The sequence below is a fragment of the Corynebacterium halotolerans YIM 70093 = DSM 44683 genome, from assembly GCF_000341345.1.
GTDB classification, from domain to species: Bacteria; Actinomycetota; Actinomycetes; order Mycobacteriales; family Mycobacteriaceae; genus Corynebacterium; species Corynebacterium halotolerans.
This window is the reverse complement of record NC_020302.1, coordinates 737,797-795,467: the sequence shown is the minus strand read 5'-3', so window position 1 is coordinate 795,467 and position 57,671 is coordinate 737,797. Positions and strand designations below refer to the sequence as shown.

Here is a 57,671-nt window from a genome sequence, read left to right as displayed (position 1 = left end):
CAACGGCGCGGCAGGAGCAGGTCCATCAGTTGGCGACGATGGGGGCCGCGCGCACGCCCTGCAGGCCCGGCACCTCGCGCCAGAAGGAGGTGTCGGCGCCGTTGACCGGCATCTGCAGCGCGGACAGGGCGTCGGTGAGGTAGATCGTGGACGACGACGCCGCGACCGTCACGACGGGCGCGGTGACGTTGCCCGAGGGCAGGGAGGACACCGCGGAGCCGTCCGACTCGACGCGCCAGATCGGGGTCTCCGGTGAGGAGGTGCCCACCAGAATGGAGCCGTCCGGCTGCCAGTCCAGCGACAGAGCGGTGCCGCCGAGCTGCGGGGCGAACTCCTGGACGTTGACGATACTGCGCTCGCCCGGGCCCTCCCGCTCGACCACGCCGGTGTAGACGCGCCCCTCGATGATCATGGCCACCCGCGCGCCGGAGTGGGACAGGCGCAGCACCGAGATGTCGCCGCCGATGTCCTCCAGGGCAGTGGTGTTGACCTCCGAGGAGGCGAACTCGCCGGTCGCCGACGACTTCACGGTGCGTACGACGGTGTTGTCGGCGAGCGTCACCCACAGGGCGTTGGAGTCGTACTCGAAGGTCGGCCGCGTGATCGTCCGGCTGCGCAGCGACTCAGTGACCTCCCCGGACAGCCCGCCGAGCAGGAGCACGGACTCGTCGCCGTCGCGGCGGACGGCCGCCGAGGTGCGCTCGGCGGTGATGTCCACCGACTCGAGGTTCTCCATCGAGCCGAGCGGGCCGCTGACCGGGTTGGCGGTGTTGGAGGCCACGCGGTAGACGCCCTCGTCGGTCAGGGCGAACAGCGGGGCGACCATGGAGGAGCCGATCCGGGGATTGAAGTCCGCGAAGTCATCGGTGGTCAGCTCCTCCTGGCCGTCGATGACCGGGGCGCCGTCGGCCATCACGGAGTAGGGGCCGGGGGTGTTCGCCATCGCCAGGGTCCACACCAGCTGGGCGGTGAAGCGCAGTCGGTCCTCGCGGGACATACCGGAGAAGCCGGTGAACTGGTAGGCGCCGTCCGTCACCCCGGCGAAGGCCGCCTCCGGAGGCAGGGACTGCTCCACGGCCGGCGCCATCACCCGCGATGGCCCCTCCATCATCAGGGTGATCAGGGCAGTGTCGAGGGAGCGCTGGCCGGAGTAGACCCACCGGCGGTCGCCCACGAGGACCTGCCCGGCGGAGTCGAAGAAGTACACGTTCTGCGGCTGGAAGCGGTTGCGCAGCTCGGTCCGTTCGAACACCACGCCGTCCGGCAGCGAGGCGATGCGCCACTCCCCGTCCTGCTGCTCCAACTCGATGGTGGCCTCGTAGACGCCGTTCTCCGGCTCGTAGGCCCCGCCGGTGCCCAGGCGGCCGATCACCGCGCCACGCACGTTGAAGGAGCGCCGCTCATTCGTGGAGCCGGGCTGGGTGGCCAGGTCCACCCGGTCGACCACCAGGGTGGTCTCGGAGGGGTTCCACTCCTCGGCCGCCTCGGGGGTCAGGTAGGACCGGGCGGCCTGGTAGTCCTGGGCCGGGTCGGCCGAGGCGGTGTAGAAGTCGCGCAGCAGCAGGTCCGGTTCGCGGCCCGGCTGCGGGCCCAGGTCCGTTTGTTCCTCGCCGGCCGGCTCGAAGGGACGCAGCGCCTGCGGTTCGGTGTCGCTGGGCAGCGCGGTGCAGCCCGCGAGCAGCACGGACGCGGAGAACACGGCCACTCCCGTGCGCCAGGACCGGCGGATACGGATCATTGCGGCGCCTCCAGTTCCAGGGGGCTTTCAGTGTACGACCTGCCGGGCTCCCGCGGCAGGGTCAGCCGGAACTGCGAACCGACACCGAAGTTACCGGTCGCGTCCAGCACCCCACCGTGCAGCAGGGCGTCCTCACGGGCGATGGCCAGCCCCAGGCCGGTGCCGCCGGAGTGGCGCACGCGCGAGGCGTCGGCACGCCAGAAGCGGTTGAACACCAGCTCCTCCTGGCCCGGCTTGAGGCCCACGCCGTGGTCGGTGACGGTGATCGCCGCGGCATCGTCATTGGCGGCGAGCACCACGTCGACGGGGTTGCCCTCGGAGTGGTCGATGGCGTTGTTGGTCAGGTTGCGCAGGATGCGCTCGATGCGCCGGGAGTCGCCGGTGATCCACACCGGCTCCTCCGGCAGGTCGAAGCGGACCTCCACGCCGAGTTCGGTGGCCAGGTGCCGGGACTGCTCCCAAGCGGCCTGGATGCAGGTGCGCAGATCCAGCCGGGACTCGGCGAGGTCGGCCACGCCGGCATCGTGGCGCGAGATTTCCAGCAGCTCGTTGAGCAGCACCTCGAAGCGGTCGAGCTCGCGCATCATCAGCTGGGAGGCGCGCTTGGTGTGCGGTTCGAACTCGTCGGCGTCGGCGGCGATCATGTCCGCGGCCATGCGCACGGTGGTCAGCGGGGTGCGCAGCTCGTGGGAGACGTCGGAGGTGAACTGGCGCTGCAGGTTGCCGTACTCCTCGAGCTGGTGGATCTGCCGCGACAGCGAGTCCGCCATGGAATTGAAGCTCACGGCCAGCCGCGCCATCTCGTCCTCGCCGTCGACGACCATGCGCTCGCGCAGGTGCCCGGCCGCCAGTCGCTGGGCGATGCGTGAGGCCGAGCGCACCGGGGCGGTGACCTGCTGGGTGGCCAGCCAGGCGATGCCCACGAGCAGGACGACGACCACCACGCCCGAGGCCGAGAGCAGACCGCGCAGCAACGCCATCGTCGCCTCGTCGGACTCCATCGACAGCACGAGGTAGACCTGCAGGTTCGGAATGTCCGAGTCCGTGGGGGTGCCGATGACCAGGGCGTTGTAGGTCGAACCATCCGCCCGGTCGATGGTGGCGAACTGATAGGACACCTGCCCCTCGGAGACGAAGTGCCGCAGCCGGTCGGGCACACGGTAGCCCTCCGGGGCGGTGGTGACCGTGCCGTCCGGGTTGTTGACCACGATCACGGGCTCGTAGACGGCCGCCGTCTCCCCGGCCTGGGAACTGAGCTGGGTCAGCGACGCCCGCGCGGAGTTGAGGCGCACCTGGGCGGAACTGCCGGTGCTGGTGGCGTCGATCTGCTGCTCGACGGCCATGCGGGCCCGGTCGATCTCCGAGTTGGCGATGTCGAGCTTGGAGTCGACGAGCCGTTGGGCGACCACGGAGATCAACGCCATGGCCAGGATGAACATGACCACGGCGGAGGCGACGAAGATCAGGCCGATGACGCGCACCTGCAGCGAGGTGCGCCAGGCCTCCGAGATCCGGTCGCCGATGCGGCGGAGGTGCTGGGTGAAAACGGTCCTACTCCCCCATGCCCGTCTTGTAGCCGACGCCCCGGACCGTCAGCACGATCTGCGGGTTCTCCGGGTCCTTCTCGATCTTCGCGCGCAGTCGCTGCACGTGCACGTTGACCAGCCGGGTATCGGAGGCGTGGCGGTAGCCCCACACACTCTCCAGGAGCTCCTCGCGGGTGTGGACCTGGCGCGGCTTGCGGGCCAGCTCCAGCAGCAGATCGAACTCGAGCGGGGTCAGCGAGATCTCCTCGTCACCGCGCTTGACGGTGTGCTCGGGCACGTCGATGGCCAGGTCCCCGACCTCGATGATCTCGGCCGGGGTGTCCTCGGTGCGGCGCAGACGCGCCCGGATGCGGGCGACCAGCTCCTTCGGCTTGAAGGGCTTGGTGATGTAGTCGTCGGCGCCGGACTCCAGGCCCAGGACGACGTCGACCGTGTCAGTCTTGGCGGTGAGCATGACGATCGGCACCGACGAATCCTGCCGGATGATGCGGCAGATGTCCACGCCGTTCATGCCCGGCAGCATGAGGTCGAGCAGGATGAGATCCGGCTGCTCCGCCCGGGCGGTGGGCACCGCCTCATTGCCGTCCGTCACGGCGACCGGCTCGAAGCCCTCCGACTCGAGCACGATGGTGAGCATCTCTGAGATCGCGGGATCGTCGTCGACGACGAGAATCTTGGCGGCCATGGCGGTGTCCTCTACTGTCCTTCGCTGTCCTGGTGCTGAATGGCAGTCTACGTAATTTCTTGCAGGATAGTGGCCGGATCGGTGGTTACCAACCAGCGACCCGCCCACTGCCGTTGCGCCAGGCGCCGGTACGCCTCGAAGGTCCGTTCCTGCAGGTCGGCGTCGCGCTCGTAGGCGTCCCGGGCGCGGGAGGCGTCGGCCGCCTCCCGGGAGCGCGCGCGTTGCGACGCCGTGGCGGGCGGGGTGGCCAGCAGCACCTGCAGGTCCGGCTTCGGCAGCCCGAGCCGGCCGAACTCGAGGTCGTGAACCCAGTCGATCACGGCGTCGTCACGCAACCGGGCGGCCGAGTACGCCGCATTCGAGGCCACGTAGCGGTCGAGGATGATCACCCGGTCGCTGCCCACGTACGCCTCGAGCTGCTCCTTCGCCCCGTGCCGGTCGAGCGCGAACAGGGTGGCCATGGCGTAGGCGGAGTCGGTGAGGTCCCCCATCCGGCCGTGGAGCGCCTCCGCGGCGAGCTGGGCCGGGACGGAGTCGTCGTAGCGTGGGAAGGCCAGCACATCCGCCTCGACCTGCTCGCGCACGGCGCGCACGAGCGTGTTCTTGCCCGCGCCGTCGATGCCCTCGACCGTGATGATCATCTTTGTCCGTCCCGTTTCTTCCTGTGCCGTTCCCGGCTTTGTTGGCTCTGGGGTCTGTGGTGCCGGGTCTGTGGTGCCGGTTCAGGTCAGGTCGAAAGGACCACGTCGAAAGAAGACCTCCTTTCGACCGATGAGGTCGAGAGCAGATCCCCTTTCGACCGCGTGAATTCGACCGACGGCCGCAGGCCCCGCCCGGAGCCCTCCGCCCGGCCCCGTCCTAGTAGCGGTAGTGCTCCGGCTTGAACGGGCCGGCGACGTCGACGCCGATGTACTCGGCCTGCTCCTTGGTCAGCTCGGTGAGCTGGCCGCCGAGGGCCTCGACGTGGACGCGGGCGACCTTCTCGTCGAGGTGCTTCGGCAGGCGGTAGACCTGGTTGTCGTACTCGTCCGGCTTGGTGAACAGCTCGATCTGGGCGATCGTCTGGTCCGCGAAGGAGTTGGACATGACGAAGCTCGGGTGGCCGGTGGCGTTGCCCAGGTTGAGCAGGCGGCCCTCGGACAGGACGATGATGGCGCGGCCGTTGGGCAGGTGGAACTCGTCGACCTGCGGCTTGATGTTGGTGCGCGTGACGTCGTCGCGGTGGAGCAGCGAGTGCATGTCGATCTCGTTGTCGAAGTGACCGATGTTGCCGAGCACGGCGTGGTCCTTCATCAGGAGCATCTGGTCGAAGGTGATGATGCCCAGGTTGCCGGTGGCGGTGATGACGATGTCGGCGTCGGTGATGCCGTTTTCCACGGTGACGACGTCGAAGCCGTCCATGAGCGCCTGCAGGGCGTTGATCGGATCGATCTCGGTGACCTTGACGATGGCGCCCTGGCCCTTGAGCGCCTCGGCCACACCCTTGCCCACGTCGCCGTAGCCGCAGATCAGGGCCTTCTTGCCGCCGATGAGCATGTCGGTGCCGCGGTTGATGCCGTCGATGACGGAGTGGCGGGTGCCGTACTTGTTGTCGAACTTGGACTTGGTGACGGCGTCGTTGACGTTCATCGCCGGGAAGGGCAGCACGCCCTCGTTGGCGAAGTGGTACAGCCGGTGCACACCGGTGGTGGTCTCCTCGGTGACGCCCTTGACGGACTCGGCGATGCGGGTCCACTTCTGGTTGTCCTCGTCGAGGGTCTGGCGCAGCATGTTCATGAAGGCGATGAACTCGTCGGCGTCCCCCTCCTGGGTGGCGGGCACGACGCCGGCCTGCTCGTACTCGCGGCCCTTGATCACGGCCATGGTGGCGTCGCCGCCGTCGTCGAGGATCATGTTCGGCTCGACCCCCTCGCCCCAGCTGAAGATCTGCTTGAGGCACCACCAGTACTCGTCGAGGGTCTCGCCCTTCCAGGCGAAGACCGGAACACCCTGCGGGTTCTCGGGGGTGCCGTCCTTGCCGACGACGATGGCGGCGGCGGCCGGGTCCTCAGTGGAGAAGATGTTGCAGGAGGCCCAGCGGACCTCGGCACCGAGGGCGGTGAGGGTCTCGATGAGCACGGCGGTCTGGGTGGTCATGTGGATGGAACCGGCGATGCGCGCGCCGGCCAGCGGCTGCTCCTCGCCGTACTCCTCACGGAGGGCCATCAGGCCCGGCATCTCGTGCTCCGCCAGACGAATCTGGTGGCGACCCGCCTCCGCCAGGGAGAGGTCCGCCACCTTGTACTCGGTTACCTGCGACATTCGGGGAAAACTCCTGTCAACGTGTGAAAACTGTCTCCCCAACTGTAGCGCGGTCCTACGAGAGTGCCTCGAGGAAGGGTTCGAGGTCCTCGTCGGTCTCCACCGACTCAAGTACCTCGGCGGCCGCTTCATTGAGCTCCTCGGTGCCCTCGCCCAGCAGCTCCCGGATGAAGGGGTGGGCGTCGGCGACGTCACCGGCGGTGAACGGCGCGCCGGCCCAGATCGCGGCCACCGTCGCGGCGGCGAGCGCGTTACGACGCTCCCCGTCCGAGACGTGGGGCTGCTTCAGCACGAGGAGGCAGGCGTCCTGCACGGCCTCGACCACTTCACCGGAATCAAGGTCGTTGAGCTCGTCGAGGAACTCCTCGTTGACATCCTCCGTGAAAATCGTGACGTCCCAGGCACTCATGGTTTTTCCCTTCTCTCAGAATGTTTATCGCCGATTGAGACTGCACCTATCGGCAGGCATCTGCTATGTTGTTACCGAGTTGTTACCTACATTTCCGCCGAAGGGAAAAGAGCAAAGGGTGAAAGCAGAAACCCGGCGAGTCGCCGTCTTCATCGTTGTCGGTCTGATCGCAGCGGCCGGCATCGGTTTCGGCGTCTGGCGCGCCAGCACACCCGCGGCCCCTTCCGCCACTGATACTGCCACGGCCACCCACGCGGTATCCACCGTGACCACCTCCACCCGTTCCGACGTCGCCACCACCCAGGAAACCCAGGCCCCGACGGAGCAGAACGTGCAGGACACGGTGGCCCCGACCACCGATGACCCGTTCCTCCCCCCGAACGCGGTGCTCGGCAACGAACCCACCCCCCTGGCACCCACCACGGTCTACCGTCCGGACAACATCTTCACCGGCCCGGACGACACCTCCGAGTGGAACGTCGGCCCCGGCCAGGGCGGCGACACCCCGCCCCCGGGCTGGACGGGCACGACGGAGCCGACCGTGCCGACCGACGCAACCGAGCCGACCGAGCCGACGACCCCGGGTGAACCCGGCGAAACCGTGGAGCCCGGCGAGACCGGCGAGACCGGCGAGACCGGCGACACGACGGAGCCGACTGAGCCGATGGAGCCCACGGAGCCGACGGAGCCGACGGAGCCCACCTCCCCGACCGGGGTGTCCCCCACCCCGCAGGAGGATGAGACCGTCTCGCCGCAGCCTTCCCCGCCGGTGGAGCCCTCCCGGCCCATCGCCCCCGCCCAGTCCACCGAACCGGCCGTACCGTCCGCACCGGCCGTGACCGAGACCGGCACGGGTACCGGCGCCGGTGGCCCGGCCGGGGCGGGCGACGGCCCCACGAACCAGGCTCCGGCACCCACGCCGACGAACGAACCGGCCCCCGTTCCCGCCCAGCCGACCGGCTCCGGTCAGCAGTGGCAGTGGGACAACTGGCTGCCCTTCCTGCGCTGAGTCCCGCCCCACGCGACAGCTGAATCAGAAAAACCGCCCGGCCTCCCCCACCGGGCGGTTTTTCCTGTCCTGCCCCTCAAGGCAGCCGTCTCACGCCCGCGCGATGAACAGCTGCCCCTGACCGGTGGCGGTGACGGCCGGATCGGAGGCCGGGATCCAGGCGGCGTCGCCGGGGACGAGCGCCAGGCCCCCGAGCGTGAGCTCGCCCGCGGTGCACAGGGCGATGACGGGCCCGTCGTGGTCGACGGTCACCGAGGACTCCCCTGCCCCGCCCAGCATGTGGCAGGTCAGCGAGAACTCCTCGGCCGGCACCGGGTAGCGTCCGTCGTTCGCGCGCACGACCGGGTCGGCCAGCGAGTGGAAGTCGAGCACCTTGACCAGCTCGGGCACGTCGACGTATTTGGAGGTCAGCCCCCCGCGCAGCACGTTGTCGGAGTTCGCCATGATCTCCACGCCCAGGCCCGAGATGTAGGCGTGCAGGTGCCCGGCGTCCAGGTAGATCGCCTCGCCGGGCGACAGGTGCAGGTGGTTGAGCAGCAGGGCACCGAGCACCCCGACGTCGCCCGGGTACTGCTCGTGCAGGTAGAGGACGTTGCCCAGCACCTCGGAGATCCAGTCCCCGCGGTCCAGCAACGGCCGCGCGGCGGTGACCACACCCTCGATGAGTTCGGTGCGCGCCAGCGAGGGGATGGTGATCCAGGTGGTGAACAGGCCGCGCAGGTTGGCCTCCTCCTGCTCCGGGTCATGCTCCAGGAAGGCCAGGTAGCGGTCCAGCTGCGGGCAGGACAGGGCGTCGAAAAGCTCCCGGGTGCGCTCCAGCGGGCGGAAACCGGCCATGGCGGTGAAGTCCGTGAGCGCGACGATGAGCTCGGGCTTGTGGCTCGGGTCCTTGTAGTTGCGGTTGGGCGCCTCCATGGCGATACCCGACTCGTTCTCCCGGGCGAAGCCCTCCGCGGCCTGTTCGGCGGAGGGGTGCGCCTGCAGGGACAGCGGCTCCGCGGCGGCGAGCAGCTTGAGCAGGAACGGCAGGCCGTCACCGAAGTTCTCGCGTACCCGGCGCCCGAGGGCGGCCTCGGGATCGGCGGCGATGAGCTCGGTGAGCGGGCGCCCGTCGATGGTCGACGGGGAGGCGGGGTGCGCCCCGAACCACAGTTCCGCCTCGGGGCGGTCCGAGGGGGCGGGCAGCCCACGCAGCTCCGGAATCAGCGTCCGCGACCCCCAGGGGTACGTCCGGAGCATGCCGGTGAGCTGGTCCATCTAGATTTCCTCCACGCGTGCTTCATAGGCGGTCGCGGCGAAGCCGCGGGTGATCAGTTTCAGGGCGGAGGCGGAGTCGCCCAGTCCCGGGGACTCGCAGTGCACCGCCAACGAGTGGGCCAGGCCCGCCTCTTCCTCGGCCCACACAATGGTCTTCAACGGTAGCACCACGGCCGGACCGTCCAGATACGGATCATGGAAGATGTCGTCGGCGGCAGGCGCCGCAGGGCCGGCGGCGAGGGCGGTACCCAGCTCATCGGCCTCCACGAAGCCGGAGGGCAGACCCTTCGTGGACCAGATTGTGGCGACGATCTCCGCCAACGCACGCCCCAGACGACTGCGGCCGGTGTGGAGGACGCGGGCACCCTCGACGAAGGCGCGCAACTGCCGGCCGGGGTTGACCAGCTCGTCGCGTTCCGGGGAGAGCTGCTCGAGCTCGGCGTCGACGGCGTCGGCGACCTCCTGCAGCCGCTGGCCCACCAGATCCGGGTCCTCCTCGAGCAGGTCCAGGACGGTGCCGACGACCGTGATCGCCCGCGACGGGGAGGGGCCGACGGCCGTCGGGGAGGCGGGCACGATCACGCAGTCGTCGGGGGCGTCCTCGAGAATCGGCCCCTGGGCGGGTCCGGCGAGGATGGTCACCGCCCCGCGCCGGGCGGCCGTCAGCAGGGCCTGGGAGAGCTCAGGATCCTCGCCGCGGTCGCCGACGGCGATGACGACGTCGAGGGCACCGACGTAGCCGGGCAGGGTGTCGGTGACCACGACGGGCAGACGCAGGGGGCTGCGCACGGCGGTGACGAAGCGGGCGGCGGCGTGGGAGACCTGGTCGGTCGGCAGAACGACGACGCTGCGCGGGTTGAGCCCGTAGAGGCCGGCCAGCTGGTCCAGCACACCGGCGACGGTGCGGACCTGGGCCCCCTCGTGGGCCACGTCGTAGAACGCCACGGTCTCCCGGTCATAGCCCGATCCGTCGAGGTAGCTGTTGTCCATGCGCCCAAGGATAGTGAAACCGGACCCCGCGCCGGGGGATGGAAAGATATCAGGAATGCGCCGCGAACGAGAGCTGATCTATCTGGTGGCCCCGTCCGGGCACCCCAACTTCGGCGACGAGTTCATCGCCTCCGCCTGGTTGCGTGAGCTCGCCCGCCGCCGGCCCCGCGCCCGCGTGGTCCTCGACTGCCACACCCCCGGCGTCGCGGCCGTCCTGCACCACCGCGTCCACCCCGACCTGACCGTCACCGACACGCTGTGGCGCCTGGCCGAACGCGCGGAGACCCCGGATGACGCCGCCGCCGTCGTCGCCGATCCCGGACGGTTTCCCGAGCTGGTCAGCGGCGTCCACCTCGCCGCGCACGCCGATGTCGTCCACGTGCTCGGCGGCGGGTGGATCAACGACCACTGGCCGCACCACACGAAGGTCGTGGCGGCCGCCGCGAGCGTCGGCAGACCCCAGGCGGTGCGGGCGGCCACCGGGCAGGGGCTCACTCCGGCCACGGAGGTCGCCGCCGATCTCGCGCCCTGGTGGGCACGCTTCGACCGTGTCGACGTCCGTGACACCCCCTCCCTCGACGTCCTGCCGGCGGGCGTGGACGCGGCGGTCTCCGGCGACGACGCGTGGCTGTACGCCGCCGACACCGTTGTCCGGCACGGGCTGGGCCAGGGCACGGCCGACGCCCGCGACCGCGACTTCGTGCTCTGCGCGCAGTCGGATCTGCTGGGCGTGCCGGTGGAACAGCTGGCGCAATGGCTGCTGGACGCGCTGCGGGCACTGGGGGCCACCGGTCCGCGGCTGGCGGTCGTCGAGTGCATCCCGCGTGGCGACGCCGTCGTGTGGGATCACATGCGACGGCTCGACCCGCACCTGTGCGCAGGTGCCCACTTCGTGGCCTTCGATGAACTGTGGACCCACGGCCTGCCCGCCCGTCCCGGCCAGACGTGGGTGACCACCCGCTACCACCCGCACCTGATCGCCGCGGCGCGCGGAGCCCGGGGCATCGCCGTCGTCGCCCACGAGGGTCCCTACTACCAGGTCAAGCACGAGGCGGTGGGCAGCTCCTGGCCCGTGGTGGCGGTGACTGGTTCCTCTGGCACGGAGGTTCCCGCCGCCGGTCCGGGCTTCACCGAGGGGCAGCTCCGGGAGCGGTCCGAGCTGGCGCGGGCGGTGGCGGACCGGATCTACCCGGTGGGGCGGTTGGCCGACGTGGTGCGGAACACTTTCGAGGCTCTGCGGGACAAACTGTGGGCTCAGGGATAGGTACGGCTGGTATGACGGGATAACGCGAAGACTTGGAGGAAACACGCGCATCCCCGGATCCGCATGAAAGGTGCCTGAGTCCGGGACAACTTCAGGCGACTGGGGTCCCGATCTATGTTTGTCACGCCTTCAGACCGCCTCAGAGTGAACAGCCTCCGCCGTGACGATCCCCTACCGGCCCGAGCCGATTCGTCGACAAAACACCCGCGGCCGGTATACCTTCGCCACGCCTTCGTGCCACCGCAGTGTGAACAGCCTCCGCCGTGACGATCCCCTACCGGCCCGAGCCGATTCGTCGACAAAACACCCGCGGCCGGTATACCTTCGTCACGCCTTCAGGCCGCCTCAGGGTGAAGAGTCTCCGCCGTGACGATCCCCTACCGGTCCGAGCCGATTCGTCGACAAAACACCCGCGGCCGGTATACCTTCGCCACGCCTTCAGGCCGGCCCGGAAAATCCGACCCGAACCCAGAACCCGGACCTAAGCCCGGATGACGCCCAGGATCTCCTCGGACAGGGCGTCGACCTCCTCGGCCGTGGGGGCCTCGACGTTCAAACGCAGCAGCGGCTCGGTGTTGGAGGGGCGGATGTTGAACCAGGCCTTGGTGTCCTTGAGCTCCACGGTCACGCCGTCGATGCGGTCGACCGACTCGATGCGGTCAGCGAAGGCGTCGAGCACGGCCTGGGTGCGCTCGGTCTGGTCGGCGACCTCGGAGTTGAGCTCGCCGGAGGCGGCGTAGCGGGAGTACTCGGCCATCATCCCGGACAGCGGCCTGTCCTGGGAACCGAGGGCGGCCAGCACGTGCATGGCGGCCAGGATGCCGGAATCGGCGTTGAAGAACTCGGTGAAGTAGTAGTGCGCGGAGTGCTCGCCACCGAAGACGGCGCCGGTCCGGGCCATCTCCGCCTTGATGAAGGAGTGGCCCACGCGGGCGCGCACGGCCTTGCCGCCGTTCTCCCCGATGATCTCGGGCACGGCCTTGGAGGTGATCGCATTGTGGATGATCGTGGCGCCGGGGCGCTCGGCCAGGTAGCGCTCCGCGACGATCGCGCAGATCGCCGAGGAGGAGACCGGATCGCCCTTCTCGTCGATGACGAAGCAGCGGTCGGCGTCGCCGTCGAAGGCCAGGCCGATGTCCGCGCCCTGCTCCACGACGAACTTCTGCAGGTCGACCAGGTTCTTCGGGTCGAGCGGGTTCGCCTCGTGGTTGGGGAAGGTGCCGTCGAGCTCGAAGTACAGCGGGCGCACGTCCAGCGGCAGGCCCTTGAACACCTCGGGCACGGTCAACCCGGCCATGCCGTTTCCGGCGTCCACGGCGACGACCAGCGGGCGGGTGCCGCGGAGGTTGACCAGGCTGCGCAGATAGGCGCCGTAGTCGGCCAGCACGTCGCGCTCGCTGACGGTGCCCTTGACCCCGTGGTAGTTGGACATGCCGTTGACCAGGTACTCGGTGATCTCACCCAGGCCCGTCTCCTGGCCGACGGGGCGTGCCCCGGAGCGGCAGAGCTTGATGCCGTTGTACTGGGCCGGGTTGTGGCTGGCGGTGAACATCGCGCCGGCGCAGTCGAGGGTGCCCGAGGCGAAGTACAGCTCGTCGGTGGAGGTCAGTCCGAGCTTGATCACGTCCAGCCCGTGGGCGGTCACCCCCTCGGCGAAGGCGTCGACCAGCTCCGGCGAGGACGGTCGCATGTCGTGGCCGACGACCACGGTGGTCTCACCCTCGCCGCGCAGGAGCCGGGCGAAGGCCGCGCCGGTGTCACGGATGAAGTCTGCGTCGATGTCACGGCCGACGACGCCTCGCACGTCGTACGCCTTGACGACGGAGGTGACGGATTCGCGGGTGCGCATGGGGCAGCTCTGCTTTCTTCTTCTTGGACAGCTGACCCCGATGATCGTACCGGTGCCGCCCGCTCCCCTACCGCGGGGAGTCGGGTGAGCCGGGCGTGTGCGGATCGTCGACGCCCTCCCCGGTGCCCGGGACGTCGCCGTCATCGACCGTGTTGTCGGTGACCAGCCGCAGGTGACCGCGGCGCAGCTCCTTGGCCTCGGCGACCCGCTTGGTGCGCAGCACCGGGTGGTTGGAACTGACCGGGTCGGCCGGATCCTCCGGGTTGACGAACTCGTCGAAGTCGTGGTCGTCCTCGACCAGACCGCTGGTCACGCGGCCGGCCTCCCGGACGGCCTCGGCCAGTGCGGTCAGGTCCTCGTCGTCGTCGATCTCGATGTGGTTGACGCGCAGCATCTCCCAGCCCAGCGGGGCCGTGATCTTCTCGGCGTGCCGGTCGCACAGGTCCCAGCTGTGCGGCTCGGCGGCGGGCGCGAGCGGTCCGACCACGGCGGTGGACTCGGCGTAGGCGTAGGTCAACGTGGCCACGGCGGGCTTGCCGCAGCCGGGCCGGGAACAACGACGAAAGTTACTCACAGCGTCAAAGTCTAAACCCCCGCTTGAGATTTGAACAGTCGCGGCGCGTCCCCACAACCCCCCGCGCCCGGGGCTCTAAGGTGGATTTCATGACCATCCGGCACATCCGACCCTTCCGGAACCGTCACGGACGCGGCTCGCGTGGCCCCCTCCTGCCGACGGCCGCCCCGCGTCACCGCAGTCGGCGGCAGTCCTTCGACATCGCCGTCCTCGAGGCCTACGGCCCCATCCTGCACCGTTTCGCGCCACAGTTGAGCGGACTGGACATCGCGGTGGACACGGTGCCCCGGATGCGCCTGCGTGCGGACATGACGGTCCTGCCGGACGAGATCATCGCGGACGGTCCCGTGCCGCTGGGCCGGGTGATTCCCGCGGGCATCGACCCCGAGGGCCGGCCCACCAGAGCCCGGCTGGTGCTGTTCCGGATGCCGATCGAGCAGCGCACGGAGACGACGCATGAGCGGCAGGAGCTCCTGACGACGATCCTGACCGCCCTGGTCGCGAATTACCTGAACCTGGATCCGTCGGACATCGATCCGGACTTCCAGTGGTAGCTGGGGTGCGTCAGCCGATCTGACGCTTGAGCCGCCGCCGCTCACGGTCGGAGAGTCCGCCCCAGATGCCGAACCGCTCATCGTGTTCGAGGGCGTACTCGAGGCATTCGTCGCGCACGGCGCAGGCCTGGCAGATGCGCTTGGCCTCGCGGGTGGAACCGCCCTTCTCCGGGAAGAAGGCCTCCGGATCGGTCTGGGCGCACAGCGCCTGATCCTGCCATTCCTGCTCGACGGCGCCGAAGAGGTCGTCGAGGGTCATCTCGGCTGCGGCTCCGCCACGGAGAATGACGCCGTTCGTTCTGTCGTCCACGCCGCGTCCTCTCTCCGTAGTTCGTTGTTTATCGATTGGTTAATGGTGCGTTATCAGTGTGTTAGCACTGTTGCCGATTGAACACGGAAACACTAAATATCGTCAACCTCTACCGAGGGGAATATCCGGTGAACTTCCGTCTCCGCAGGTCAGATTTCACTCCAGTAACTTTCGTCACACGAATACAAAGGTGGGGGTAGGCAAAGGGGGTACTAGATATGGCGGTGTCCCAAAAAGCTGGCAACAACTGCCAGGTACCTGAGAATATTCTCAGGCATCAGATGAGAATCGCACCCCGTTGTCGGGGATGTTCACCCCCGGCCACACCCGCAGCCCGCCCTGCAGCTCGCACCGCGCGCCGATGTGGGCGCCCTCCCCGATCACACAGCCGGTGATCCGGGCGTTCGCGCCGATCGTCGCCCCGGCCGCGATGATCGAATCCTCGATCACGGCACCCGGCTCGATGGTCACGCCGTCGAAGACTACCGTGTCATCGAGGCGGGAACCGGCGCCGATCTCGGTGCCGCGGCCCACGGAGGTGCCGCCGACGAGGATGACGCCACCGGCCACGCCCGCGGACTCGTCGACCAGGGCCTCACCGGTGCGCCCCTCCAGCAACGGGGAGTGCGCGATGCCGCGCACCAGGTCCGAGGAGCCGCGGACGAAGTCGTCGGGGCGGCCCATGTCGCGCCAGTAGGCGGCGTCGACGTGGCCGAAGACGCGCTTGCCGTCGGTGAGGAACTGCGGGAAGGTCTCGCGCTCCACGGAGACCACCCGGCCAGAGGGGATCTCGGCGATGAGCTCGCGGCGGAAGACGTAGCAGCCGGCGTTGATCTGGTCGGTCGGCGGATCCTCGGTCTTCTCCAGGAACTCCAGCACCCGGCCCTCGTCGTCGGTGGGCACGCAGCCGAAGGCGCGCGGGTCCGGCACGCGCACCAGGTGCATGGTCAGGTCGGCCTCCTTCGACCGGTGGGTGTCGAGGATGCCCACCAGGTCGGTGTTGCAGAGCACGTCGCCGTTGAAGACCATCACGGTGTCGTGGCGCAGCCGGTCGTGGACGTTGCGGATGCCGCCGCCGGTGCCCAGGGCCTCCTCCTCCACGACGTACTCGATCTCCAGGCCCAGCTCGGAACCGTCCCCGAAGTACTCCTCGAAGACCTCGGCACGGTAGGAGGTGCCCATGACCACGTGGGTGATGCCCGCGGCCTTGATACGCGCCAGCAGGTGCTGGAGGAAGGGGTACCCGGCCGTGGAGAGCATCGGCTTCGGCGTGTTCACGGTCAGCGGGCGCAGGCGGGTGCCGCGGCCGCCGACCAGGATCACGGCGTCGGTTTCAGAGGGGTGTGCCATCGTCTCGGTTCCTTCGGATGAATTCTCGGGGCGGGTGAATCGTTTCAGGGGCGTCGGCCTACCGGCGGCGGCCGGACAGGGCTAGCCGCGGTCCCGGCGCGCGCGGGAGACCGCGTAGATCTGCCGGAGTTTGAGGCCCGTCCGCAACGCCAGGCGGACGGGGGCCTGCCACGGGTGCGGCAGCCGGTCCGACTGGAAACGGTAGGCGCTCTCGTGGTGGGCGGGCAGCATCAGCTCGGGTACCTCGCCGGCGGCGTGGCCCTTGGCGTGGGTGATGCGGGCGTTCGCGCAGTACACGTTGACGTGGCCGGCGCGGGTGAAGCGGTCGCCCAGGTCGACGTCCTCCATGTACATGAAGTAGCGCTCGTCGAAGCCGCCGATGGCCTCGAAGGCGTCCCAGCGCACGAGCAGGCAGGAGCCGGACAGCCAGCCGGCGGTACGTTCGTGGTCCATGTCCGCGTTGTCGCGGTAGGCACGGGTCCAGGGGTTCGACGGCCAGACGGTGCCGAGCAGGGCGTGGCCGATGCCGTTGCCGAGGGTGGGCACCGCCCGTGCCGAGGGGTAGGTGGTGCCGTCGGCCTCGTCGATGCGGGGGCCGACGGCGGCGGCGTCGGGCCAGCGGCGGGCGCAGGCGATCAGCGCGTCGATCGAGCCGGGCCCGAAGACGACGTCGGGATTGGAGATGACGAAGAACTCGCCGTCGATCTCGCCCGCTTCGCGACGCCCGCGCAGGTGGCGCACCGCGGCGTTGACGCCGCTGCCGTAGCCGAGGTTGCCGCCGGTGGGCAGGAACTCGACGCCCCCGCGGCGGGCCGCCTCCGCCTCGGGCACGCCGTCGGTGGACCCGTTGTCGGCCAGCACCACGGCGGTCTCGCGGTCCGTGGCGGCGGCCAGGCTGTCCAGGAAGGTCGCCAGATGACGCCCCGGGGAATAGGTCACCGTGACGACGGCGACGGGGGCGGTTGCGGCCACGGACGAGGTACTCACAATGGGCGCATATTACCGGCCACCGAGGCCGTAAGGCTGCTGCGCCACTCCGGGAGCGGCCAGTCGGAGGCCAGGACCGACCATCCGGGTCGCGGGGCCCGGACCGGGTACTCCGCGGAAGTGACCGGCCGGATGCGGCCGGGATCGGCGCCCACCTGCTCGAATGTGGCGCACGCGAGCTCGTACCAGGTGGCCCGGCCGCCCCCGGCGGCGTGAGACACGCCACCGGGGCGCTCCCGCACCGCCCGCCAGACCACCTGCGCCAGGTCGGCGGCGTAGGTAGGGCAGCCGTGCTGGTCGTCGACGACCGTCAGTTCCTCCCGCTCGCGCTCCAGGCGCAGCATGGTGGAGACGAAGTCCCGGTGGCCGGGCAGCAGGTTGGCGCTGTAGACCCAGGCGGTGCGCAGGATCGTCGCGTCCGTACCTTCCAGGCGCCGCTCGCCGGCCAGCTTGGTGCGCCCGTAGACGGTGTCCGGGTTCGTCGGGTCGGCCGGGGTGAGCGGGTGGCGCAGCGCGCCCGAGCCGAAGACGTAGTCGGTGGAGATGTGCACCAGGTGCGCGCCCTCGCGTCCGCAGCGCTCGGCGAGGTGGCCGACGGCCGTGTCGTTGACTGCCGTGGCCCCGGCGATGTCGTCCTCGGCGGCGTCGACACTGGTGTAGGCGGCGGTGTTGACCACGACGTCGGCCCGGTCGAGCGCCTCGTGCGTGGCGACGTCGGCGGCGTCGGTGATGTCGAGGTCCGCGCGGTCCAGCCAGGTGGGATTCCCCACGTCGGCGGGCAGGGTGAGCCGCATCGCCGAGGCGAGCTGGCCGCCGCTTCCCGTGACCACGATCTTCATGCCTTAGACTCCTTCTTTAGTTTCTGCCCCTGTTGTACCCGTCCCCTCCGGAGAATTTCACCTCGTGAACGAGAAGTACCGCCCCGTGCGCGACATTCAGCCGCCGCCCTCCGCGGGCCCGGCGATCCGCCAGATCGGTCCGAAGCCGCTGAAGGCGGTCCTGGCCGTGCTCGCGGCGCTCGTCCTGATCGTCTCCGCGCTCGGCTACTTCACCGTCGGCCGCCTCGGCTCAGAGGTCGCCTCCGCCGGCAACCTCTCCCTCGGTGGCGGGAAGGGCACCAAGGACGCCGCGGACGGGGCCACCGACATCCTGCTGGTGGGCACTGACTCGCGCACCGACGCCCAGGGCAACCCCCTGTCCCGGGAGGAGCTCGACCGCCTCCACGCGGGCGTGGACGACGGCGAAGAGAACACGGACACGATGATGGTCATCCGCGTGCCCAACGACGGCTCCTCGGCCACCGCGGTGTCCATCCCACGTGACACGTACATTCACGACGAAGACTTCGGCAACATGAAGATCAACGGCGTGTACGCGGCCCACAAGACCGAGCGCAAGGACGAGCTGATCGAGCAGGGCATGACCAACGACAAGCTCATCGAGGAGCGGTCCATGGACGCCGGCCGCGAGGGTCTGCTCCAGGCGGTCACGGACCTCACCGGCGTGGAGGTCGACAACTACGCCGAGATCGGCCTGTTCGGCTTCGTCCTGCTCACCGACGCCGTCGGCGGTGTCGACGTGTGCCTCAACGCCCCGGTCGACGACGAGTTCTCCGGCGCCGACTTCCCCGCGGGGGAGCAGACCCTCAACGGCGCCGAGGCCCTGGCCTTCGTGCGTCAGCGTCACGGCCTGCCCCGCGGCGACCTCGACCGCATCGTCCGCCAGCAGGCGTTCATGGCCTCCCTGGTCAACAAGGTCCTCGAGGCCGGCACCCTGACGAACCCGGGCAAGCTCTCGGACATGAGCAACGCCGTGGAGCGCTCCGTGGTCATCGACGCGAACTGGGACATCATGTCCTTCGCCACCCAGCTGGCCAACCTCGCCGGCGGCAACGTCACCTTCACCACCATCCCGGTGACCTCCATCGACGGCACCGGCGACTACGGCGAATCCATCGTCACCGTCGACGTGAACCAGGTTCACGGTTTCATGGACGAGCTGCTCAACCAGGAGGAGCCCGCCGAAACCGAAGAGCCCGAGGAGACCGGAGAGCCCGAGGCCCCGGAGGGTGCGGACAGCGAGGGCGAGACCGGTGGCGAGCCCGCCGCCCCGGCGATCGCCGACCTGGACGTCCACGTGCTCAACGCGGGCCAGACCTCCGGACTGGCCGGCTCCGTCGGCGCCCACCTGGAGGAGAACGGCTACACGGTCGTCGAGGTCTCCAACGCCCAGCCGGGCATCTACTGGCAGAGCCAGGTCGTCGCCGCGGACGCGCAGGATCCGCAGGCCCAGGCTCTGGCGGAGACCCTCGGCGGGGTGCCGGTCACCGCGAACCCCAACCTGGACGCCAGCACCCTGATCGTGGTCACCCACGACGACTACGCCGGCCCCATGGGCGAGGCCACCGACACGGGCGCCCCGACGAGCACCGAGGCTCCGGTGGGCACCCCGGGCACCGACTTCGGTGACGCCGAGGTCGCCCCCGAGATCGACGCTGGCGGCGACGGCCCGCGCTGCGTGAATTAGACCCTGCCACGGAAGTCTTTTTAGTCACCGGGCGATGTTGGTGACCTGAACGGTGGCCTCGAACCAGCAGGAGTTCTCATGGCCGGGGATGCACCCGGGGGGCCGTCTGCGGGTTCAGACCATCGTCGAACTCGTGGAGGACTGTTTCAGGTGCAGATAGGGGGCCACCGGGATCATGACGCTGAGGGGGATGTCCGCGAGGTAGTCCACGAAGACCACCGCAGAAGAAGCCTGGGTGGACTGGTCCGGGTGCGTGACCAGGACCGGGATCCGGTAGTAACCCTCTGCGTGGCGCGGGGCAGTCACGGTCAGAATGTTGTCGGTAATGGAGAGGGACCATCCGTCCGCGCGGAGTTCCTCCAGGCCGGCGCCCTCGTCGAGCGTCAGGGCGGTCCCGGCCGGAAGATCGTCTCTCAGTGGGGTGAAGGTGTCGGTGTCACCCTGGAGAATGTAGAGCGAGGTGTAGGTGAACAGCTGTGGGTCGGCGACTTCCCGGGAAGTCTGCCCACCCGCGACCTCCGCAGCATGAGCCTGGGGGGTCGAGGTGATGGGGGCGACCAAGGCGGTCCCACCGATGGCGGCAGCAGTGAGCGCGGAGAACAGTTTTCGGGAGAACACTTCCACAGGCTCCTCGGGAGAATAGTGAGTTACCGCACCGGGTGGTGCGGCCAGTAGGACCATACGCGAGACCGCATTTCAACCCTGGCTTCGACGTCCCCGTCGTCAACGCCGGACCCGACACCTGCTTTCACAACAGGACCCAGCGGTCCCAGTAGGCTGCTCCACAGTCTCACCCGCTGTTTCCAGGAGTCACGATGCCCGTCCACCCCGACGCCCAGAAGTACCTCGACCTCACCGCCGGCGCGGTTCCCCTCGACACGCAGTCCGCCGAGCAGAACCGCGCGGACCAGGTCGAATCGCTTCCCCTCAGAGGCGAGGCGGTGGAGATGCACAGCGTCCGGGACACCGAGATCGGTGGCGTCCCGGTCCGGGTCTACGTCCCCTTCGAGTCCGACGGACCCCTGCCGTGCGTGATCTACTTCCACGGCGGTGGCTGGGTCATCGGCAACCGGGACATGGTCGACACCACGGTCCGGGAGATCGCGGCGGAGGCCGGGGCGATCGGGGTCAACGTGGAGTACCGGCTCGCCCCGGAGCACCCCTTTCCCGCCGCCATCGACGACGCGACCGCCGTGGTGACGGCGATCCTGGACGGGGACTCAGGCCTGGACATCGCCGCGGACAAGGTCGCGGTGGCCGGCGACAGCGCCGGAGGAAATATCAGCGCGGTCATCGCCCAGCAGCTGCGCGGCCGCACTCCGGCACTGGCGCACCAGGTGTTGATCTACCCTGTCACCGACGTCGCGACGGCGGACACCGGCAGTTACGCGGAATTCGCGGAAGGTCACTTCCTGACCGCGCGCGACATGGCCTACTTCATTGACCAGTACGCCGGGGACGCCGACCGGAATGATCCGCGGCTCTCCCCGATCCGCAGCGGGGAGCTGGGCGGCCTGCCGCCCGCCACCGTGGTCATCGCGGAATGCGACCCCCTCGCCGACGACGGCCGCGCCTACGCACGGGCGTTGCTGGCGGCGGGCAACCGGGTCAGCACCGTGGAGTTCATGGGGCAGGTGCATCCGTTCGTCTCCCTGGGCGGAATCATCGAGGACGCCCACGTCGCCCGCCAGCTGATCGGCCGACGGTTGAAGGCGGCCTTCGCGCAGGCGTAGTCTTTCCGCTACCTGCCGGAGTTGCGGCGGGCGATCTCGGTGCTCAACGCCGTGGCGAAACCGGTCCACACCGCATAGGGGGACAATGCGGCACCGCGCTGCGGCGAGGACTTCCAGGCCCGGCGCACCAGATCCGCGGAGCTGACCGCCAGCAACGCCGATCCCGCCGCCGCCAGCCAGGGGCGCTTCGAACGGAAGAACAAACCACTCCAGCTGCCGTTGAGCACCAGGTTCTTGGCCAGCGCCTTCTGGAAGGGCTTCGAGGAACCCGGTTTCTTTTCCTCGGCGTCGGCGATCACCAGCGCCGACACTACGGCGATGTCCACGTACAGGCTCGTCCAGACGATGGGGAACGCCGCCTTCGGCGGCTGCCACGAGGGCTTGTCCAGGCTCTTGTACCACCGGTTCTCCGGATCGGTGAGCAGGGTGCCGACGGTGGCGGCGGCGCCCACCGCCGCCCCGGTCTTGAGCAGCGTGCGGGGGAAGCGGGTGGAGGTCAGGTTCTTCGTGGCACTGTCGATGGCGACCATGTCTACCTTTCTCTCGGCGGGCTTTTGCGCCAGTGTAGGTACGTGCCCCGCGACATGTCCCCGCCGCCGAAGCCCCTGCCCGGACGTGGAGAGGGCCCCGCCCACTCACCGGCAACGTCCCCCTTCGAACATCGGCCCTGACTGTGTGGGCTAGCTTGTGAAGAAACGGGCTGCCGGCCCGGCGGGCGAGGCGGAAGGTGAGCGGTGACGACGGGCATCATCCTCGGGCTGGGTTCGGCCGTCAGTCTCGTGACGCTTCTCCTCCTGGATGTGGCCGCCTTCCAGGAACTGCTGGCCCGGGTGCTGCCCATCCTGGGTTTCGTGGCCGCGATGTCCGTGGTGGTCAACGCCGCCGAATCCGAGGGAACCTTCGGCGGACTGCTCAGCCTGGTGCAGCGGCTGCTGGGGATCAGCACCCGGGGCCGGCGCAGCGATCACCTCAAGTCCTGGCTGCTCATCATCTTCGCTTGCCTGCTGACCACCATCTTCTTCTCCCTGGACACCACCGCCATCCTGCTGACCCCGCTGGTGATCAAGCTGGCCCGGCACGCCGGGCTGAGCCTGCTCGGCGCGACTTTCGCGGTGGTGTGGACGGCCAACCTTGGTTCGCTGCTGCTGCCGATCTCGAACCTGACCAACCTGCTGGCCCTGCAGACGGAGCACTTCAGCGGGCTGGGGGATTATCTGGGCCAGTCCTGGTTTCCCTCCCTGGTCCTGATCGTGGTGGCCGCCCTGTGCCCCCTGCTCATCCGGGACCGGGCGGAGACACCCGAGCAGGGCACCGCCCCACCGGGCAATGAGCTGAACCCGCGGGCGAAGATCTTCGCCGTGCTCATCGGCATCCTGCTCATCCTGCTGCTCACCCCGCTGGAATTCTGGCTCCCCACCACCGTGGTCGCCGTGATCTCCGTGCTGTTGCTGCACCGGTGGAACCGGCCGGCGCTGAGCTGGCACATGGTCCCGTGGAACACCCTGGCCTTCGCGCTGCTGCTGACCACCCTGGCGGCCATCGTCCACCACGCCGGGTGGCTGGATGCGGTGATCAGCTGGCTCGCCGGCCACGGCGACGGATCGGACGGGCTGTTCACCATCGCCCTCGCCGGCGGCGTGCTGGCCAACCTCATCAACAACATCCCCGCCTACCTGGCACTCGAGCCGGCGGCAGATTCCGCGCGTAGCCTGCTCACCCTGCTCATCGGGGTGAACGCCGCGCCGATCATCACGCCCTGGGCTTCCCTGGCCACCCTGCTGTGGGCGGACCAGGCCCGGCGTCAGGGAGTCGAAGTCCGCTGGCGCACCTTCATCCTCCTTGGCCTGGTGATTGCGCCGGTAGCGGTGGGGTTGGGAGTGCTCGCTGTGCTGGTGTCCCCGGCTTGAGGTGCCACCGCGAAATCCCCACCAACGGGGGCGGTACGCCACCCCGATTTCATATTGTGATCTAACCGACACTTTTGCCTCGCGGATGGGCTATGGTCTGCGATAAGTCCTGAGTGACTTATAGCACGTTCGACTTTCATGCCGGACAGGAGGCACCATGAGTTTTTCAGCCAAGGAAGCACTTGCGGAACGCAGAATCAACCCCTCCCCCGCCCACCTCAAGAAGCTGGAGGCGAAGTGGGAGGAGATTCAGGGACTGAAGAAGAACCTGAATGTCGTCCCGCTCGACGACGCGGACATCGCGGTCCGCAATATCCCGGGAGGTGACCACCTTGAGCAGTGAGCTCCTGAAGAAGACCGCCGTTGAGGTGGGCACCCTGATCGCCGACAAGCAGGTCTCCCCGGTCGAGGTCACCCAGGCCCTGCTGGATCACGCCCACAGCCTCAACGATGAGGTCAACGCCTACATCAGCTTCCGCGACGAGAAGGCGCTCGAGGACGCGAAGCGCGCCGAAGACGAGATCCAGTCCGGGAATGCCCGCGGCCCCCTGCACGGCGTGCCGATGGCGATCAAGGACAACCTCTACGTTGGCGGGGAGACCACCACGATGGCCTCCAAGATCCACCGGGACTTCGTGCCGCAGGAGGACGCCTCCTCCGTGGCCCGGATGAAAAACGCCGGCATCGTGCTGACGGGCAAGCTCAACATGCACGAGTACGCCTGGGGCATCGACAACAACAACCCGCACTTCGGGGCCGTCCACAACCCCTGGGACCTGGAGAAGGTGCCCGGCGGTTCCAGTGGTGGCTCGGGTGCGGCCGTCGCCGCGGACATGAGTTACTGCACGCTGGGCACCGACACCGCCGGCTCGATCCGTATCCCCTCCTCGGCCTGTGGCCTGGTGGGCCTCAAGCCCACGCACGGGCGGGTGGCCAAGGATGGCTGCTTCCCGCTGGCGTGGACGCTCGACCACATCGGCCCCATGGCCAAGAGCGTGGAGGACGCCGCAGCGCTGCTCGAGGTGATTGCCGGCTTCAGCCCGAAGGATCCCACCGCCATCGACGTCCCCGTGGGCAACTACCTGGCAGCCCTCGACGGCGACGCGAGCGAGCTGACCATCGGCGTGGAGGAGGACTACTTCTTCCGCGACGTCGACTCCGAGATCGAGCGGCTGGTCCGCGCGCAGATCGACGCGCTGGTCAGCCAGGGAGCGAAGCTCAAGACCGTCGACATCCCCTCCCTGGCGATCTCGGAGTGGGCGGAGCTGGCGGTCAGTCTCTCCGAGGCCTCGGCCATCCACCACAACGACCTGGTGGAGCGCCCCGATGACTTCGGCGACGACATCAGGTTCCTCTTCGAACTGGGAGAACTGTTCTCCTCGGTGGACTACCTGCAGGCGCAGCAGGCCCGCCGCCAGATCAAGACCGAGTTCGCGACGGCCCTGAGTGAGGTGGACGTCATCATCGCCCCGACCCTGCCGGTGATGGCCCCGACGATCGGCTCCGCCACCGCTGACCTCAATGGTGACCCGGTGGACCTGATCGACAGCTTCATCCGCTTCACCGGACCAAGCAACCTCACCGGACTACCGGCGCTGACCGTACCGGTGGGCCTGAACGGTGGCCTGCCGGTCGGGCTGCAGATCATCGGCCGGGCCTTCGACGAAGCGACCGTACTCAAGGCCGGGCGCCTCGTGAAGAAGAACGATCCTATGGAGGGCAAGCGGGCGCCGGTGGGTGCTTAACTACTTCCGCTTTTCGACGCATCCTTTGTCCCGGTGGGCACGCAGCATCGCCTACCGGGACGAAGGCTCTCCACGATGAACACCTCCGCCACCATAAATGAAACCGAACGGGGTGCCCTTTCGATGCAGCTTTCAGAGCTGAACACCATGGATCTTCCCTCCCACGAGGAAATTCCGGCCTGGGAATGTTTCAACGCCCCTCATATGGTGCAGCTGAACTGCCACACCATTGAACCGCGGCTGGGGTTGCCCGCAAATCGTGGACAGTTAGTTAAGCTGCATTCTCCGCGGCAGCGGTCGCTGCCTGGTGGTAGGCGTTCTCGAAGTCGACCGGGGGCTGGTTGCCGATCGAGGAGTGCCGGCGCCGCCGGTTGTAGAAGACCTCGATCCACCGGGCGACGGCCTGGCGGGCCTCATCCCGGGTCTTCCACTTCCGTCGGTCATAGAACTCGGTCTTCAGCGTCGACCAGAAGGATTCGGCCATCGCATTGTCGAAGCACACTCCCGTGCGCCCCATCGACTGATCGATCCCCAACTCCTGGCACACCTGGTAGAGCTGATCACTGGTGAACTGGGTTCCCCGGTCCGCGTGGAACACCAGGCCCTCAGGAACCTCACCGCGCAGCGTGTGCGCCATCCGCAGGGCACGCTCCACCAGGTCGGTGGTCTGCGTGGAATCCATCGCCCATCCGAGCACGCGTCGCGAGCAACCGTCGCGCACCGCACACAGGTACAACCAGCCCTCACCGGTGCGCAGATAGGTGATATCAGACATCCACACCCGATTGAGTTCACCGGTATCAAAGAGCCGTTTGACCCGGTCAGGGATGGAATGCGTGGGCTTTCCGGGGATAGTGGTCACCGGCACCCAGGACCGGGGGCTGATCCCTTCGATCCCGAGCCGGCGCATCGCCTTGGCCACGGTCTTGCGGTCCACCATGATGCCGTCGTCGTGCAGGTCCATGGTGATCCGCGGTGCCCCGTAGGTCTGGTCCGAGTCGTTCCAGAACTTCAAAATCTTCTTGTCGAGTTCCCGTTGCCAGAGCTCCTTCGGATCCAGGCCCTTGTCCTTCTTGTCCTGCTGGTCGGCCCACTTGTAGTAGCCGGACCGGGAGACCTTGAGCAATCGGGCCATGCGGGAAATGCTGTAGTTCGCCTTCTCCTGTCCCATCAACTGGAAGCACTCTACTTCTCACAGCTTCGACGCAAGCAAGGCTGCTGCTTTTCCCAGGAACTCGTTGTCCATCTTCAACTCGGCGTTCTCCCGCCGCAGCCGGTCGAGTTCAGCACGCTCATCAGCATCCAGATCCGCTGCCGGACCATCGCCGGTGCGTTCGCGTTCCTTCTTTACCCACCGACCCAGCAGCGTCGCGCCCAGGTTCAACTCGCGGGCGACTTCCGCAATCGGTCGGCCGGTGTCGATGACCGCCGGGCGGCTTCCTGCCGGTACTCCGGGGTGTACTTCTTCCTCGTGCTCATGGTGGTAGACATCCTTCCTGACGGGCCGGTGGCCCATCCTCATCAGGTGTCCACTCCTCGAGGGTAACCCCACGGCTGCGCGGTCATCAACGGTGCATAGACCTTCCCTCGCTGCGGGGAATTCAGATCCGTGCGGGTTCGCACACGATTTTCCGCACCCGCGAACACACAGAGCACACCTCCAACGGCATGGTCCTAGGGTTGCCCGCAAATCGTGGACAGCTGGTTAAGCTGCACCTTAGATACAGCCATCACCCGGCACTCCGACCTTTGCCATCCTGGACGTGGAAACCACTGGCCAGGACCACGACCGAGTGGTCGAGGTGGCCGTCTGCATCACCGACATCGATTTCACGCCCCTAGCCACCTGGCACACCATGATCGACCCCCAGGTAGCTGTCCTCAACGCCGATATCCACGGCCTGACCGACGATCATCTGACCACCGCCCCGACATTCGAGCAGATCATGCCGGCTCTGTGCGAGCGCCTGGCCGGGCTGCGCCTGATCGCCCACAACGCGAGATTCGACGCGGGATTTCTCACTGCCGAGTGTCAGCGAGCGGGCACCGATTTCTGCTCTGACCCTGACTTCACGTGGATCGACTCACTACACCTGGCTCGCCGCATCCTGTCCGGTTCCCACCGACTCGACGCCCTGTGTCAGCGCTTCGAGATCACGAATCCGGCACCGCACATGGCCCTCGGGGACGTGCTGGCGACCACCGGAGTGCTGCGGGCAATACAGAAGAAGACCCGCTCAGGCTTAGCCTGGATCCACCGATGTAGTTTGGGTTCCAGCGGCGTGGGAATAAAAGAAATGCCCTTCTGGGCTGGGATAATACGACTTGTCGAAGGTCCATATCCCCAACTCAGGAGGGCATCTCTCAGGTGCAACTATCTCATACTCCCGCGGCGGTGTCTGCATCGTTCGATGACCCGAACCTCGTGTCAGCTTCAGGTCTGGTCCCGGTCATGCGCCTGGCCGATGAGTCCGGCCTGTCCACCCTGGCTCAGGAACGGTTGACGGTCCCGACTGATAAGGGTGCGAATGCCGGGGCCAAGATCGCCTCCCTGATCGATGGCATGGTCGCCGGTGCGGATTCCATCGACGACATGGACTTGCTGCGCCACGGCGGAATGAGCTCCCTGTTCAACCGGATCTACGCTCCCTCTACATTGGGTTCCTTCCTCCGGTCGTTTACCTACGGGCATGTCCGCCAACTCGACGCGGTGGCCTCCCGGTTGTTGGTTAACCTGGCTGATCAGGCGCCCGATCTCGTGCCGGCACCCGCCGTGGCCACCGTCGGTGACGTCGATGATGCCGGTGAGGACACCACCACCCGCGGGAGTGGGTATGTCTTCGTCGATGTCGATGACACGATCGTTGAGGTCCACGGGCACAACAAGCAGGGTGTCGGCTTCGGCTACTCGAAGGTCCGGGGGCTCAATGCCCTGCTGGCGACGGTCGCCACCCCTGAGTCGGCACCGGTCGTCGTCGCCCAGCGCCTGCGTCGTGGCTCGTGTGGCTCCCCACGCGGTGCCGGTCGGCTGATCGCTGAGGCACTGGCCACCACCCGACGTCTGCCCGGCATGACGGGCCAGAAGATCCTGGTCCGCGCGGATTCGGCGTACTACGGCTCCCCGAGTGTGCGTGCCGCGATCAAGGCGGGGGCGGATGTATCGGTGACCACCCGGATGACCGGACCCGTCAAACGCGCGATTGCCACCATCGGCGAGGATGCGTGGGAAACGATCCGGTACACCGACGCCGTCTACGACGAGGACACCAAACGGTGGATCTCCTCGGCGGAAGTCGCCGAGATACCCTTCACCGCGTTCGAATCCCGGAAGAAAGCCGACCAGGTCCCCGGCCGGCTGGTCGTCCGCCGCATCCCGGAACTGAACAAAAAGGACGTCGACCAGCCAGGATTGTTTGACCTGTACCGGTTCCACGCGCTGTTTACCACCAGTGATCTGGACACCGTCACCGCGGATAAGACCCACCGTCAGCATGCGGTCATCGAACAGGTCAACGCGGATCTCAAGGCCAGCGCGCTGGCGCATATGCCCTCCGGTGTCTTCACCGCGAACGCCGCCTGGCTGGTGTTGGCGGTCATCGCGTTCAACCTCACCCGCGCGGCCGGCACCATCGCCGCCACGGATCTGGCCAGGGCCACCACTGCGACGATCCGGCGGAAGATCATCACGGTTCCGGCCCGTATCGCGCGCAGCGCCAGACGACTGATCCTGCACCTACCCGAGGACTGGAAATGGGAACCCCAGTGGTCCCGGCTGTTCGACCACACCCACTCCCCACCGGCCACCATCCCCGCCTGACCACCCAGCCGATGTACCGGCTGCCGAGATGACAACAATTCGTGGAACAACCAGAACAACCGTGATCTGGGGACCACCCCTGCCCGAAAATCCCGAACCCACTCGCCGCGGAGATCAGTCACTCACCGAAAGCCGATCGGTGGATTGAGGCTTAGGTCGGCAGCTGCGTGAGAGTGCCCCGGCCTACCTCCCCCGCCAGGTCGTGGACGCGCCAACGCCGTGCCCCGCACGCCCTCGCCCCTACCGCGGCGACGCTGCAGCCCTTACTATCTGATGGACGGACCCAGCAGAGAGGACGTTATGAACCACCCCGAGACCCCTGACACCGACCCACTTGTCGACGCACTTCACGCCCCGGACACCGCCGCCGGCCTTGATCCTGCCGTGGCGGACGCGCTGCGTTACACCTGGAGCAGCGACGACGACCGCGACGAGTTCCTCACCGACCTGTTCTCCGGCGACGATCCCGACCTCTACCCGCCGACAATCCCGTTAGAGTCTGTGACCTGTACCCCGTCCCCGCTGAGGTGAAGCAGGGAGGCTCCGAGATGCCTCCTGCCTGGTATCCGTAGACGAGGAATGCTGTGCCAACCCCGCACCCAGCGAGGACCACCGGCTATCCATGAGTGCAGAGAACACGGACTCGCCAGACCGATCCGCCCCTCCTGAGACCGTTGTTCCTGGTTGAAGCGTCGGTTTTCCTGCTTGTAAAAGGCACTCGCCTCCTGCGCGAGCCCAGGAGTGACGACCGCGGTTGCCTCCGGGTCGAGCAGTCGCTGCCGCTGAGTGGAGACGGACGCCAAAAAGTTGTTGGCCGCCACGGACGTGACTTCTCCCTACCGGTGCAAGCTGTTGGTATCCACATGCTCTGGCCAGGGCACCGTGGGCACGCCCTGGTAGCGCTTGTCGGTCAGACCGTGGGCAGCGGCCACGATGTGACGGATACCGGAGGCCACGAAAGGGTTGATATCCCCTAGCCCCTTCTGAGGCGAGTTACCCGGTAGCCGGCTCACCATGTCGGCCGCCAGCACACCGATCAGGCCGCGCACCCGCTGAGGCTCAGTCGCATCCTTGCGAAGCAAGACGACGTTGGCGTTGTCCGCACGAGAGTGGACCAGTGACGCTGCCCGGCGGGGGAGGTATTTCGGCTCAGTCTCGATGGTTTGCAGCCCCCGCTGATCCGCCAGTCCCATCAGCTGGCCATAAAGACCCTCGGGGGAGGTCTTGGCTATCTGAGACGCTGTGAGCGCCGAGGGAACGCCCGGCCCCCAATTCTCCCGTTCGGGCACCACCTGCCACCGCTCGTATACCCCGACCCATTCGCCGTGCTTGCGCACAGACTGGAACTGCTGAGCTGCCTCGGACAGGGCTGTTGGGGAGCGGCGGAGCATGAAGGGAGTAGCGCTTTCCACCGGGCTGTAGCCGAAACTCGCCCAGACAGCGGGCGAGGCGAACGCGCGCGCGTTGGCCCCGCGCTCTCGTACCTGATCAGCCAGGAGCAGTTGGTTACGGAATCTCAGGTGAGGGGCCGTGGCTGCGAGGTTAACGAAATCAACCCAGGCGGAGCGATCATTGAAACGCTCAGCGGCTGCCTCCTGCAACCGGAAAAGTTTACCCTCCACAGCGTCCTCCCGCTATTTGACTCAGCTGGATTAATCCCATCGTAGTGGGGAAGAAAACATGCTGGACAACACGAGAAGTCAAACCTTCGCTGACTGTTGCCGAGCGGAACCGAAGAGTCGTTGTGAGAGTCTGATAGTGCATGGGGCTAATTCTCGACACTGACGATGACATTCTTGTGGCCACCGACGCTGGTGACATGGCCCGGCAACTCATCGGGCTCCTGGATGACGAGCCCGACGATGAGACCCTGACACGGCTCGCGGCCGTAGTCCTCGGGTGTGACGTCCTCGATGTCATCATCATCCGGACCACGCACCCATGAACCAGCCGCCCATTCACTCACGTCACTGGAATGAGAGACAAGGCATGGATAGCTCGCTTCAGTTCCCAACGAAATCTGCCTGTATGGGGATGAGTGTTCGATCAGCTCAGAAGTGATGTCCAAGTCAACCGATAGAGTGAGTGAGGTTAGCCCCTTTCTTTCACTGGGCTTTTTGAGTGGCCGGCTTGGTGGGGGTGGCTGAGGTCGGGATTGTTGAGCTTCCGGCGGGTGCTGGTGCCGGGTGAACCAGGTTCCATGTCCTGGACTCGAAATATGGATAGGGACTGCGGTGACGGTGCGTGTGGCGGTTGCGCCGCCGAGAGTCAGGCGATGGATCTGAGTCGGGAGAGTCCGTGCTCGAGCACCTCGCGGTGGGCGGCGGCGCGATCAAACCGGAGGATGGTGCGCCTGGCATGACGCACGACGACTGCTGCGATCGACAGCATCCTCGCTCGCAGGGTTTTCGGTTCCCACACCCACCACCGCGAGCGGCGCTGATCTGCCGCTTTACCGGTGGCGGCGGTGATCAGCCCGGCCCAGCTGATCAGGTTCATCGCCAGGACCGCGGCGTGGATCCACGCCTGGTTCATCCCGAACGCCTCATGCGGCAGTTTGCCCAGCCCACAGTCCTTCAAGTCCCGGATGCGTTGCTCGCACCGGCCCCGGGCCCGGTGGAGCGCGTCGAGTCGGTTCGCGTGCCCGGGACGGTTGGTGACAAAGGCCTGCACACGCCGGCCATCGATGTCGGTGATGCGCAGCTGCGCACCCCGGGCGGGGTGCTCGACACGAATGATGACCCGCATGTCGGAAGGGTATTTCTCGAGGTTGATACCCAGTGGTTCCCCGGCCCAGGAGTGCATCCGGGAAGTGATGTCCGCGACGTACGCGTCCGTGGTGTCGCTGACCGTACCGTCGGGGCGGATGATGCCCTGTTTGATGTCGTCGCCAAGCGTGGAGGCGATCTCGCCGATCTGCCAGGTCACCGGCAACCCCACCGAGTACCCCAGGCCCTGGTGATCGAGGTGGCCCAGAAAGGCCTGCGACCCGCCGGCAGCATCCGTGCGTATCAGCAAACGCTTCCCCCACTCCTGGCCGTCGACATGGTCGGGGGTCGCGGCCAGGGCCTGGTCGAGGACGTCCTTGTGGTCGGCCGCGGTGTTCGAGCCGGCGTTGCCCGGACGCAGCAGCACCGCTGCGGGTTCCCCGGTCCACCCGTCGCCGTGGTCGATGATGGCAGCCAGCGGGTGGAACCCGAAGTGCTTCTTCCACGTCGGTGCCGCGTTTTCCTTGTCCGAGTGGGCGAGGATTTCGGTGGCGTTCAGGTCGATGACCAGCGGGGCATCGGCGCTGGCTGCGGCGGGGTTGCGGGCTCCGCAGGCGGTCCACGCCGTGGTACGGGCTGCTTTCATTCCGGTCAGGACCGCGGTGGTTCCGGCGCCGTCAGCTTCGTCGTCGTGGTCGGCGAGTTCTTTGTGGCGGCGGTGCACCGTCGAATCCGACGGCACCTGATCGACCAGGCCGATGGCCACCAGCGGGCCAAGGAGGTCAACGTCATTGGCATCATCCCCGCCCAAGGCGAGTACCAGGGCCAGGGCAGTCATGGTGTTCCCGGTGGTGTGCAAAAGATTCGGATTCTGCCACTCGGCCAGTTCCACGTCGATGGCGTCGGCGACTCCGACGGCGTCGGCGGTGCTGGCCAATAACATGAGTCCGGCGTTCGAGCACAGTTGGGCAGGAGCGGGGGTACCGACGCAAAAGCTGGTAGTCTTCACTCTGAAGGTGATCCTTTCGACCTGGGTTCCTGGAGTCTAAGCAGCTACCAAGTTACCTGGTCAAGGGTCACTTTTCTTATGTCTGCAGCCCGTGTCAGCCCACGTCCCGTGAAAACCCCGGGTTAGTACGATATTTCCGCCCATCCACGACCGTCGAGCCTGGTCACAGTGTCAATATGGAAAAAGTCACTCACAATTGGCCCAAGTCGGGTCTCAGCGTGCTGCCAATTGTCCAGCTGTGCAGAGTCTGGGTGTGTCGGCGCAGCAAAGCCCTCGGCAGAAGGTCAATGGGGATACAGCTCCACTGGCTTGATCGCCTTGGGACGAGCCATGCCGGGTGCCTGCCTTTCGTTTCACAAGTTCGTTCGACGTGGTAGCTACTCAAACCGGCTAGCGTCCCACTCTTTAGGATCCATGCCGCCGCGGATGAAGAACTGTTCCAGGATTTCGGTGAGAGCGGAGCGTTGGAAGAAAGGAGGGAGATCGAGCCCCTTGGATGTCTTCAACCAATCGTCGAAGACATGGGCATCAACCATTTTGAACATGTTCTGGAACCGGGTGAACTCGTACAGAGATGCCTGGGTGTCACCGCAGACGTCCAACATCTCATTGATCTTACTGACTGGGATGTTGGTGGCTTCATGCAGTAACTGCGTGTTCCGGTCCTGGCGAGCGACCTTGTACTCACGAAGGTACTCCTGGAACTTCTTGTCCGTGTGAACGCTGATGACTCCGCTCTGAATATCAGAGACAATCTCACGGGCAATATCCTGGTCTTCCTGGGATAACGCAGCATAGGCAGTGCGGACTTCCTCGAGCAGCCGCTCATGCTCGTCCACCGAGGCATCAACAGACTTGAGTGCCTGGCGGTACTTCTCGAACTTCGCGTCTAGGTACTCGAAGTCGATCCGTTTCGTCTGGTTGACGACCGCAAGCGTCGACAGGTCCAGCGGAATATCGTCATCGCCAGCCTCGCTGTCGCTACCGAGCTCACCATAACGAGCCATCAACGCTTCATACGACGTTTCATTAAGTTCGACATCGACCTTCGGCTCATCGGGAAGCTCCGGGAACTCGTAGTGCGACTGCCCCCAGACGAACCCTTGGATCAATGCTGTCTGGACTGCGCGACTGAGATCAGCAAACGTCAGAGCAAACTTCTTTCGGGATTCCTTATCGTCCGGCAGGCGTTCAAAGTCATTGATACCGGCAGACTGAAAGACTTCCCCGATGCTGCCGTACAGCTTGTTAATGGTCGCTAACACCTGCGGTAGCTTATCGACGAACACCTGATCACCGTGGCTGCCGGAATAGAGATCGAAGGCCTCGTCAATGTTCTCCGCCATCGTGTTGACCATACGAAAGTATACGATGATTCCGTGTGGCTTCAGGTGGTTGTCGAGCACACGATTGGTACGCGAGAACGCCTGCACCAGCCGGTCGTAGGTAAACACCCGGTCGAAGTAGAGCGTGTTGAGCCACTTGGAGTCGTAACCGGTGAGTAACTGATCGACGACGATCACGAGATCAATCTGCTCCTTGGGCTTGCTCTCGATGCCCTTGTATGCTTCCTTGTGTGCCAAGCGGTTGGAGACATCGCGTTTGAACTCTACCAACTGGTCCCGAGCAAACGATTTATCGTAGCGGGCGTTGTAATCCTTAAGGATCTCGCGAAGACCCTTGTCGCGTTCGAGAGAACTCTTCGTGTGCTCGGTTTCATCCGCGAACACGGCTGTCACGTCAAGATCCGTCAGCGCTTTGAAAAGCCGGTAGTAGTCGATGGCTTCCGGAACAGAATCAGCCGCCAACATGGCGTGCAGCTCGCCACCACGTGACCTGCGGGTCCAGTGTTTGAAGATGTACCTGACCACCTCACGGCGGTGATCCGGATTGTCCCAAGCTGATGAGCCTGCCAACTGCTCGATACCCTTGACGACCTTGTCGTTTTCATCGGTAGAGCTGGTCATCGGGACGAGCTCTTCGTCCATGTACCTGTCGAAGATGGCACGTTTCTTTTCGTCAGCCATGACCTCGTCGAGGTCTGCTGCGTCGGCTTCCCGGAGCGCAACCTGTTCGCGCAGATTTTCGAAGGTGTCGACACCGATGGTGTCAAACTCGAGGACATTCTTGTCACGCATGCCGTGCGTAATCGCGTAGCTGTGGAGCTCTTCGCCGAACAAGTCGACTGTCATCGAATCTTTGCGCCTGTTCTTGTCCTTGATCGGGGTGCCGGTAAACCCGATGAACACAGAGTGCGGGAAACGCCGCTTGATGTCACTGAACATCTCACCGAAGGTCGACCGATGCGCCTCATCGAACACAAACAGGATGCGCTGGTCCCGCATCTTCGCGAAGTCGGCTTCGCCGTACTGTGATTCGTCGCCGCAGATTTTCCCAAGCTTATGGAGTGAGGTGACGATCAACCGCTTATGGGGTGCCTTCATGAACTTGACCAGCTCATGGGAGGACCTCGGCTCGTGTAGCTCGTCAGGATCGGCCGCGAAGTTCCGGTACTCCTTCATCGACTGATCGGACAGCTCAATGCGGTCGAGGACGAAGATGACCTTCTCCGCCAGCTTCATTCGCGCCAGCAGGTCCGCCGCCTTGAACGACGTCATGGTTTTTCCTGAACCGGTCGTATGCCAGATGTAGCCGCCCTTGTGCGTATGCCGCGACCAGTTATCGTCGTCGAGGGCGTTGATCTCGGTGATCCGCTCGATGATCCGGGACACGGCATAAATTTGATACGGGCGCAGAACTTTCAGCACTTCATCTGCGCCATCGGCAATGATGTAGTTGCCGATGAGCCTGTGTGCGTGCGGGATGGATAGGAATGTGCGTGCCACTCCACCCCAGTCGGGGAAGTAGTCGTTATTCTGGTCAGTCCAGTGGAACACGAAGTCGTGGTTGAGGGCATCTGCACTCACCGGGCGGGCGAAATACCGCATGTCATCCGGCGTCATCGCCACCATGATCTGCACGGCGTTCATCAACCCCGTGAAGACCTGCTGGTCCATGTAGCGCTGCAGCTGGATGATGGCTTTGTCCACTGTCTGCGTCGAGCTCTTCAGTTCGATGTGGATCAGTGGCAACCCCCAGATCAACAACACGATGTCGCCGCGCCGGTCGGACTCCACATCAATCTTCTTGCCGAAGCGCGGCTGCTGGGCAACCTGGTACGTCGAGTCACCGCCGGCGACCTCAGCGGGGTCGAAGATCGTGAGCTGGATCGACTGGTCGTGGTTGCGCTTGTCCGCCGGGTTGTTACGGCGCAGGGTGACCTCTTTGCCTTGTAGCAGGCGATGCACTGCGTTTGGAGTCGTCAACCCGGCGATTTCCTGAGCGAGCGTGTCTTTTTCGACCTGCGACAAGGGGAAGTTGTTGAGTCGCTCCGGAGTGTTGTTGTTCTCGAAGACGATCTCGGCCCAGTTCTCGATAAGATCGTGCTCGGTGGGAGAGTAGAGCACCTTCTTCGACCAGCCGTGATTTTGGGTCAGGGCTGTGACAACGGCGTTCTCGAAGGCAGCTTCGTCGGTGAACTCGTGCGGGATTGCCATATGTGTTCTCCCTCTCGTCTCAGACAAACATCTTATCGAGGAAAGCTGATTTGAGGTGCTGTAGCTTGCTCAGCTTGTTTTCTTCTAGCTCAATGAGCTGATCGAGCTTGCGGAAGTAGTTGCCAATGACCTGTTGTTCCTGGACAGATGGATAGGCGACTTCGATAGCCATAACCTTGCGACTCGAGATGTTGAATCTCGAAATCCCTTGAGCAAGCTTCTCAAGCTGATTTCGTACTGAATCACTTCGCAGGAGACTGGCGAGGAAGTAAAGGTCAAACTTCGCCGTTGGGCGGTAACCGAAGCAGAAACTGTTTAAATACGTATAATTTTCAACTTCAGTGACAACACTGGACATCCCTACTTCTTCGGGGGTCTCTGAGGAAGTAGTGAAGAGAACGTCTCCGATTCGCACTTCATTTTGAACCGGATCTACCTCAACTCGCTCGACCATCTCCGGATCCGAAATTGCGTTGGAAAAGACATTTCTATAGGTGATGTATCGTGCTTCTCCATGACCAAAATCGTCCTTATTCTTGCCAGTCAACCCGCCGTAGGTAGAACCTAGCTGCCCGAGCGCTTGGGTAGACCACTCACCGTCAAAACCATCGAAACGAATTCCCGGCACAGTCTCACCAGCTCGCGGGAACATCTTGCCCAGCATGGTCTGCTTGAGGTGTTTAAGGTGAGATACTTGACTGTCGGCTGAATCAATCAGAGAATCAAATTTGCGAAAGAAGCCACCTAAAATTTCCTGTTCGGGAAGATTGGGGTAGGTAATCGGAAAATTCTCGACAGACTTGACACTGATCTCTAAGAAAGTGCTACCACTGGCACTACGGCGGAGCGCGTCTTGATGGGCTAGAACCCAGTTATAGATAAACCACGTTGACTCAACTTGGTTTGGAGTGACTGAAGCAAATCCCTGGTTTGTAGCAGCCAGTTTACTAGTCACGGCTACATGTCCGATACTTGCGCGAGAAGTCACCAGAACCGTTCCCGGAGGAAGCTCTTTGGCCGAAGATTCGATCAATCCGTCGGATGTAATCAGGCGCTCAGAGTCGGCAACGATGCCAGACCCGTTTTCTGAAATTTCTCCTGGGGTAAACCATGGGATTTTACCGCCCCAATACGCTGAGATACCGGTGGCGGGAGTTCCACCACCTCGGACGGAGCCTAGATCCCCAAGGGCCCCCTCCTTCCACTCACCAATGAACCCATCTAACCTCAAACTAGGTTCATTCATCGCTACTTACCTCCCAGCGTGTCCGCCAGGGCTTCAATTCCGCGCATATCAGTATCGTTGCCCTTGAGCTGGTCCATCATCTGTGCCAGTTCAGCGGAAGTATCGTCGATCTGTTCGTTCACGTCAGTCAACGTGGTTGCGTACTTGCGCTGCAGGCTGCACAACTTCTCCAGCAGAGCTTCGATCAATCTACCGGGCACGGCGCTGATCTGAGCCATCAATGGAGTGATCCACTTTGCGTGCAGTAGCTCGCTCACCTGGGCATCATCCAGGGTCGGGATGAGCGCGCGAGTCTGTTTGTGGATCTCTTCTTCGCGTGCCTTGATGTCTTTCTTGTGCTCAGCAATCTCAGCGAGCAAAGAGTCAGCCTCGACTAGCTGTGTAGTGATCGACCCTTCCTCGAACTCGACCTGCTTCTTCAGTTCGACAATGCGCTTTACGGTAGCTGGCTTTCCAAACTCACCACCCTTATTGCGGGCAGAAGATTTCTCCATCTCGTCCCAACCGTACTCGGGGTGGTCTGCCTCCATCTGACGCTTCTGTGAGGGGGTCATATCGAGGTAGGACTCCATGGCCTTGATCTCGGGTGAGGTGACATCCTCCAGTAGCTGGTTCAGCCGGTTCGTCACTCCGGCTCGACGGAAGTCAGTGCCGGCGGCATTGGTGATGCAGTAATCATCGACACCGTGCTCTTCTTCGGGGATCTCCTCGAAAAGCTCGTCCTTGCGCGCTTCCGCCGCGGCTTGGGTTTCTTGGAGCCCATGGAGCGTGGCATAAGCATCCGGCAGCAACTGGCTCTGGACTAGGGCAAACGGCAGGATGGTGCCCTTCCAACCTTCATGGGCTTCCACGTCCTTGCCGTCCTTCTTCCTCGTCACCATGTTCGGCTCGACACCGCGAACCTGTTCCCAGCCGTCGAGCTGGATAACACCGAGGTCACCTTCGATGATGTTCCATTGGTCTGCGAACAGCTGGTAGACGCCGTAATCGTCAACGATCGGGACACCATCCAGACGAGCGAAGAGCTCGCGGCGAATTTCACCTTCAGCTAGGCGGATCTCCACGTCGGTGGCGTCGTCGATCAGTTTCTCGTGCAGATAATCGTCGAAACCTTCAAACGCTGCGTCAAATGAGTCGGTGTACCCGCTCACACTGTGGTGGCCTGTGACTACATCCGCAATATCCACACCCTCCCGAAACTGGGCATGAGTGGCTGACATCTCTTCGAAGATGGCATCGCGCAACTCAGGCAGGTTATCCCAATACTCTGCGAGCTGGTCGATCTCGGTGAAGGGGATACCGCCGAACATCGTGGAGTAGATATCCCAGCGTTCCGGTTCTTCAGAAGAGTCGACATATCGCGGGATGTTGAGGTTGTAGTCGCTGACAATGATTTCCTCGCGTGAAACGACGCGGGAATACTTCTCGACGTCTTCGCGAGCTAGTACGGTGTCGACGATCTTGCGGACGTCCCGCGGACGCAGCTCGTTCTTGGTACCGTCTTTCACGAAGCCCTTGGATGCATCGACGAACTGCACGGTATCGTCGTTGCCGCGCTTTTTCTTGAGCACCATGACGATGGTGGCGATGCCGGTGCCGAAGAAGATGTTTGGGGGGAAGCCGATGATGGTTTCGATGTTGTTCTGGTCAATCAGCCTCTTGCGAATCTCACTTTCCTCACCACCTCTGAAGAGCACTCCATGGGGCAGAACAATCGTTAGGATGCCGTCATCGCGCAGGTGATACAGCTCGTGGAGCAGGAAGGCGTAATCAGCCTTCGACTTAGGCGCGTAACCGTACTTGGCGAAACGGACATCGCTGCTACGTTCTGCGGCATCTTTGTCCCACTTGGCCGAGTAGGGCGGGTTACTTACCACAGCGTCTACGAAGAGCGGGTCGGTGCTGCCGTACTCGTCGATCATCGGCCAGTCCTGGCCGAGTGAGTCGGCGTTGCGGGTGACGATGTTGGAAGGGGCAACACCTCGCATGACCAGGTTCATACGGGTGAGGTTGTAGGCATCCTGCTTGAGTTCCTGGGCATAGTACTTGATTTTGCCCTTGTCACCGGAGCGGCGTTCGATGGCCGAGCCGATGTTGAGCATCAACGACGCCGAGCCTGAGGTCGGATCGTACACTTCAATTTCTGCGCGGCCGCGAAGATGTTCTCCGACGATCTCAGCCATGACCAGGGCGACAGTGTGAGGGGTATAGAACTCGCCGTTCTTCTTGCCTGCATTGGCCGCAAATTGGCCGATGAGATACTCGTAGATGTACCCCAAGACATCATAGTCAAGGGAATTATCCGTGGGTACGTCACGTACGATACGCATGATCTCGCGCAGCTTCTTCGCGCGCTGATTCGCATCAGCGCCAAGCTTGGTCACGCTGTTACGGAAGGTCTCGAAGATGCCGCCGTAGACGTGCTTGTAGGGTGCGGCGATATTCGACTCGAACCGCGACATCGCCTCGGTGACATCGGATACGACCAGATCAGTGTCCTTGTGGAGCCAGTGATCGAACAGATCCTCGTAGGCGATGTAGTACCCGATATTCTTCTGCGCCATCTCGGCGTAGAGGTTATCGCCCTGGGTTAACAAACCAGGTAGCTGTTCCTCGGGCAGTTGCCAACTGACAAAGAAGTCCGTCTGCTTGTCGGAGAGGAACTTATAGAAGATGAATCCAAGGATGAAATCCTTGTAGTCGTTGGCGTCCAGGCTGCCGCGCATCTCGTTGGCGGCTCTCCAGATACTGCTGCCGAGTTGGTTCTTGTCCACTGTCGTCCACTTTCCTCGATGTGATGCTCTGTTCAAGACTAGATGGTGCTTCGGAGATTCCGGCAACGGGGCCTCAAAACTATATTCCAATTCGAGATGCTCATCCCGATGCTCAGCTCTCCTCTCCGATCGTCGCGTCCCAGAGTGGAACCATCACCCGGCAACCACCAACCAGGGTCATCAGGAAGTTCATTGAGCGCAGTAGAGCCGCCGGTTATGGCCGCGCTCCCGTTATCGGACGGCTACGGCACACGTGGGTGGTTGGACATGCCTGTCACCGTGTTCCCTTTGAGCTTCTTAACCATGCCGCTGGAATCAACCGAGGTCTCGATCGGGCCTACCGGCGCACCTTCATCTCCATTGGGGTGATGAGTGGGGGCGAATACGACGCTTGGCGACATGACGCTGCGCCCGCTGACTACCCGCCACTGACCGCGCTGTAGTACTCGGCACCCTCAAAAGATCGACCCACACCGCGCCACGGCTGTTACCGTGGCACCCGCTGCTTGATCAATCCTGCGTGTCCACGCAAAGGGGGCCACCCCCCATCGCCGCGATCATCTTGTGGCTGCGTTAACACTTACAAGACAGAACCTAGGTCGGCCCGTTCGGAGTAGGTGATGCCGTCTTCTTTGGGGGCCTGGGTTCCGCGGGCGACATCGTCGATGATGAGGGTGTGGGTTTCGCAGTAGCGGGGATCCTTGGGGTCGACCCAGGTGTAGCCGTACTTTCCTTCCTGGGTTGGGATTAGTTCCTAGTCTTTTGTACCAGGTCAATTCCAGCTTCTGCGGCCGCCAGCCCATGCAGTCCTCCATGTTTATTCATTCACTAACCCGGGGTTTTCACGGGACGTGGGCTGACACGGGCTGCAGACATAAGAAAAGTGACCCTTGACCAGGTAACTTGGTAGCTGCTTAGACTCCAGGAACCCAGGTCGAAAGGATCACCTTCAGAGTGAAGACTACCAGCTTTTGCGTCGGTACCCCCGCTCCTGCCCAACTGTGCTCGAACGCCGGACTCATGTTATTGGCCAGCACCGCCGACGCCGTCGGAGTCGCCGACGCCATCGACGTGGAACTGGCCGAGTGGCAGAATCCGAATCTTTTGCACACCACCGGGAACACCATGACTGCCCTGGCCCTGGTACTCGCCTTGGGCGGGGATGATGCCAATGACGTTGACCTCCTTGGCCCGCTGGTGGCCATCGGCCTGGTCGATCAGGTGCCGTCGGATTCGACGGTGCACCGCCGCCACAAAGAACTCGCCGACCACGACGACGAAGCTGACGGCGCCGGAACCACCGCGGTCCTGACCGGAATGAAAGCAGCCCGTACCACGGCGTGGACCGCCTGCGGAGCCCGCAACCCCGCCGCAGCCAGCGCCGATGCCCCGCTGGTCATCGACCTGAACGCCACCGAAATCCTCGCCCACTCGGACAAGGAAAACGCGGCACCGACGTGGAAGAAGCACTTCGGGTTCCACCCGCTGGCTGCCATCATCGACCACGGCGACGGGTGGACCGGGGAACCCGCAGCGGTGCTGCTGCGTCCGGGCAACGCCGGCTCGAACACCGCGGCCGACCACAAGGACGTCCTCGACCAGGCCCTGGCCGCGACCCCCGACCATGTCGACGGCCAGGAGTGGGGGAAGCGTTTGCTGATACGCACGGATGCTGCCGGCGGGTCGCAGGCCTTTCTGGGCCACCTCGATCACCAGGGCCTGGGGTACTCGGTGGGGTTGCCGGTGACCTGGCAGATCGGCGAGATCGCCTCCACGCTTGGCGACGACATCAAACAGGGCATCATCCGCCCCGACGGTACGGTCAGCGACACCACGGACGCGTACGTCGCGGACATCACTTCCCGGATGCACTCCTGGGCCGGGGAACCACTGGGTATCAACCTCGAGAAATACCCTTCCGACATGCGGGTCATCATTCGTGTCGAGCACCCCGCCCGGGGTGCGCAGCTGCGCATCACCGACATCGATGGCCGGCGTGTGCAGGCCTTTGTCACCAACCGTCCCGGGCACGCGAACCGACTCGACGCGCTCCACCGGGCCCGGGGCCGGTGCGAGCAACGCATCCGGGACTTGAAGGACTGTGGGCTGGGCAAACTGCCGCATGAGGCGTTCGGGATGAACCAGGCGTGGATCCACGCCGCGGTCCTGGCGATGAACCTGATCAGCTGGGCCGGGCTGATCACCGCCGCCACCGGTAAAGCGGCAGATCAGCGCCGCTCGCGGTGGTGGGTGTGGGAACCGAAAACCCTGCGAGCGAGGATGCTGTCGATCGCAGCAGTCGTCGTGCGTCATGCCAGGCGCACCATCCTCCGGTTTGATCGCGCCGCCGCCCACCGCGAGGTGCTCGAGCACGGACTCTCCCGACTCAGATCCATCGCCTGACTCTCGGCGGCGCAACCGCCACACGCACCGTCACCGCAGTCCCTATCCATATTTCGAGTCCAGGACATGGAACCTGGTTCACCCGGCACCAGCACCCGCCGGAAGCTCAACAATCCCGACCTCAGCCACCCCCACCAAGCCGGCCACTCAAAAAGCCCAGTGAAAGAAAGGGGCTAGGGTGGGGATAAATTCTCCGGCGGCTGGCGGTGATTGTTCGCACCTTCCTCGCTATGCCGGAGGCCGCTCTCATTTCCACCCGTTACGCCGATCCAGACTTTCGCAACAAGACCTAAAGGACTGATCTGCCAACACCTTTGTCCTTCAGGGTAAAATCCCCCCCCCGAACGGAGAGAAACCGATAATTACTTTCAGCTGCGACTGCCCCGAGAGATAGAGCTCTATTAGAAGAGCCCTACAATTCAGCACCAGCGTTTTGCGCATTTTCCAAAAACTGAACGAATGATTTCATTTGAGGTTGCTTAAACATGGATTGGTTATGAAGCTTACTTCCATCGGCAGCAGAAGCATCTGCCAAGATGCCCCCATACTCTTCAGATTTTAATTCTCTCAGAGGTCCGCTGATCGCCTGCATTTCAACCTTCTCCCCTAAGCGCCTGGAGATCTCCTCCGCAAGCCAGCCTGTTTCTACTTGGGCCTCTTCCGCACTTGCCATGGCATGGAGAATTTGTGTTCTATATTTGCGCGCCCCAGTGTGATTAGCAGCTTTTTTATACCGATCGGTCATGCGTTCATGTGACCCCTCCTTAATCACCACTTCAAGCGCAGTGGATACATCTTCTCTTTTAATTATCCGTTCCCCCCTATCCTCGGCAATATAGGCGAGGGCGATACCGATCGAGTGGATGAGAGAGGGAGCGCCACCTGAAACTCGCACTACCTGTTCAATCGCTTTATCATCAATCCTTATTTGGAGTTTATTGAAACCTTCCGACAAGAGGCTTTTTCCTTCCCCCTCTGCCAAGGGCGGGACTGGAACCTCCTCCAGAATTCTATCAATTCCTTGGTTTGACTGAGCGAGTGAAGAGGGATCATTTGCGGTCCCGCTAAAAATAAATTTTGGATACTGGAAGCTGAGGTCACTCACGGATTTAATCAAACGACTAAGATCCCACCGAAATTCTTCTGTAGACATGTGTAGTTCGTCGATAAAAAAAATAACCTTATTATCGCGAAATATTTCGATTGCCTTAAAGTCAGTTGGCTCGTCCACTAAGAGCTTCTTCGTAACGCCTTCTTCCGCGCTATCTGCTTTTTTGATAGAGAGGGAACCGCCAAGGTTAAACAAATTAAATAACGGATTCGAAACCTGAGCCTGAGCGGACGCCCCAATATCGATGCCAGAAGCGCGACTTTCAGTCCTGTTAACAGTGACCTCGTAGCCAATTTCCTCAAACCCGCGCTTAAATAATGATCCCATTTCCATTGCGCTAGGATCGGTAATGCGGACTATAATTTCCTCCGCATACGCGCTTTCAAGCACCTTTATGCATAGGGTGGTTTTTCCCACCCCATAGTTTCCGAAAACAATCGGAACCCTCGACTTTAGCGCCCTGCGAAGTTTGTTTTCTATATTCAAACGGCTAACATAGATATTGTTTTCCCCAGTTGGGGGGTTTGACGGAGTGAAAACGTCCTCTGGGTCTAAATAGTCAGACATTGCAGTTTTCCTTTCAAATAATATTTTATTCCATTTTGAAAAAGCGCTAAGATCGTTTGTGGGAAAACTTTAAAATAGACCAACTAGTCCACCTCCCTATTTTAGCTCACCGGCGCTTTCGCAACTAAAATTGGCTATCACTCACGTCACCTGGGGAGGATGCTGCTTCGGGCAGGGTGAATAAGGCCAGTTTAAAGTGAGCAGCGGGTGCCCTTTTGCCGACTCAGCCTCATCGACGATCTCGCCCTCTGAAGCTACGATGTGGGTAGTCGTAGCTGTGTCAACCATCATGGAGCCCGTTCGAGATCCAGTCAGTCATTGATAGCGGTCATTGCAGGGAGTCTGCCCTTGGGCCGGCGATGTTAGCGGTTTCCCGCCAAAAGATGAGTCGAAGTGTTCGGCCTTGTCTAAACGCTACCGCCCACGCCGAGGGGGCCGCTGAGTTAAGCATCCATACTCCCCCGGAGAGCGCTGAAAGACGTTTCCACCGTTTAGGACCTACAGATTTGGCGACGCCCATCGATCAAGGACATTGATCGCTAATATGGCAATGGGGCATACCCCAGAGCAACGCGTATCGGCCAGGAGCTTTCCCCTGTTGCGCGAGGTGGATAAAAGCACTTTTGCAACGGAACTGCGCAATGCTCTACGACATTACACAACAGAAAACCGGTCGGCACGGCTCCATCGTCGGCTACTACTCGGTGCCGTTTACGCTGGTGGGCACGACTCTACGGACACGGCTGACCACAGATCTAGTCAGCGTCTTCGACGGTGACCAGCTTGTGGCAAAACACACCCGCGTGCACAGGTTCCGCTACCGCTACAGCACCGATATCACCCACGGCCCATCCGGGGATAGCGACGCCCACGATGTGCCCACCCGTGATGGATGAGCTCCTAGCGTGGGCAGGATCCTTCGGACCAGCAACGATCGCGGCGATCACCATGATCTTGGACCGCAACCGGGCGAGTGTGCCCCGGGGGTCGACGCTGTCGCGCAATATCCTGGCCAACCTCGGCCGCAAGCACGGCAAGACCACTCTGGAACCGGCCTGCGCGCAACTGGTGGACACCACCACCGAGGCACTGGCGGATGCGCCGGTTTCAGAATATCGCCGGCGGAACTCCCGCCCGGGTCCTGTCGCCCACCGCACTCCGCGCACCGCGTGGCGTCGATAAGCATCCTTACTCTCACCCCTCCCCCACAGCACCTCGAGAGCGGCTGGATAAGGGCCCTAGCCGGGACTTCACAAGCCTCTCACCTGCTCGTTTCACACTTAACACCCTTGACGAAACAAACTTGTAGCGCTACGATGGAGTTGCAAGCAGGGGGACCCTCCGGACGTGGATGAGGGATGCCCTGCACCCCTCGATCTCCAGAAGGAAGGAATCTTTGACCACGCAACTTCAGCAGCGCCCCACCCTCGCCACCGATCTCTACGGCACCCCGCGGGGTTGGCGGACCTGGCCGGACTGGACGAATCTCATCCTCGGTATCTGTCTCGTGCTGGCACCCCTGTGGACCACCGACGCCCCGATCGGCTGGTTCATCCCCCTCGGCCTCCTGATCGGTGTCACCGCCCTGTGGTCGATCGGCACCGACCCCTCGAAGACGCCCGAGCGGGCGATGATCGGCCTGGCCGCCGTCCTCTTCCTGGCCCCGTGGCTCGGTGGCTTCAGTACTACGGAAGACGCCGCCTGGACCGCCTGGATCATCGCCGTCATGGTGTTCGCCTTCGCGCTCACCGCACTGATCCACCGCACCATCTTCGTGGACCATGAGGCGCCACGGGAGCACGCCCTCGCCGCCTGACATGAAGTTTCCGGGACCGGTTGACGCCAACCGGTCCCTTTTGTGTGTCAGCCTGACGCGGAGCCGGCGGCGTAGTGACAGGTAAGATCATCTGGAGGCCGGACGGCTTGTCAGTTAAAACCCGGAGGTGACGGGGTGGCGACACCCAGGAACAAGAAGTCGCGGGAGAATACACCGCGCCAGGCCGCGCGCCGGTCCGCCACGGACGAGAAGATCACCGCCGCCGTCCTCGCGCTGGGCCGGCGCGAGGGACTGGGCGCGGTGAGCATCGACGCCGTCGCCGCCGAGTCGGGTGTGGCGAAGACGACGATCTACCGCCGCTACGATGACCGTTCGCAGATGCTCGACGCCGTGGCACGTGAGCTGGCTTCCCCTCCGGAGCAGGACTACCCGGTAACCCAGGCGGGCCTGTGCGAGCTCCTCGCCGAGATCCGGGAGATCTTCGAGGCCCAGGTGGGTATCTCGGCGGTCGGCGGCATCCTGGCCAGCCAGGGTGAGGACCTCGACGAGTGGCAGCACCGCGTGGTGGAGCCGAACCTCGCGCGGCTGCGCTCGTTCTTCGCCCGCGGCGTCAAGGAGGGCCAGCTCCGGCCGGAGGTGGACTACGAGCAGCTCATCGAGATGATCACCGGTGGGATGTTCGTCAGCGATGCCCTGCGCGATGACGTCCCGGAGGAGTGGGCGCCCAACCTGGTCGCGCTGATGTGGCCGACGATCAGCCGGTAGCTCAGTCCAGGAACACCGACACCAGGGAGATCGTGACGATCGCGCCCACCAGGTAGTTCAGCCACAGGAACACCTTCCAGGCGCGGTTGACATCCTCGCAGGTCTCGTCGGTGATATTCCAGAAGCGCAGCGTGTTGGCCACGTAGCCCAGGCCGGCGATGCCGACAATCCAGGCCGGGGACGGCAGCGCGAAGACCAGCAGCGCCGCCCCCAGGTAGGCGACCGCCGCCAGCCGGGTGGTCGCCCGCGCACCGAAGGCCGTGGCGATCGAGCTCAGCCCGCCCTCGCGGTCGGCCTTCACGTCCTGCACCGCGCCGAGGGCGTGGCTGGCCATGCCCCACAGGAAGAAGGCGCCGGCCGCGAACCAGAAGAAGTCGGGCACCTCGCCCACGCTGATGGTCGCGCCCACGATCGCCGGGGTAGTGAAGTGCGCCGAGGAGGTCACCGAGTCCAGGACGGGGCGTTCCTTGAACCGCAGCCCCGCCGCCGAGTAGGCGATCACCGCGAACACCGAGACCGTCAGCCACAGCGCCGAGGCCCAGGTGCCCGCCGCGTAGAGCACGATGAGGAACGGGAGGGTCGTCCACACGGAGGCGTGCAGCAGGACCGGGTGCATCTCCTTCGGCAGCACGGCCCCCTCGACGCCACCCTTGCGGGGGTTGCGGATATCGGATTCGTAGTCGAAGACGTCGTTGATGCCGTAGAGGGCGATGTTGTACGGGATGAGGAAGAAGACCACGCCCACCCAGAACAACCAGTCCAGTCCCCCACCGGCCAGCAGGTAGGCCAGGCCGTAGGGGAAGGCGGTGTTGACCCAGCTGATGGGCCGCGACGCCGAAAGCACGGCGCGGATGATTCTCATGACTGTCTCCTCTCCGACTCGGGTTTGCGCGTCCACACGGCGGGGATGATCAACGCGGCGAATAAGGGGTAGAAGAAGTCCTCCACCGGGGCCAGCCCGATCTGGGGGCCGAGCCGCTGGGCGTCGCCGTAGCCGAAGAGATCCGCCCAGATCATCAGGTTGTCGAAGATCGCGGTGAGCACCAGCAGCACCGCGGCCACGAGGGCGGTCACGGCCAGCTGCCGCGGGACGCTGTTGCGGCGGACCAGCCAGACGACGGCGCCGAGGATCAGGAACGGCAGGCTGATGAGCAGATACGTCACGCCGCATTCTCCTTCGCGTCCGCGCGGGCATTAAGAAGCAGCCGCGCCCCCGTGGTGAGGTTGATGGCCAGGTAGGTCAGGAAGAACAGGAAGAACGGCTCCTCCAGCGGCATCTCCGGGGCGAGTTCGATGCCGGTCATGTGGGCGGATTCCCCGCGGAAGAACGTGCCGGTGGCGATGCCGAGGGCGTCCCAGAGGAGGAAGAGCGCGACCACGGCCACGCTGACGACCGCGGCGCGGCGGGCGTCGAGGAAGAACGCCAGCTTCCACCGCCAGTCGCACAGGACCATGCAGATCAGCACGGCGACGAGGAAGGCCAGGTAGCTCAGGGAGAGCAGGGACTCAAGCATGCGCACCTCCCGCCTCCGGCAGCGGGCCGGGGCTGGTGTCGCCGTGCAGGCGCTTGATCACGTTCTCCGCGGAGATCAGGCACATGGGCACCCCCACCCCGGGCACGGTGGTCGCCCCGGCGTAGTAGAGCCCGTCGACCTTGGCGGAGGCGTTGCGCCCGCGCAGGAAGGCCGACTGGCGCAGGGAGTGGCCGGGGCCGATCGACCCGCCCCGCCAGGCGTGGTAGCGCTCGGCGAAGTCGGCCGGGCCGACGGTGTGGCGGATGACGATGCGCTCGGCCAGGTCGGGGATGTCCGCCCACTCGGCGAGCTGGGCGATGGCGGCGTCGGCGACGGCCTCGACCGCCGACGCCCCGGTGCCGCGGAAGGTGTCGCCGTGGCCAACGCCCTCGGCCGCGGGCACGGGCACCAGGAGGAAGAGGTTCTCGTGGCCTTCCGGGGCGACCCCCGGTTCCGTGGCCGAGGGCATGGAGACGTAGATCGACCGGGAGGCGCCCAGCGGGCGGTCCGGGTGGGGTCCGTCGAAGACGACCGCGAAGTCCTCCGACCAGTCCCGGCTGAACAGCAGGTTGTGGTGGGTCAGCTGCGGTAGCTTGCCCCGCACGCCCAGCATCACGAGCACGGTGCCGATGCCGGGGTCGCGCGAGGCCCAGTAGCGCTCCGGGTAGGTGCGCAGTTTCGCGGGCAAGAGGTGGTTTTCGGTGTGGTGGAGGTCCGCGCCGGAGACGACGATGTCGGCGGCGATCTCCCCGATCCGGCCGTCCGCCCCGCGCACGCGCACACCGGTGGCGCGGGCCTTGCGGCCATCCGGCGCGGTGATGACGGCGGTGACCTCGGTGTTGAGCCGGATCCGCACGCCCTGTTCGACCGCCAGGCGGTGGAGGGCCTCGACGACGGCGGTGAAACCGCCCACGGGGTAGCGCACGCCCTGCACGAGGTCAGTGTGGCTCATCAGGTGGTACAGCGAGGGGGTCTTCTCCGGGCGGGAGGACAAAAACACCGCCGGGTAGGTGAGGATCTGGCGCAGGCGGGTGTCCCGGAACTGTTCGTTGACGAAGCTCTCCAGCGGCTGGGTCAGCAGCTTCGCCAGGCGGCCGAGGCGCACGCGCACGTCGCGGTGCAGCAGCGGTCCCACCGCGGAGAAGGTGGTGTAGAGGAAACGTTCCAGGGCGATCCGGTAGGAGTCGCCGGCACTGTCGAGGTAGTCGCGCAGCGCCTGCCCGGCACCGGGTTCGATGGACTCGAAGAGTTCGGCCGCCGCGTCCACGCCGCTGGGCACGTCCAGCGGTTGCTCCCCCTCCGGGAAGACGCGGTAGGCGGGCGTGAGGTCCACCAGGTCGAGCTGCTCCTCGGCCGTGGTGCCGAGCAGGCGGAAGAAGTGGTCGAAGGCGTCGGGCATGAGGTACCAGGACGGACCGGTGTCCCAGCGGAAACCGGGGTGATCCTCGATGGTCAGGTCCCCGGCACGGCCACCGACGGTGTCGATGCGGTCGAGAACGGTGACCTCGGTGCCCTCGTGTGCCAGCAGCGCGGCGGTGGCCAGGCCGGCGACCCCGGCGCCGATCACGATCGCCGTGCGGGGGGTGGGGGTGGTCATGGTCTCGTCCCTTTCCTGCGGTTGGTGCGCCGGTTCAGGCGCGGGGCGGAGGTGAGCGCCCGGGCCAGTATCGCCGTCTTCGTCCGGCGCGGCACGCTGACGCGTCGGCGGGTCAGCTCGGCGGCGGGCAGCGCCTCGATGCGGTCGGTCAGTTCGGCGAACAGCCCGGTGGCCGCCAGCACGCCGGTGCGCGCGGTGACCGGCAGCAGTGGGATGACCGCGCGGGCGTCGGCGAGGTCGATGCGGATGTCGGCGATGAGGTCGGCCTTGTGCTCCTCGGTGAGCCCGTTCTCGGCCAGGCCCGGGAAGTAGGTGCGGCCCAGGGTGCCGGAGTCCTCGGCGAGGTCGCGCAGGAAGTTGATCTTCTGGAAGGCCGCCCCCAGGGAGCGGGCGCCGGACTCCAGGCGGGCGCGCTCGTCATCGGTGACCGGGTGGTCGACCAGGAAGGCGGACAGACACAGCAGGCCGATGACCTCGGCGGAGCCGTAGACGTAGTCGTTGAAGCTGCGTCCGTCGTGGGTGGCCTGGTGCAGATCCCGCCGCATGGAGGAGAAGAAGGCCACCACGTGCTCCGGGTTGAAGCGGCAGCGCCGAGCCGTGAGCGCGTAGGCGTGCAGGACGGGGTCGACGTGGAAGCGGTGCCGCGGGGCGTCGAGGACGGCGCGCTCGTAGTCGTCGAGCAGGGCGGCGACCTCCTCGTGCGGCACCCCGGCGGCCTCGGTGGTGCCGTCGACGATCTCGTCGGCGATGCGCACCATGGCGTAGAGGTTGCGGATGTCGGTGCGCACCCGCTTCTCCAGCAGGCGGGTGGCCAGGGTGAAGCTCGTGGAATAGGACAGGATCACCTGGTGTGCCGCCCGGACGGCCGTGCGGTCGTAGCGGTCGAGGAACTCACCCAGCAGCTCCCGGCCCTGCGGCTCGTGCTCAGGCATAGGCGTGCAGCATCCCTTCGATCTGGTCCGTGATGTGGTGCAGACCCTCCCGGATGCCCGGCTCGAGACCGGCGGCGTCGATGCGGGTACGGGCCCGGGCGAGATGACCCTCCCCCTCCGCGACGACATCGCCGACGATCTCCGCCAGCCGGGCCGGATCCGCCGGGACGTCCCCGTCCATCCGCATGGTCATCAGGGTCGCGCGCCCGTTGACCACGTCCCCGGCCGCCTGCTTGCCGGTGTCCGCGCTCTCGCCCACGGTACCGGCGATGTCGTCGGCGGCCTGGTAGGCGCAACCCAGCTCATGCGCGATGCCCGCCATCGGCTCCGGATCCCGGCCGGCGGCGATCGCCCCGAGCTTGAGCGGGGTGCCGAAGCTGTACTCGCTGGTCTTGAGCCGGTTGCTCAGCCGCACCAGTTCCGGGTCGGGTGTGCCGTCGGCGGCGTCGGTGGTGGGAACCGTGTGGGAGATGTCGAGGATCTCGCCGGTGATGGTCTCCTGCGCGGCCGCGGACAACGCACCCAGACCACGGCGCACCAGGGCGTCGTCGAGCCCGGAGTCCAGCAGCAGCTGGATCGCCCCGTTGATCCCCAGATCCCCCGCGGTGATCGCGACGGCGATCCCCAGGTGGGCGTCCCCGAACTCCTCGCGCACCGCGGCGTGGATGGTGGGCAGGCCGCGACGGACGTCATCCCGGTCGATGATGTCGTCGTGGATGAGGAAGGCCCCGTGCAGCAGGTCGACGCAGGCGCCGAAGACGGTGGCCGCGTACAGCCGCTCGCCGGTGACCTCCCCGGCGGAGATGTGCACCAGCCGCGACCGCAGGTGCTTACCGCCCAGGGCGAAGGCGGCCACCCCGTCGTGGGCCATGGTCAGCAGCCGGGAGTCCACGGGGTTGAGCGAGCGGCCACGGGCCAGGAATTCACCGAGTAGCTCCAGCGACGCGTCCACGCGCCGGGACAGATCATCACTCATGCGCCGAGCTCCTCGTACAGGTGCCGTCCCAGCAGGCCGCGGCGCGCCAGGCGGCGGTGCGGCGGGTGGTTGCGCCAGCCGCTGAACACCGTGTGCAGGCCGCGGTGGAAGCGCACCGCCAGCTGGCGGGTGCCGTGCAGGGCGCGCGGGTCCATGTCCAGCGTCAGGTCCCGCTGGAACCAGACGGTCTCATCGGGACGGACCGCGAAGGAGATCTGCATGTCCTCGTGCGCGTAGGTGTCGGCGGAGTCGATTTGCCCGCGCACCTCGCGCCACCAGTCGGCCCGGAGAGAGTAGTTGGTGCCGAAGAACGGGTGGTGGCCCAGGGTGGAGCCGACACTGAACCGGTAGGCGCCCAGGTAGGCGCGGCTGGCCAGGTCACCGAGGACACCCGGCACCTCGAAACGGGCGGTGCCGGTCACGCCGACCACCCGCCTGCCCGGGGAGGCATCCGCGGCGTCCCAGGCGGCGTGGAGCCGGGCGAGGAAGTCGGGGGCGGCGGCGGCGTCGGCGTCGACACGCAGCAGGATGTCGCCCGCCGCGGCGTCGAAACCGGCGCGGGTGGCCCAGGTGATGCCGCGGCGCGGTTCGGGGACCACGCGGGCGCCGGCCGTCCGGGCGACGTCGGCGGAATCGTCGGTGGAACCGTTGTCGACCACGATGACCTCATCCGGCGGCACCTCCTGCGCGCTGAAGGAGGCCAGGCAACGGCGCAGGAGCGCGGCGTCATTGAGACACGGGATGATCACGCTGATGGCGCGCCGGTCGGTCGGGTCGTGCACGTGGCTGCTTTCTGGTCGGTGAACGGCAGATCGCGCCCCCTGAAAAATGCAGAGGGGACGCAACTATTGCCGCAGTTTAGGTGAATGTGCCGTCCCGGGTGGCGGAATCCGTCTTCATGCCCGGGCACCGTGATCTGCCTACAGTGGGGAGACATGGAGCTGCTCGCACATCTGATGTCCACCGACCCCTCTTCCCCGCGCCTGACGGTCTACGACGAATCGCAGGGCTCCCGCCTCGACTTCTCCGCGCAGACGCTGGACAACTGGACGGCGAAGGTCGGCAACATGCTGCTCGACGAGCTCGACCTCGAGGAGGGCTCGGCCATCCTGCTCGCCCTGCCCGTCGGCTGGCAGGCGGCCGCGATCGCGCTCGGTGCGCTCGCCGCCGGCGTCGAGACGCGCTTCGACGATCGCGCGTCCACCGACGGGGACGGTGAGGAGGTTGACGTGGTGTTCACCTCCGTCGAGCGCGCCGCGGAGTTCGCCGACCTGGACGGCGCGGACCTCGTGCTGGTCACCGACGATCCCTTCGGCCGCGGCGTGACGGAGACCGGCGGCGAGCTGCCCGCCGGGGCGATCGACTTCGGCCCGACCGTGCGCTTCTACGGCGACCAGTTCCCCCACCCCACCCCCGCGCTGACCGAGATCGTGGCCACCGACCTCGGGCCGGAGCGCCTCCTGACCACCGGCTGGACCGACCGCGCCGGCTTCTCCCGCCAGGTGCTCGAGCCCCTGGCCGCGGGCGGTTCCACCGTCATCGTCGCGGGGCTGGTCGACTCGGCCCGGCTGGATGAGATCGCGAGCGCGGAGAAGGTCACCAAGCGGTTGTGATTTGCCGCACCGGCGGGTTCCAATCCGCGCAGATCGCCGCCGAACCGCTCATTTTCAGACCGGTCCGGGGAGGAAGGTCGCCACTGGGTAATAATCCCCGGGCAGCCTTCCGGTCCCCTTTTCCGGTGAATCCGGGCATGTTTCAACCCGCTCAAATTGTCATCGGGTTGCCCTATTCCGGCAGGCTCCGGAAGGCGGCCGCCCGACCCGTCCCGCCCGGGAAAACCCGCCCCTGCCAGCTGCGCGGCTGGTAGCGTCTTGGAACATGGCAACGGTCACATTCGATCAGGTCTCCATCCGCTACCCCGGTGCCGAACGCCCCAGCGTGCGGGAGCTGGACCTGGAGATCGCCGACGGAGAGTTCCTCGTTCTCGTCGGCCCCTCGGGCTGCGGCAAATCCACCACGCTGCGTGCGCTCGCCGGCCTGGAGGACGTCGCCGAGGGCTCCATCCGCATCGACGGCCAGGACGTCACCGGCGTGGAGCCGGGTGACCGCGACATCGCGATGGTCTTCCAGAACTACGCCCTCTACCCGCACCTGTCGGTGGCCAGGAACATGGGTTTCGCCCTGAAACTGGCGAAGCTGCCGCAGCCGGAGATCGACGCGAAGGTGGGCGACGCCGCCGAACTGCTGGGACTGACCGAGTTCCTGGACCGCAAGCCGAAGGACCTGTCCGGCGGCCAGCGCCAGCGCGTGGCCATGGGCCGGGCGATCGTCCGGGCCCCGAAGGTCTTCCTGATGGACGAGCCGCTGTCCAACCTCGACGCCAAGCTGCGCGTGCAGACCCGCGCGGAGCTGGCCGCCCTGCAGCGGCGCCTGGGCACCACCACCGTGTACGTCACCCACGACCAGGTGGAGGCCATGACCATGGGCGACCGGGTCGCCGTGCTCAGGGACGGCGTCCTCCAGCAGGTGGCCCCGCCGCGCGAGCTCTACGACGCCCCCGTCAACGAGTTCGTCGCCGGCTTCATCGGCTCCCCCGCGATGAACATCTTCCCCGGCGACGGCGTGACCCTGGGCGTGCGCCCAGAGCACATGCGCGTGCTCAACGCCGCGTCGGGGGCACCCGAGGGCTGGGTCCTGCGGGAGGGCACCGTCGAGCTGATCGAGGAGCTCGGTTCCGAGTCCTACGTCTACGCCTCCTGCGGGGGCGATCGCCTGGTCGCACGCGTCGGCGACGAGCCGGTGCCCGCCCGCGACGCCACGGTGCGGATGGCCTATGACCCGGCCGCCGCCCACCGCTTCGATCCGGGGACGGGCCTGCGCCTGCCCTGAGCGGACGGGCGTGACGCGGAAACTCCCCCCTCGGGGGTGATCTGTGTGATTCGCGTCATTGGGGGTGTTTTATTTCACTAATCTAAGGGCATCTCAGTCTTCCGAAAGGTGCACGCAGATGAAGCTCTCCCTGATCCGTAAGGCCGGCATCACCCTGGCCACCACCGCCCTGGCCGGGGCCGCCCTGGTGGCCTGCGCCGATGACTCCGGCAACGGCGACACCGCCACCCCCGACGCCGGAAACACCTCGGGCCGCGGCCCCATCACCTTCGCGATGGGCGCCAACGACACCGACAAGCTCATCCCGATCATCGAGGCCTGGAACGAGGAGCACCCCGACGAGGAGGTCACCCTCCGCGAGCTGCCGGGCGAGGCCGACGCCCAGCGGGAGACCCTCGTGCAGTCGCTGCAGGCCGGCAACTCCGATTTCGACGTCATGGCACTCGACGTCATCTGGACCGCCGACTTCGCCGCCAACCAGTACCTGGCCCCGCTGGAGGGCGACCTCGAGGTCGACACCTCCGGCCTGCTGGACGCGACCGTGGAGTCCGCCACCTACAACGACACCCTCTACGCGCTGCCGCAGAACACCAACGGCCAGCTGCTGTTCCGCAACACCGAGATCATCCCGGAGGAGCCCGAGAACTGGGCCGCGCTGGCCGAGTCCTGCACCAGCGCCGAGGAGACGGGCGTCGACTGCCTGACCCTGCAGCTGAGCCAGTACGAGGGCCTGACCGTCAACACCGTCGGCTTCATGGAGGGCTGGGGCGGCTCCGTCCTCGACGACGACGGCAACATCACCGTCGACTCCGAGGAGGCCAGGGCCGGACTGCAGGCCATGGTCGACGGGTACGAGGACGGCACCATCTCCCAGGACTCCACCGCCGCCACCGAGGAGGAGACCAACCTGGCCTTCACCGAGGGGCGCACCGCCTACGCCATCAACTGGCCGTACATGTACTCCAACGCCGAGGGCGAGGCCTCCCAGGTCGCCGGCAACGTCGAGGTCTCCCCGCTGGTCGGCGAGGACGGCGTCGGCGTGTCCACCCTGGGCGGCTACAACAACGGCATCAACATCAACTCCGAGAACAAGGCCACCGCGCGCGACTTCATGGAGTTCATCATCAACGAGGAGAACCAGATGTCCTTCGCGGAGGCGTCCTTCCCGCCGGTGCTGGCCTCCATCTACGACGATGAGCAGCTCGTGGAGCAGTTCCCGTACCTGCCGGCCCTGAAGACCTCCCTGGAGAACGCCGCCCCGCGCCCGGTCAGCCCGTTCTACCCGGAGATCTCCAAGGCCATCCAGGACAACGCCTACGCCGCCCTGACCGCCGGCAAGAGCGTCGACGACGCCACCACCGACATGAAGGCCGCCATCGAGAACGCCAGCCAGTGACACCAGTGACCACCGTTGGGAACCACGTGAGACCGTGACCGGAAGACCTGCCCGCGGGCGGGTTTTCCGTGGTTTCCGAGGTTCCCGAGGTTCCCGGGTGTTCCCGGGTGTTCCCGGTTTTCCGCCCCTTCCCCACCCCACTTCGACGAGGAGGTCCGCGATGGCCACCCGCGCGAGACAGATCCGGCGCGCCGCCCCGCTCATCGCCCCGGCGCTCATCGTGCTCGCCATCGTCATCGGGTACCCGATCCTGCGCGCCGTCTGGCTGTCGTTCGAGGCCAATCGGGGCCTCGACCCCAGCACCGGTCTCTTCGTCCAGGGCGGGTTCGCCGGGCTCGACAACTACCTGTACTGGCTGACCAACCGGTGCATGAGCCCGTCGGGGGCCGTGACCACCTGTCCGCCGGGCGTGCTCGCCACCGATTTCTGGCCGGCGGTGCGCATCACCCTGTTCTTCACGGTCGCCACCGTCACGCTCGAGACGGTGCTGGGCATGATCATGGCCCTGATCATGAACGGCAACTACCGCGGCCGCTCCCTGGTCCGTGCCGCGGTGCTCATCCCGTGGGCCATCCCCACCGCCGTGACCGCCAAGCTGTGGCAGTTCATCTTCGCCCCGCAGGGCATCGTGAACTCGATGCTGGGCACGGACATCGCCTGGACCACCGATCCGTGGGCGGCGCGCTTCGCCGTCATCATGGCCGACGTGTGGAAGACCGCGCCGTTCATGGCGCTGCTCATCCTCGCCGGCCTGCAGATGATCCCCAAGGAGGTCTACGAGGCCGCCCGTGTCGACGGCGCGTCGCGCTGGCAGCAGTTCATCCGCATCACCCTGCCGCTGGTCCGCCCCGCACTGATGGTGGCGGTACTCTTCCGCACCCTGGACGCCCTGCGCATGTACGACCTGCCGGTGATCATGATCTCCTCGTCCTCGAACTCGCCCACCGCGGTCATCTCCCAGCTGGTGGTCGAGGACATGCGGCAGGGCAACTTCAACTCGGCCTCGGCGCTGTCCACCCTGATCTTCCTGCTGATCTTCGCCGTCGCCTTCATCATGATCCGCTTCATGGGCGCCGACATCTCGGGCCAGCGGGACACGGAGAAACGGGAGATCCCGGTCATCGGGCTCATCAGACGCCGCCTCCGGAAAGCGGAGGAGACCACCTCGGACAAGGTCGCCGCAGGCAAGGAGACTTTCGTATGAGCGCGCGCACCCGTTCCACCATCGGCCACTACGTGGGCGTCGTCTTCATCATGATCTGGGGCCTGGCCCCGTTCTACTGGATGGTCGTCGTCGCCCTGCGCGATCCGACCTTCACCTTCGACACCACCCCGTGGCCCACCCACATCACGCTGCAGAACTTCCGCGACGCCCTGGCCACAGACAAGGGCAACGACTTCCTCGCCGCGATCGGCAACTCGCTGATCATCTCCCTGACGACGACCGTCCTGGCCGTCCTGGTCGGCGTGTTCACCGCCTACGCGCTGGCGCGGGTGGACTTCCCCGGCAAGGGCCTGGTCACCGGCGTCATCCTGGCGGCGTCGATGTTCCCCGGCATCGCCCTGGTCACCCCGCTGTTCCAGCTCTTCGGTGACCTGGGGTGGATCGGCACCTACCGCGCGATGATCATCCCCAACATCTCGTTCGCCCTGCCGTTGACGATCTACACGCTGGTCTCCTTCTTCCGTCAGCTGCCCTGGGAGCTGGAGGAGGCCGCCCGCGTGGACGGCGCCTCCCGGGGACAGGCCTTCCGGATGGTGCTGCTGCCGCTGGCCGCGCCGGCGTTGTTCACCACCGCGATCCTGGCCTTCATCGCCTCCTGGAACGAGTACATGCTCGCCCAGCAGCTGTCGACGACCGCCACTGAACCGGTGACCGTCGCCATCGCCCGTTTCAC

Annotated in this window: 52 protein-coding genes and 2 pseudogenes (2 of these 54 only partly in view); 21 read left to right on the top strand and 33 right to left on the bottom strand. The window is 65.4% G+C overall.

The window, feature by feature from the left end; all coding sequences use genetic code 11:
• From A605_RS03765 to A605_RS03735, 7 genes are all read right to left on the bottom strand, one after another.
• Window positions 1-26, bottom strand: partial view of a ComF family protein gene (locus A605_RS03765; protein ID WP_034991150.1) — the 5' portion only. The gene continues 577 nt to the left of window position 1, outside the view; the window shows 26 of its 603 coding nt (coding positions 1-26); it begins with the start codon at window positions 24-26; its stop codon lies off the left edge, out of view.
• Window positions 26-1,738, bottom strand: coding sequence for an MtrAB system accessory lipoprotein LpqB (gene lpqB / locus A605_RS03760; protein WP_015400176.1), 1,713 nt, complete (start codon window positions 1,736-1,738; stop codon window positions 26-28). Before lpqB ends, A605_RS03765 begins: the two co-directional genes overlap by 1 nt.
• Window positions 1,735-3,261 (bottom strand): MtrAB system histidine kinase MtrB, encoded by a 1,527-nt coding sequence (gene mtrB, locus A605_RS03755; protein WP_280109784.1) that lies wholly within the window; start codon window positions 3,259-3,261, stop codon window positions 1,735-1,737. Before mtrB ends, lpqB begins: the two co-directional genes overlap by 4 nt.
• A 28-nt stretch (window positions 3,262-3,289) precedes the next feature.
• On the bottom strand, window positions 3,290-3,970 hold the full coding sequence (gene mtrA, locus A605_RS03750) for an MtrAB system response regulator MtrA (protein WP_015400174.1): 681 nt from the start codon (window positions 3,968-3,970) through the stop codon (window positions 3,290-3,292).
• 47 nt (window positions 3,971-4,017) lie between these two features.
• Entirely contained in the window at window positions 4,018-4,611 is a 594-nt protein-coding gene (locus A605_RS03745) for a dTMP kinase (RefSeq protein ID WP_015400173.1), read from the bottom strand.
• A 217-nt stretch (window positions 4,612-4,828) separates the two neighbouring features.
• Window positions 4,829-6,271 (bottom strand): adenosylhomocysteinase, encoded by a 1,443-nt coding sequence (ahcY, locus tag A605_RS03740; protein WP_015400172.1) that lies wholly within the window; start codon window positions 6,269-6,271, stop codon window positions 4,829-4,831.
• 55 nt (window positions 6,272-6,326) lie between these two features.
• A complete protein-coding gene (locus tag A605_RS03735; RefSeq protein WP_015400171.1) occupies window positions 6,327-6,680 on the bottom strand; it encodes a DUF4259 domain-containing protein in 354 nt (117 codons plus the stop codon).
• Window positions 6,681-6,798: 118 nt separating this feature from the next.
• Here A605_RS03735 and A605_RS15480 point away from each other — a divergent pair, with 118 nt between their 5' ends.
• Window positions 6,799-7,689 carry a hypothetical protein gene (locus tag A605_RS15480; RefSeq protein WP_015400170.1) on the top strand — a complete coding sequence of 297 codons (891 nt, stop codon included), beginning with the start codon at window positions 6,799-6,801 and terminating at the stop codon, window positions 7,687-7,689.
• Between the two features lie 90 nt (window positions 7,690-7,779).
• Here A605_RS15480 and manA read toward each other — a convergent pair whose 3' ends face one another.
• Window positions 7,780-8,946: a mannose-6-phosphate isomerase, class I gene (manA, locus tag A605_RS03725; protein WP_015400169.1), complete on the bottom strand. Its 1,167-nt coding sequence runs from the start codon at window positions 8,944-8,946 to the stop codon at window positions 7,780-7,782.
• Window positions 8,947-9,936, bottom strand: a complete 990-nt coding sequence (locus tag A605_RS03720) for a MurR/RpiR family transcriptional regulator (RefSeq protein WP_015400168.1) — start codon at window positions 9,934-9,936, stop codon at window positions 8,947-8,949.
• Window positions 9,937-9,991: 55 nt separating this feature from the next.
• On the opposite strand from A605_RS03720, the gene A605_RS03715 reads away from it, so the two are divergent.
• Window positions 9,992-11,200: a polysaccharide pyruvyl transferase family protein gene (locus A605_RS03715; RefSeq protein WP_015400167.1), complete on the top strand. Its 1,209-nt coding sequence runs from the start codon at window positions 9,992-9,994 to the stop codon at window positions 11,198-11,200.
• Between the two features lie 481 nt (window positions 11,201-11,681).
• On the opposite strand, the gene A605_RS03710 is transcribed toward A605_RS03715, so the two are convergent.
• Complete coding sequence (locus tag A605_RS03710) at window positions 11,682-13,049, bottom strand: phosphomannomutase/phosphoglucomutase (RefSeq protein ID WP_015400166.1); 1,368 nt, start codon at window positions 13,047-13,049, stop codon at window positions 11,682-11,684.
• 67 nt (window positions 13,050-13,116) lie between these two features.
• Window positions 13,117-13,623: a DUF3499 domain-containing protein gene (locus tag A605_RS03705; protein ID WP_081602078.1), complete on the bottom strand. Its 507-nt coding sequence runs from the start codon at window positions 13,621-13,623 to the stop codon at window positions 13,117-13,119.
• An 89-nt stretch (window positions 13,624-13,712) separates the two neighbouring features.
• Here A605_RS03705 and A605_RS03700 point away from each other — a divergent pair, with 89 nt between their 5' ends.
• A complete protein-coding gene (locus A605_RS03700; RefSeq protein WP_015400164.1) occupies window positions 13,713-14,177 on the top strand; it encodes a metallopeptidase family protein in 465 nt (154 codons plus the stop codon).
• A gap of 10 nt (window positions 14,178-14,187) precedes the next feature.
• Here the strand turns inward: A605_RS03700 and A605_RS03695 are convergent, their stop codons facing one another.
• The 4 genes from A605_RS03695 to rfbD all read right to left on the bottom strand — a co-directional run bounded on the left by A605_RS03695 (window position 14,188) and on the right by rfbD (window position 17,663).
• Window positions 14,188-14,436: a WhiB family transcriptional regulator gene (locus A605_RS03695; RefSeq protein ID WP_042440276.1), complete on the bottom strand. Its 249-nt coding sequence runs from the start codon at window positions 14,434-14,436 to the stop codon at window positions 14,188-14,190.
• Between the two features lie 321 nt (window positions 14,437-14,757).
• Entirely contained in the window at window positions 14,758-15,837 is a 1,080-nt protein-coding gene (gene manB, locus A605_RS03690; RefSeq protein WP_015400162.1) for a mannose-1-phosphate guanylyltransferase, read from the bottom strand.
• A gap of 81 nt (window positions 15,838-15,918) precedes the next feature.
• Window positions 15,919-16,824, bottom strand: a complete 906-nt coding sequence (locus tag A605_RS03685) for a glycosyltransferase family 2 protein (protein WP_015400161.1) — start codon at window positions 16,822-16,824, stop codon at window positions 15,919-15,921.
• Entirely contained in the window at window positions 16,821-17,663 is an 843-nt protein-coding gene (rfbD, locus tag A605_RS03680; protein ID WP_015400160.1) for a dTDP-4-dehydrorhamnose reductase, read from the bottom strand. The genes A605_RS03685 and rfbD overlap by 4 nt, the downstream gene beginning before the upstream one ends.
• A gap of 64 nt (window positions 17,664-17,727) precedes the next feature.
• Here rfbD and A605_RS03675 point away from each other — a divergent pair, with 64 nt between their 5' ends.
• Window positions 17,728-19,350 (top strand): LCP family protein, encoded by a 1,623-nt coding sequence (locus A605_RS03675; RefSeq protein ID WP_015400159.1) that lies wholly within the window; start codon window positions 17,728-17,730, stop codon window positions 19,348-19,350.
• 114 nt (window positions 19,351-19,464) lie between these two features.
• Here the strand turns inward: A605_RS03675 and A605_RS03670 are convergent, their stop codons facing one another.
• A complete protein-coding gene (locus A605_RS03670; protein ID WP_015400158.1) occupies window positions 19,465-19,968 on the bottom strand; it encodes a Rib/alpha-like domain-containing protein in 504 nt (167 codons plus the stop codon).
• Window positions 19,969-20,165: 197 nt separating this feature from the next.
• Here A605_RS03670 and A605_RS03665 point away from each other — a divergent pair, with 197 nt between their 5' ends.
• Window positions 20,166-21,083 (top strand): alpha/beta hydrolase, encoded by a 918-nt coding sequence (locus A605_RS03665; RefSeq protein WP_015400157.1) that lies wholly within the window; start codon window positions 20,166-20,168, stop codon window positions 21,081-21,083.
• A gap of 8 nt (window positions 21,084-21,091) precedes the next feature.
• On the opposite strand, the gene A605_RS03660 is transcribed toward A605_RS03665, so the two are convergent.
• Window positions 21,092-21,613: a TspO/MBR family protein gene (locus tag A605_RS03660; RefSeq protein ID WP_015400156.1), complete on the bottom strand. Its 522-nt coding sequence runs from the start codon at window positions 21,611-21,613 to the stop codon at window positions 21,092-21,094.
• A 204-nt stretch (window positions 21,614-21,817) separates the two neighbouring features.
• Here A605_RS03660 and A605_RS03655 point away from each other — a divergent pair, with 204 nt between their 5' ends.
• The 3 genes from A605_RS03655 to A605_RS03645 all read left to right on the top strand — a co-directional run bounded on the left by A605_RS03655 (window position 21,818) and on the right by A605_RS03645 (window position 24,735).
• Entirely contained in the window at window positions 21,818-22,990 is a 1,173-nt protein-coding gene (locus A605_RS03655) for an ArsB/NhaD family transporter (protein WP_015400155.1), read from the top strand.
• Between the two features lie 157 nt (window positions 22,991-23,147).
• On the top strand, window positions 23,148-23,333 hold the full coding sequence (locus A605_RS03650; RefSeq protein ID WP_015400154.1) for a hypothetical protein: 186 nt from the start codon (window positions 23,148-23,150) through the stop codon (window positions 23,331-23,333).
• On the top strand, window positions 23,323-24,735 hold the full coding sequence (locus tag A605_RS03645) for an amidase (RefSeq protein ID WP_015400153.1): 1,413 nt from the start codon (window positions 23,323-23,325) through the stop codon (window positions 24,733-24,735). Before A605_RS03650 ends, A605_RS03645 begins: the two co-directional genes overlap by 11 nt.
• 271 nt (window positions 24,736-25,006) lie before the next feature.
• Here A605_RS03645 and A605_RS03640 read toward each other — a convergent pair.
• A pseudogene (locus A605_RS03640) lies at window positions 25,007-26,226 on the bottom strand (IS3 family transposase).
• A 272-nt stretch (window positions 26,227-26,498) separates the two neighbouring features.
• Between A605_RS03640 and A605_RS15780 the strand changes: the two are divergent.
• The 3 genes from A605_RS15780 to A605_RS03620 all read left to right on the top strand — a co-directional run bounded on the left by A605_RS15780 (window position 26,499) and on the right by A605_RS03620 (window position 29,083).
• Entirely contained in the window at window positions 26,499-27,239 is a 741-nt protein-coding gene (locus A605_RS15780; protein WP_081602077.1) for a 3'-5' exonuclease, read from the top strand.
• Window positions 27,131-28,552 carry an IS1380 family transposase gene (locus A605_RS03625; protein WP_034991146.1) on the top strand — a complete coding sequence of 474 codons (1,422 nt, stop codon included), beginning with the start codon at window positions 27,131-27,133 and terminating at the stop codon, window positions 28,550-28,552. Before A605_RS15780 ends, A605_RS03625 begins: the two co-directional genes overlap by 109 nt.
• Window positions 28,553-28,852: 300 nt before the next feature.
• Window positions 28,853-29,083, top strand: coding sequence for a hypothetical protein (locus A605_RS03620; protein ID WP_015400148.1), 231 nt, complete (start codon window positions 28,853-28,855; stop codon window positions 29,081-29,083).
• Between the two features lie 305 nt (window positions 29,084-29,388).
• Here A605_RS03620 and A605_RS03615 read toward each other — a convergent pair whose 3' ends face one another.
• The 7 genes and pseudogenes from A605_RS03615 to A605_RS15775 all read right to left on the bottom strand — a co-directional run.
• Entirely contained in the window at window positions 29,389-30,153 is a 765-nt protein-coding gene (locus A605_RS03615; RefSeq protein WP_149029374.1) for a hypothetical protein, read from the bottom strand.
• 167 nt (window positions 30,154-30,320) lie between these two features.
• A complete protein-coding gene (locus A605_RS15475; protein WP_154653283.1) occupies window positions 30,321-30,491 on the bottom strand; it encodes a hypothetical protein in 171 nt (56 codons plus the stop codon).
• A gap of 329 nt (window positions 30,492-30,820) precedes the next feature.
• The gene (locus A605_RS03605; RefSeq protein ID WP_280109779.1) at window positions 30,821-32,269 is read right to left on the bottom strand and encodes an IS1380 family transposase; all 1,449 of its coding nucleotides are present in this window, start codon (window positions 32,267-32,269) and stop codon (window positions 30,821-30,823) included.
• 377 nt (window positions 32,270-32,646) lie between these two features.
• Window positions 32,647-35,826, bottom strand: coding sequence for a type I restriction endonuclease subunit R (locus A605_RS03600; protein WP_015400145.1), 3,180 nt, complete (start codon window positions 35,824-35,826; stop codon window positions 32,647-32,649).
• A gap of 19 nt (window positions 35,827-35,845) precedes the next feature.
• Window positions 35,846-37,072 (bottom strand): restriction endonuclease subunit S, encoded by a 1,227-nt coding sequence (locus tag A605_RS14955; protein WP_081602076.1) that lies wholly within the window; start codon window positions 37,070-37,072, stop codon window positions 35,846-35,848.
• A gap of 2 nt (window positions 37,073-37,074) precedes the next feature.
• Complete coding sequence (locus A605_RS03590) at window positions 37,075-39,846, bottom strand: type I restriction-modification system subunit M (protein ID WP_015400143.1); 2,772 nt, start codon at window positions 39,844-39,846, stop codon at window positions 37,075-37,077.
• A gap of 595 nt (window positions 39,847-40,441) precedes the next feature.
• A pseudogene (locus A605_RS15775) lies at window positions 40,442-40,649 on the bottom strand (site-specific DNA-methyltransferase); the annotation flags it as partial.
• Between the two features lie 151 nt (window positions 40,650-40,800).
• Between A605_RS15775 and A605_RS03585 the strand changes: the two are divergent.
• Complete coding sequence (locus A605_RS03585) at window positions 40,801-42,249, top strand: IS1380 family transposase (RefSeq protein WP_280109779.1); 1,449 nt, start codon at window positions 40,801-40,803, stop codon at window positions 42,247-42,249.
• 412 nt (window positions 42,250-42,661) lie between these two features.
• On the opposite strand, the gene A605_RS15240 is transcribed toward A605_RS03585, so the two are convergent.
• Window positions 42,662-43,927, bottom strand: a complete 1,266-nt coding sequence (locus tag A605_RS15240; protein ID WP_149029373.1) for a P-loop NTPase family protein — start codon at window positions 43,925-43,927, stop codon at window positions 42,662-42,664.
• A 641-nt stretch (window positions 43,928-44,568) separates the two neighbouring features.
• Here A605_RS15240 and A605_RS15685 point away from each other — a divergent pair.
• The 4 genes from A605_RS15685 (at window position 44,569) to A605_RS03570 (ending at window position 46,469) form a co-directional block, all read left to right on the top strand.
• On the top strand, window positions 44,569-44,823 hold the full coding sequence (locus A605_RS15685; protein ID WP_015400141.1) for a Mu transposase domain-containing protein: 255 nt from the start codon (window positions 44,569-44,571) through the stop codon (window positions 44,821-44,823).
• Complete coding sequence (locus tag A605_RS15680; protein ID WP_211208983.1) at window positions 44,816-45,109, top strand: hypothetical protein; 294 nt, start codon at window positions 44,816-44,818, stop codon at window positions 45,107-45,109. The genes A605_RS15685 and A605_RS15680 overlap by 8 nt, the downstream gene beginning before the upstream one ends.
• Window positions 45,110-45,323: 214 nt before the next feature.
• Window positions 45,324-45,743 carry an SPW repeat protein gene (locus tag A605_RS03575; RefSeq protein ID WP_015400140.1) on the top strand — a complete coding sequence of 140 codons (420 nt, stop codon included), beginning with the start codon at window positions 45,324-45,326 and terminating at the stop codon, window positions 45,741-45,743.
• 135 nt (window positions 45,744-45,878) lie between these two features.
• Window positions 45,879-46,469, top strand: coding sequence for a TetR/AcrR family transcriptional regulator (locus A605_RS03570; protein WP_015400139.1), 591 nt, complete (start codon window positions 45,879-45,881; stop codon window positions 46,467-46,469).
• A gap of 1 nt (window position 46,470) precedes the next feature.
• Here the strand turns inward: A605_RS03570 and A605_RS03565 are convergent, their stop codons facing one another.
• The 7 genes from A605_RS03565 to A605_RS03535 are packed head-to-tail and all read right to left on the bottom strand — an operon-like array spanning window position 46,471 to window position 52,270.
• Window positions 46,471-47,331 (bottom strand): prenyltransferase, encoded by an 861-nt coding sequence (locus tag A605_RS03565; protein ID WP_015400138.1) that lies wholly within the window; start codon window positions 47,329-47,331, stop codon window positions 46,471-46,473.
• Window positions 47,328-47,633 carry a lycopene cyclase domain-containing protein gene (locus tag A605_RS03560; protein ID WP_015400137.1) on the bottom strand — a complete coding sequence of 102 codons (306 nt, stop codon included), beginning with the start codon at window positions 47,631-47,633 and terminating at the stop codon, window positions 47,328-47,330. Before A605_RS03560 ends, A605_RS03565 begins: the two co-directional genes overlap by 4 nt.
• Window positions 47,630-47,983 (bottom strand): lycopene cyclase domain-containing protein, encoded by a 354-nt coding sequence (locus A605_RS03555; RefSeq protein WP_042440272.1) that lies wholly within the window; start codon window positions 47,981-47,983, stop codon window positions 47,630-47,632. The genes A605_RS03560 and A605_RS03555 overlap by 4 nt, the downstream gene beginning before the upstream one ends.
• Entirely contained in the window at window positions 47,976-49,580 is a 1,605-nt protein-coding gene (crtI, locus tag A605_RS03550) for a phytoene desaturase family protein (RefSeq protein ID WP_015400135.1), read from the bottom strand. The genes A605_RS03555 and crtI overlap by 8 nt, the downstream gene beginning before the upstream one ends.
• Entirely contained in the window at window positions 49,577-50,512 is a 936-nt protein-coding gene (locus A605_RS03545) for a phytoene/squalene synthase family protein (RefSeq protein WP_015400134.1), read from the bottom strand. The genes crtI and A605_RS03545 overlap by 4 nt, the downstream gene beginning before the upstream one ends.
• On the bottom strand, window positions 50,505-51,488 hold the full coding sequence (locus A605_RS03540) for a polyprenyl synthetase family protein (RefSeq protein ID WP_015400133.1): 984 nt from the start codon (window positions 51,486-51,488) through the stop codon (window positions 50,505-50,507). Before A605_RS03540 ends, A605_RS03545 begins: the two co-directional genes overlap by 8 nt.
• On the bottom strand, window positions 51,485-52,270 hold the full coding sequence (locus A605_RS03535; protein WP_015400132.1) for a glycosyltransferase family 2 protein: 786 nt from the start codon (window positions 52,268-52,270) through the stop codon (window positions 51,485-51,487). The genes A605_RS03540 and A605_RS03535 overlap by 4 nt, the downstream gene beginning before the upstream one ends.
• Window positions 52,271-52,423: 153 nt before the next feature.
• Between A605_RS03535 and A605_RS03530 the strand changes: the two genes are divergently transcribed.
• The 5 genes from A605_RS03530 to A605_RS03510 all read left to right on the top strand — a co-directional run.
• A complete protein-coding gene (locus A605_RS03530; protein ID WP_015400131.1) occupies window positions 52,424-53,101 on the top strand; it encodes a TIGR03089 family protein in 678 nt (225 codons plus the stop codon).
• 265 nt (window positions 53,102-53,366) lie between these two features.
• Complete coding sequence (locus A605_RS03525; RefSeq protein WP_015400130.1) at window positions 53,367-54,377, top strand: ABC transporter ATP-binding protein; 1,011 nt, start codon at window positions 53,367-53,369, stop codon at window positions 54,375-54,377.
• Between the two features lie 118 nt (window positions 54,378-54,495).
• Window positions 54,496-55,773: an ABC transporter substrate-binding protein gene (locus A605_RS03520; protein ID WP_015400129.1), complete on the top strand. Its 1,278-nt coding sequence runs from the start codon at window positions 54,496-54,498 to the stop codon at window positions 55,771-55,773.
• Between the two features lie 160 nt (window positions 55,774-55,933).
• On the top strand, window positions 55,934-56,977 hold the full coding sequence (locus tag A605_RS03515) for a carbohydrate ABC transporter permease (protein WP_015400128.1): 1,044 nt from the start codon (window positions 55,934-55,936) through the stop codon (window positions 56,975-56,977).
• Window positions 56,974-57,671, top strand: the 5' portion of a protein-coding gene (locus A605_RS03510) for a carbohydrate ABC transporter permease (RefSeq protein WP_015400127.1). The gene runs 139 nt beyond the window's last position; the window shows 698 of its 837 coding nt (coding positions 1-698); the start codon lies at window positions 56,974-56,976; its stop codon lies off the right edge, out of view. The genes A605_RS03515 and A605_RS03510 overlap by 4 nt, the downstream gene beginning before the upstream one ends.

Coding starts and splice junctions, on each gene's coding strand:
- lpqB (WP_015400176.1), bottom strand. CDS start 1,738: ATGATCCGTATCCGCCGGTCCTGGCGCACGGGAGTGGCCGTGTTCTCC.
- mtrA (WP_015400174.1), bottom strand. CDS start 3,970: ATGGCCGCCAAGATTCTCGTCGTCGACGACGATCCCGCGATCTCAGAG.
- A605_RS03745 (WP_015400173.1), bottom strand. CDS start 4,611: ATGATCATCACGGTCGAGGGCATCGACGGCGCGGGCAAGAACACGCTC.
- ahcY (WP_015400172.1), bottom strand. CDS start 6,271: ATGTCGCAGGTAACCGAGTACAAGGTGGCGGACCTCTCCCTGGCGGAG.
- A605_RS03735 (WP_015400171.1), bottom strand. CDS start 6,680: ATGAGTGCCTGGGACGTCACGATTTTCACGGAGGATGTCAACGAGGAG.
- manA (WP_015400169.1), bottom strand. CDS start 8,946: ATGGACCAGCTCACCGGCATGCTCCGGACGTACCCCTGGGGGTCGCGG.
- A605_RS03720 (WP_015400168.1), bottom strand. CDS start 9,936: ATGGACAACAGCTACCTCGACGGATCGGGCTATGACCGGGAGACCGTG.
- A605_RS03715 (WP_015400167.1), top strand. CDS start 9,992: ATGCGCCGCGAACGAGAGCTGATCTATCTGGTGGCCCCGTCCGGGCAC.
- A605_RS03710 (WP_015400166.1), bottom strand. CDS start 13,049: ATGCGCACCCGCGAATCCGTCACCTCCGTCGTCAAGGCGTACGACGTG.
- A605_RS03700 (WP_015400164.1), top strand. CDS start 13,713: ATGACCATCCGGCACATCCGACCCTTCCGGAACCGTCACGGACGCGGC.
- A605_RS03695 (WP_042440276.1), bottom strand. CDS start 14,436: ATGACCCTCGACGACCTCTTCGGCGCCGTCGAGCAGGAATGGCAGGAT.
- manB (WP_015400162.1), bottom strand. CDS start 15,837: ATGGCACACCCCTCTGAAACCGACGCCGTGATCCTGGTCGGCGGCCGC.
- rfbD (WP_015400160.1), bottom strand. CDS start 17,663: ATGAAGATCGTGGTCACGGGAAGCGGCGGCCAGCTCGCCTCGGCGATG.
- A605_RS03665 (WP_015400157.1), top strand. CDS start 20,166: ATGCCCGTCCACCCCGACGCCCAGAAGTACCTCGACCTCACCGCCGGC.
- A605_RS03660 (WP_015400156.1), bottom strand. CDS start 21,613: ATGGTCGCCATCGACAGTGCCACGAAGAACCTGACCTCCACCCGCTTC.
- A605_RS03650 (WP_015400154.1), top strand. CDS start 23,148: ATGAGTTTTTCAGCCAAGGAAGCACTTGCGGAACGCAGAATCAACCCC.
- A605_RS03620 (WP_015400148.1), top strand. CDS start 28,853: ATGAACCACCCCGAGACCCCTGACACCGACCCACTTGTCGACGCACTT.
- A605_RS03600 (WP_015400145.1), bottom strand. CDS start 35,826: ATGGCAATCCCGCACGAGTTCACCGACGAAGCTGCCTTCGAGAACGCC.
- A605_RS14955 (WP_081602076.1), bottom strand. CDS start 37,072: ATGAATGAACCTAGTTTGAGGTTAGATGGGTTCATTGGTGAGTGGAAG.
- A605_RS15240 (WP_149029373.1), bottom strand. CDS start 43,927: ATGTCTGACTATTTAGACCCAGAGGACGTTTTCACTCCGTCAAACCCC.
- A605_RS15685 (WP_015400141.1), top strand. CDS start 44,569: ATGCTCTACGACATTACACAACAGAAAACCGGTCGGCACGGCTCCATC.
- A605_RS15680 (WP_211208983.1), top strand. CDS start 44,816: ATGGATGAGCTCCTAGCGTGGGCAGGATCCTTCGGACCAGCAACGATC.
- A605_RS03565 (WP_015400138.1), bottom strand. CDS start 47,331: ATGAGAATCATCCGCGCCGTGCTTTCGGCGTCGCGGCCCATCAGCTGG.
- A605_RS03555 (WP_042440272.1), bottom strand. CDS start 47,983: ATGCTTGAGTCCCTGCTCTCCCTGAGCTACCTGGCCTTCCTCGTCGCC.
- crtI (WP_015400135.1), bottom strand. CDS start 49,580: ATGACCACCCCCACCCCCCGCACGGCGATCGTGATCGGCGCCGGGGTC.
- A605_RS03545 (WP_015400134.1), bottom strand. CDS start 50,512: ATGCCTGAGCACGAGCCGCAGGGCCGGGAGCTGCTGGGTGAGTTCCTC.
- A605_RS03540 (WP_015400133.1), bottom strand. CDS start 51,488: ATGAGTGATGATCTGTCCCGGCGCGTGGACGCGTCGCTGGAGCTACTC.
- A605_RS03530 (WP_015400131.1), top strand. CDS start 52,424: ATGGAGCTGCTCGCACATCTGATGTCCACCGACCCCTCTTCCCCGCGC.
- A605_RS03525 (WP_015400130.1), top strand. CDS start 53,367: ATGGCAACGGTCACATTCGATCAGGTCTCCATCCGCTACCCCGGTGCC.
- A605_RS03520 (WP_015400129.1), top strand. CDS start 54,496: ATGAAGCTCTCCCTGATCCGTAAGGCCGGCATCACCCTGGCCACCACC.
- A605_RS03515 (WP_015400128.1), top strand. CDS start 55,934: ATGGCCACCCGCGCGAGACAGATCCGGCGCGCCGCCCCGCTCATCGCC.